Source organism: Enterobacter sp. PP-008-ECC_S150 (assembly GCF_045257065.1).
In the GTDB taxonomy this organism is placed as follows: domain Bacteria; phylum Pseudomonadota; class Gammaproteobacteria; order Enterobacterales; family Enterobacteriaceae; genus Enterobacter; species Enterobacter chengduensis.
Genome location: NZ_JBJHHG010000014.1, coordinates 57672 through 115342, shown reverse-complemented (window position 1 = coordinate 115342; position 57671 = coordinate 57672). Strand labels below are relative to the sequence as shown.

General features: G+C 56.5%; 52 protein-coding genes (2 of these 52 cut by a window edge). 26 read left to right on the top strand and 26 right to left on the bottom strand.

What is annotated here, in order from left to right; translation table 11 throughout:
* From ftsA to mutT, 6 genes are all read left to right on the top strand, one after another.
* Window positions 1-28, top strand: the 3' portion of a protein-coding gene (gene ftsA, locus ACJBF3_RS16170; protein ID WP_023334508.1) for a cell division protein FtsA. 1229 nt of this gene lie to the left of the window's left edge; 28 of the gene's 1257 nt are visible here — the last part of the coding sequence; its start codon lies beyond the left edge, outside the window; it ends in the stop codon at window positions 26-28.
* Window positions 29-91: 63 nt separating this feature from the next.
* Window positions 92-1243 carry a cell division protein FtsZ gene (gene ftsZ, locus ACJBF3_RS16165; RefSeq protein WP_008501978.1) on the top strand — a complete coding sequence of 384 codons (1152 nt, stop codon included), beginning with the start codon at window positions 92-94 and terminating at the stop codon, window positions 1241-1243.
* Between the two features lie 101 nt (window positions 1244-1344).
* Window positions 1345-2262: a UDP-3-O-acyl-N-acetylglucosamine deacetylase gene (lpxC, locus tag ACJBF3_RS16160; protein WP_008501977.1), complete on the top strand. Its 918-nt coding sequence runs from the start codon at window positions 1345-1347 to the stop codon at window positions 2260-2262.
* A gap of 279 nt (window positions 2263-2541) precedes the next feature.
* The gene (gene secM, locus ACJBF3_RS16155) at window positions 2542-3045 is read left to right on the top strand and encodes a secA translation cis-regulator SecM (protein WP_045327859.1); all 504 of its coding nucleotides are present in this window, start codon (window positions 2542-2544) and stop codon (window positions 3043-3045) included.
* Window positions 3046-3103: 58 nt separating this feature from the next.
* Window positions 3104-5809 (top strand): preprotein translocase subunit SecA, encoded by a 2706-nt coding sequence (secA, locus tag ACJBF3_RS16150; RefSeq protein ID WP_045327728.1) that lies wholly within the window; start codon window positions 3104-3106, stop codon window positions 5807-5809.
* A 57-nt stretch (window positions 5810-5866) separates the two neighbouring features.
* The gene (gene mutT, locus ACJBF3_RS16145; protein WP_045327729.1) at window positions 5867-6259 is read left to right on the top strand and encodes an 8-oxo-dGTP diphosphatase MutT; all 393 of its coding nucleotides are present in this window, start codon (window positions 5867-5869) and stop codon (window positions 6257-6259) included.
* Between the two features lie 33 nt (window positions 6260-6292).
* Here mutT and yacG read toward each other — a convergent pair whose 3' ends face one another.
* From yacG to coaE, 3 genes are read right to left on the bottom strand one after another with little or no spacing between them, the layout of a single operon-like run.
* Window positions 6293-6487 carry a DNA gyrase inhibitor YacG gene (yacG, locus tag ACJBF3_RS16140; protein WP_032644071.1) on the bottom strand — a complete coding sequence of 65 codons (195 nt, stop codon included), beginning with the start codon at window positions 6485-6487 and terminating at the stop codon, window positions 6293-6295.
* Window positions 6488-6496: 9 nt separating this feature from the next.
* Complete coding sequence (gene zapD, locus ACJBF3_RS16135) at window positions 6497-7240, bottom strand: cell division protein ZapD (RefSeq protein ID WP_023310405.1); 744 nt, start codon at window positions 7238-7240, stop codon at window positions 6497-6499.
* Complete coding sequence (coaE, locus tag ACJBF3_RS16130; RefSeq protein ID WP_045327732.1) at window positions 7240-7860, bottom strand: dephospho-CoA kinase; 621 nt, start codon at window positions 7858-7860, stop codon at window positions 7240-7242. Before coaE ends, zapD begins: the two co-directional genes overlap by 1 nt.
* Before the next feature lie 228 nt (window positions 7861-8088).
* Between coaE and ACJBF3_RS16125 the strand changes: the two genes are divergently transcribed.
* Entirely contained in the window at window positions 8089-9132 is a 1044-nt protein-coding gene (locus tag ACJBF3_RS16125) for a GMP reductase (protein ID WP_406545227.1), read from the top strand.
* A 43-nt stretch (window positions 9133-9175) separates the two neighbouring features.
* On the opposite strand, the gene hofC is transcribed toward ACJBF3_RS16125, so the two are convergent.
* From hofC to nadC, 4 genes are all read right to left on the bottom strand, one after another.
* Complete coding sequence (gene hofC, locus ACJBF3_RS16120; RefSeq protein WP_045327734.1) at window positions 9176-10360, bottom strand: protein transport protein HofC; 1185 nt, start codon at window positions 10358-10360, stop codon at window positions 9176-9178.
* Window positions 10350-11732: a type II secretion system protein GspE gene (gene gspE, locus ACJBF3_RS16115; RefSeq protein ID WP_045327735.1), complete on the bottom strand. Its 1383-nt coding sequence runs from the start codon at window positions 11730-11732 to the stop codon at window positions 10350-10352. Before gspE ends, hofC begins: the two co-directional genes overlap by 11 nt.
* Window positions 11733-11742: 10 nt before the next feature.
* A complete protein-coding gene (gene ppdD, locus ACJBF3_RS16110) occupies window positions 11743-12180 on the bottom strand; it encodes a prepilin peptidase-dependent pilin (protein WP_045327737.1) in 438 nt (145 codons plus the stop codon).
* A 174-nt stretch (window positions 12181-12354) separates the two neighbouring features.
* Window positions 12355-13248 (bottom strand): carboxylating nicotinate-nucleotide diphosphorylase, encoded by an 894-nt coding sequence (nadC, locus tag ACJBF3_RS16105; RefSeq protein ID WP_045327739.1) that lies wholly within the window; start codon window positions 13246-13248, stop codon window positions 12355-12357.
* Between the two features lie 87 nt (window positions 13249-13335).
* Between nadC and ampD the strand changes: the two genes are divergently transcribed.
* Both ampD and ampE read left to right on the top strand, forming a co-directional pair.
* Window positions 13336-13887: a 1,6-anhydro-N-acetylmuramyl-L-alanine amidase AmpD gene (gene ampD / locus ACJBF3_RS16100; protein ID WP_045327740.1), complete on the top strand. Its 552-nt coding sequence runs from the start codon at window positions 13336-13338 to the stop codon at window positions 13885-13887.
* Between the two features lie 9 nt (window positions 13888-13896).
* Window positions 13897-14751: a beta-lactamase regulator AmpE gene (gene ampE / locus ACJBF3_RS16095; RefSeq protein WP_045327741.1), complete on the top strand. Its 855-nt coding sequence runs from the start codon at window positions 13897-13899 to the stop codon at window positions 14749-14751.
* Between the two features lie 18 nt (window positions 14752-14769).
* On the opposite strand, the gene ACJBF3_RS16090 is transcribed toward ampE, so the two are convergent.
* The 3 genes from ACJBF3_RS16090 to aroP all read right to left on the bottom strand — a co-directional run bounded on the left by ACJBF3_RS16090 (window position 14770) and on the right by aroP (window position 18663).
* Window positions 14770-15720: a family 43 glycosylhydrolase gene (locus ACJBF3_RS16090; protein ID WP_045327742.1), complete on the bottom strand. Its 951-nt coding sequence runs from the start codon at window positions 15718-15720 to the stop codon at window positions 14770-14772.
* Window positions 15721-15730: 10 nt separating this feature from the next.
* A complete protein-coding gene (locus ACJBF3_RS16085) occupies window positions 15731-17128 on the bottom strand; it encodes a glycoside-pentoside-hexuronide (GPH):cation symporter (RefSeq protein ID WP_045327743.1) in 1398 nt (465 codons plus the stop codon).
* Window positions 17129-17292: 164 nt separating this feature from the next.
* Window positions 17293-18663, bottom strand: a complete 1371-nt coding sequence (gene aroP / locus ACJBF3_RS16080; RefSeq protein WP_032644082.1) for an aromatic amino acid transporter AroP — start codon at window positions 18661-18663, stop codon at window positions 17293-17295.
* A gap of 537 nt (window positions 18664-19200) precedes the next feature.
* Between aroP and pdhR the strand changes: the two genes are divergently transcribed.
* From pdhR to lpdA, 4 genes are all read left to right on the top strand, one after another.
* Window positions 19201-19965 carry a pyruvate dehydrogenase complex transcriptional repressor PdhR gene (gene pdhR, locus ACJBF3_RS16075; RefSeq protein WP_014882565.1) on the top strand — a complete coding sequence of 255 codons (765 nt, stop codon included), beginning with the start codon at window positions 19201-19203 and terminating at the stop codon, window positions 19963-19965.
* 123 nt (window positions 19966-20088) lie between these two features.
* Window positions 20089-22752 (top strand): pyruvate dehydrogenase (acetyl-transferring), homodimeric type, encoded by a 2664-nt coding sequence (gene aceE, locus ACJBF3_RS16070; RefSeq protein WP_045327745.1) that lies wholly within the window; start codon window positions 20089-20091, stop codon window positions 22750-22752.
* A gap of 14 nt (window positions 22753-22766) precedes the next feature.
* Complete coding sequence (aceF, locus tag ACJBF3_RS16065; protein ID WP_045327746.1) at window positions 22767-24668, top strand: pyruvate dehydrogenase complex dihydrolipoyllysine-residue acetyltransferase; 1902 nt, start codon at window positions 22767-22769, stop codon at window positions 24666-24668.
* A gap of 175 nt (window positions 24669-24843) precedes the next feature.
* On the top strand, window positions 24844-26268 hold the full coding sequence (gene lpdA / locus ACJBF3_RS16060) for a dihydrolipoyl dehydrogenase (protein ID WP_003856313.1): 1425 nt from the start codon (window positions 24844-24846) through the stop codon (window positions 26266-26268).
* A 53-nt stretch (window positions 26269-26321) separates the two neighbouring features.
* On the opposite strand, the gene ACJBF3_RS16055 is transcribed toward lpdA, so the two are convergent.
* Together ACJBF3_RS16055 and ACJBF3_RS16050 are read right to left on the bottom strand one after the other, a co-directional pair.
* A complete protein-coding gene (locus ACJBF3_RS16055; protein ID WP_406545226.1) occupies window positions 26322-27113 on the bottom strand; it encodes a DUF2950 family protein in 792 nt (263 codons plus the stop codon).
* A gap of 10 nt (window positions 27114-27123) precedes the next feature.
* Window positions 27124-28584 (bottom strand): DUF3300 domain-containing protein, encoded by a 1461-nt coding sequence (locus ACJBF3_RS16050; RefSeq protein ID WP_045327748.1) that lies wholly within the window; start codon window positions 28582-28584, stop codon window positions 27124-27126.
* A 399-nt stretch (window positions 28585-28983) separates the two neighbouring features.
* Here ACJBF3_RS16050 and acnB point away from each other — a divergent pair, with 399 nt between their 5' ends.
* Both acnB and yacL read left to right on the top strand, forming a co-directional pair.
* Window positions 28984-31581, top strand: coding sequence for a bifunctional aconitate hydratase 2/2-methylisocitrate dehydratase (acnB, locus tag ACJBF3_RS16045; RefSeq protein ID WP_045327749.1), 2598 nt, complete (start codon window positions 28984-28986; stop codon window positions 31579-31581).
* A 187-nt stretch (window positions 31582-31768) separates the two neighbouring features.
* On the top strand, window positions 31769-32131 hold the full coding sequence (gene yacL, locus ACJBF3_RS16040; RefSeq protein ID WP_045327753.1) for a protein YacL: 363 nt from the start codon (window positions 31769-31771) through the stop codon (window positions 32129-32131).
* 31 nt (window positions 32132-32162) lie between these two features.
* Here the strand turns inward: yacL and speD are convergent, their stop codons facing one another.
* The 3 genes from speD to ACJBF3_RS16025 all read right to left on the bottom strand — a co-directional run bounded on the left by speD (window position 32163) and on the right by ACJBF3_RS16025 (window position 34290).
* Window positions 32163-32957, bottom strand: a complete 795-nt coding sequence (gene speD, locus ACJBF3_RS16035; RefSeq protein WP_045327756.1) for an adenosylmethionine decarboxylase — start codon at window positions 32955-32957, stop codon at window positions 32163-32165.
* On the bottom strand, window positions 32958-33827 hold the full coding sequence (speE, locus tag ACJBF3_RS16030) for a polyamine aminopropyltransferase (protein ID WP_045327758.1): 870 nt from the start codon (window positions 33825-33827) through the stop codon (window positions 32958-32960).
* Between the two features lie 115 nt (window positions 33828-33942).
* Window positions 33943-34290 (bottom strand): YacC family pilotin-like protein, encoded by a 348-nt coding sequence (locus ACJBF3_RS16025; RefSeq protein WP_045327862.1) that lies wholly within the window; start codon window positions 34288-34290, stop codon window positions 33943-33945.
* A 145-nt stretch (window positions 34291-34435) separates the two neighbouring features.
* Between ACJBF3_RS16025 and cueO the strand changes: the two genes are divergently transcribed.
* Window positions 34436-36004, top strand: coding sequence for a multicopper oxidase CueO (gene cueO / locus ACJBF3_RS16020; RefSeq protein ID WP_045327760.1), 1569 nt, complete (start codon window positions 34436-34438; stop codon window positions 36002-36004).
* Between the two features lie 136 nt (window positions 36005-36140).
* Here the strand turns inward: cueO and ACJBF3_RS16015 are convergent, their stop codons facing one another.
* On the bottom strand, window positions 36141-38531 hold the full coding sequence (locus tag ACJBF3_RS16015) for a glucose/quinate/shikimate family membrane-bound PQQ-dependent dehydrogenase (RefSeq protein ID WP_045327762.1): 2391 nt from the start codon (window positions 38529-38531) through the stop codon (window positions 36141-36143).
* Window positions 38532-38739: 208 nt separating this feature from the next.
* Here ACJBF3_RS16015 and hpt point away from each other — a divergent pair, with 208 nt between their 5' ends.
* Window positions 38740-39276, top strand: coding sequence for a hypoxanthine phosphoribosyltransferase (hpt, locus tag ACJBF3_RS16010; protein ID WP_045327764.1), 537 nt, complete (start codon window positions 38740-38742; stop codon window positions 39274-39276).
* Window positions 39277-39362: 86 nt separating this feature from the next.
* Here the strand turns inward: hpt and can are convergent, their stop codons facing one another.
* The gene (gene can, locus ACJBF3_RS16005; RefSeq protein ID WP_014882586.1) at window positions 39363-40025 is read right to left on the bottom strand and encodes a carbonate dehydratase; all 663 of its coding nucleotides are present in this window, start codon (window positions 40023-40025) and stop codon (window positions 39363-39365) included.
* Between the two features lie 107 nt (window positions 40026-40132).
* Here can and ACJBF3_RS16000 point away from each other — a divergent pair, with 107 nt between their 5' ends.
* The 4 genes from ACJBF3_RS16000 (at window position 40133) to ACJBF3_RS15985 (ending at window position 43683) form a co-directional block, all read left to right on the top strand.
* The gene (locus ACJBF3_RS16000) at window positions 40133-41059 is read left to right on the top strand and encodes an ABC transporter ATP-binding protein (protein WP_023332105.1); all 927 of its coding nucleotides are present in this window, start codon (window positions 40133-40135) and stop codon (window positions 41057-41059) included.
* Window positions 41056-41826 (top strand): ABC transporter permease, encoded by a 771-nt coding sequence (locus ACJBF3_RS15995; RefSeq protein WP_023334536.1) that lies wholly within the window; start codon window positions 41056-41058, stop codon window positions 41824-41826. The genes ACJBF3_RS16000 and ACJBF3_RS15995 overlap by 4 nt, the downstream gene beginning before the upstream one ends.
* Window positions 41827-41930: 104 nt before the next feature.
* A complete protein-coding gene (locus ACJBF3_RS15990) occupies window positions 41931-42371 on the top strand; it encodes a PTS sugar transporter subunit IIA (RefSeq protein WP_045327768.1) in 441 nt (146 codons plus the stop codon).
* 64 nt (window positions 42372-42435) lie between these two features.
* Window positions 42436-43683, top strand: a complete 1248-nt coding sequence (locus ACJBF3_RS15985) for a polysaccharide deacetylase family protein (RefSeq protein WP_045327770.1) — start codon at window positions 42436-42438, stop codon at window positions 43681-43683.
* A 3-nt stretch (window positions 43684-43686) separates the two neighbouring features.
* On the opposite strand, the gene panD is transcribed toward ACJBF3_RS15985, so the two are convergent.
* The 9 genes from panD to thpR all read right to left on the bottom strand — a co-directional run bounded on the left by panD (window position 43687) and on the right by thpR (window position 50624).
* Entirely contained in the window at window positions 43687-44067 is a 381-nt protein-coding gene (gene panD, locus ACJBF3_RS15980; protein WP_003856284.1) for an aspartate 1-decarboxylase, read from the bottom strand.
* Between the two features lie 33 nt (window positions 44068-44100).
* On the bottom strand, window positions 44101-44952 hold the full coding sequence (gene panC / locus ACJBF3_RS15975; protein WP_045327771.1) for a pantoate--beta-alanine ligase: 852 nt from the start codon (window positions 44950-44952) through the stop codon (window positions 44101-44103).
* A gap of 11 nt (window positions 44953-44963) precedes the next feature.
* The gene (gene panB, locus ACJBF3_RS15970) at window positions 44964-45755 is read right to left on the bottom strand and encodes a 3-methyl-2-oxobutanoate hydroxymethyltransferase (protein WP_045327772.1); all 792 of its coding nucleotides are present in this window, start codon (window positions 45753-45755) and stop codon (window positions 44964-44966) included.
* Window positions 45756-45857: 102 nt separating this feature from the next.
* Window positions 45858-46358, bottom strand: coding sequence for a 2-amino-4-hydroxy-6-hydroxymethyldihydropteridine diphosphokinase (folK, locus tag ACJBF3_RS15965; RefSeq protein ID WP_045327777.1), 501 nt, complete (start codon window positions 46356-46358; stop codon window positions 45858-45860).
* A complete protein-coding gene (gene pcnB / locus ACJBF3_RS15960) occupies window positions 46355-47752 on the bottom strand; it encodes a polynucleotide adenylyltransferase PcnB (RefSeq protein ID WP_072254544.1) in 1398 nt (465 codons plus the stop codon). The genes folK and pcnB overlap by 4 nt, the downstream gene beginning before the upstream one ends.
* Window positions 47753-47794: 42 nt before the next feature.
* Window positions 47795-48685 (bottom strand): tRNA glutamyl-Q(34) synthetase GluQRS, encoded by an 891-nt coding sequence (gene gluQRS / locus ACJBF3_RS15955; protein WP_045327780.1) that lies wholly within the window; start codon window positions 48683-48685, stop codon window positions 47795-47797.
* 58 nt (window positions 48686-48743) lie between these two features.
* On the bottom strand, window positions 48744-49199 hold the full coding sequence (gene dksA / locus ACJBF3_RS15950; RefSeq protein WP_001155232.1) for an RNA polymerase-binding protein DksA: 456 nt from the start codon (window positions 49197-49199) through the stop codon (window positions 48744-48746).
* Between the two features lie 176 nt (window positions 49200-49375).
* Window positions 49376-50080 (bottom strand): DNA/RNA nuclease SfsA, encoded by a 705-nt coding sequence (sfsA, locus tag ACJBF3_RS15945; protein ID WP_045327782.1) that lies wholly within the window; start codon window positions 50078-50080, stop codon window positions 49376-49378.
* Entirely contained in the window at window positions 50070-50624 is a 555-nt protein-coding gene (thpR, locus tag ACJBF3_RS15940) for an RNA 2',3'-cyclic phosphodiesterase (protein ID WP_045327784.1), read from the bottom strand. Before thpR ends, sfsA begins: the two co-directional genes overlap by 11 nt.
* Window positions 50625-50697: 73 nt before the next feature.
* On the opposite strand from thpR, the gene hrpB reads away from it, so the two are divergent.
* The 5 genes from hrpB to ACJBF3_RS15915 form a co-directional block, all read left to right on the top strand.
* Entirely contained in the window at window positions 50698-53127 is a 2430-nt protein-coding gene (hrpB, locus tag ACJBF3_RS15935; protein ID WP_045327785.1) for an ATP-dependent helicase HrpB, read from the top strand.
* A 190-nt stretch (window positions 53128-53317) separates the two neighbouring features.
* Window positions 53318-55837: a bifunctional glycosyl transferase/transpeptidase gene (gene mrcB, locus ACJBF3_RS15930; RefSeq protein WP_045327787.1), complete on the top strand. Its 2520-nt coding sequence runs from the start codon at window positions 53318-53320 to the stop codon at window positions 55835-55837.
* 308 nt (window positions 55838-56145) lie between these two features.
* Window positions 56146-56754 (top strand): fimbrial protein, encoded by a 609-nt coding sequence (locus ACJBF3_RS15925; protein WP_048994501.1) that lies wholly within the window; start codon window positions 56146-56148, stop codon window positions 56752-56754.
* A 42-nt stretch (window positions 56755-56796) separates the two neighbouring features.
* The gene (locus ACJBF3_RS15920) at window positions 56797-57510 is read left to right on the top strand and encodes a molecular chaperone (protein WP_072049975.1); all 714 of its coding nucleotides are present in this window, start codon (window positions 56797-56799) and stop codon (window positions 57508-57510) included.
* 20 nt (window positions 57511-57530) lie between these two features.
* Window positions 57531-57671, top strand: partial view of a fimbria/pilus outer membrane usher protein gene (locus ACJBF3_RS15915; protein ID WP_052951230.1) — the start only. 2337 nt of this gene lie beyond the right edge of the window; the window shows 141 of its 2478 coding nt (coding positions 1-141); its start codon is at window positions 57531-57533; its stop codon lies off the right edge, out of view.

Here is a 57671-nt window from a genome sequence, read left to right as displayed (position 1 = left end):
GAACAACTGGTTGCGAAAAGAGTTTTAATTTTTTTAAGAGACCGGAGAGAATTAGCGGTCTCGGGCGACAGGCACAACGGAGAGAGAAATTATGTTTGAACCTATGGAACTGACCAACGACGCGGTGATTAAAGTCATCGGCGTCGGTGGCGGCGGCGGTAACGCCGTAGAGCATATGGTGCGTGAGCGCATTGAAGGTGTTGAATTCTTTGCAGTTAACACCGATGCACAGGCACTGCGTAAGACGGCTGTAGGCCAGACTATCCAGATCGGCGGTGGTATCACCAAAGGGCTGGGAGCAGGGGCTAACCCGGAAGTCGGTCGCAATGCGGCTGAAGAAGATCGTGAAGCCCTGCGCGCTGCACTGGAAGGTGCGGACATGGTCTTCATCGCAGCAGGTATGGGTGGCGGTACCGGTACCGGCGCAGCACCTGTTGTGGCGGAAGTCGCTAAAGATTTAGGTATCCTGACCGTTGCTGTCGTGACCAAGCCTTTCAACTTTGAAGGCAAGAAGCGTATGGCCTTCGCGGAGCAGGGTATTACCGAGCTGTCCAAGCATGTGGACTCGCTGATCACCATCCCGAACGATAAGCTGTTGAAAGTGCTCGGTCGCGGTATCTCCCTGCTGGACGCCTTCGGTGCAGCAAACGACGTGCTGAAAGGCGCGGTTCAGGGTATCGCTGAGCTGATTACACGTCCTGGCCTGATGAACGTTGACTTTGCAGACGTTCGCACCGTGATGTCCGAAATGGGCTACGCGATGATGGGCTCCGGGGTGGCGAGCGGTGAAGACCGTGCAGAAGAAGCGGCTGAAATGGCGATCTCTTCTCCACTGCTGGAAGATATCGATCTGTCTGGTGCGCGCGGCGTGCTGGTCAACATTACCGCTGGCTTTGACCTGCGTCTGGATGAGTTCGAAACCGTGGGTAACACTATCCGTGCGTTCGCCTCTGACAACGCGACCGTGGTAATCGGTACTTCCCTTGACCCTGAAATGAACGACGAGCTGCGTGTGACCGTTGTTGCGACCGGTATCGGTATGGACAAACGTCCTGAGATCACCTTAGTGACCAACAAGCAGACTCAGCAACCGGTAATGGATCGTTACCAGCAGCACGGTATGTCTCCTCTGACTCAGGAGCAGAAACCGGCCGCGAAAGTGGTGAACGACCCAACGCCGCAAACGGCGAAAGAGCCAGATTATCTGGATATCCCGGCGTTCCTGCGTAAGCAAGCTGATTAAGAATTGGCTGGAATTAGGGGATTTGCGCTCTTTGTGCTAAACTGGCCCACCGTTAGTGATATACACTCTCGGTTGGATAGTTAATTTGGCGAGATTATACGATGATCAAACAAAGGACACTTAAACGTATCGTTCAGGCGACGGGTGTCGGTTTACATACCGGCAAGAAAGTCACGCTGACGTTACGCCCTGCGCCGGCCAATACCGGGGTCATCTATCGTCGCACCGACTTGAATCCACCGGTAGATTTTCCGGCCGATGCCAAATCTGTGCGTGATACTATGCTCTGTACTTGTCTGGTGAACGAGCATGACGTGCGGATTTCTACCGTAGAGCACCTGAACGCCGCCCTGGCGGGTCTGGGTATCGACAACATTATTGTTGAAGTCGATGCGCCAGAAATCCCGATTATGGATGGCAGTGCTGCTCCGTTCGTTTATCTGTTGCTGGATGCCGGCATCGAAGAACTGAACTGCGCGAAGAAATTTGTTCGCATCAAAGAGACCGTTCGCGTCGAAGATGGCGACAAGTGGGCTGAATTCAAACCGTACAATGGTTTCTCGTTGGACTTTACCATCGACTTTAACCATCCGGCGATTGACTCCAGCACCCAACGCTATGCGATGAACTTCTCTGCTGATGCGTTTATGCGTCAGATCAGCCGAGCCCGTACATTTGGCTTCATGCGTGATATCGAATATCTGCAGTCCCGCGGTCTGTGCCTGGGCGGCAGCTTCGATTGTGCCATCGTTGTTGACGATTATCGCGTACTGAACGAAGACGGCCTGCGTTTCGAAGATGAATTCGTTCGTCACAAAATGCTGGATGCGATCGGCGACCTGTTCATGTGTGGTCACAACATCATTGGTGCATTTACCGCGTTCAAATCCGGTCATGCGCTGAACAACAAACTGTTGCAGGCCGTCCTGGCAAAACAGGAAGCCTGGGAATATGTGACCTTCGAAGACGAAGCTGAACTGCCGCTGGCTTTCAAAGCACCAAGCATGGTTCTGGCGTAACGGTTCACGCCGTTTCGTAAAAAAATCGACTGGTTAACCTGGTACTCTCTCCGACCAGGAAGACCAGTCGTTTTTATTTTTACCCTTCTTCGTTTATCCCGGCGTTATCTCTTGTTAGTCATGCGCAGAAAATGTGTGCGTTAGCTGCATTCTTGACCGTTTTTCCCCGCGGCGGCACCTCATTCCTGCTGATGTATAGTGGCTTTAGTGGTACTATCTGGGCGCGAAAAAGAATAACTGAACTCAGCCTCTTCAGGGCTGGCTTATTGGGTGGAGCAGGTGAGCGGAATACTGACGCGCTGGCGACAATTTGGCAGACGTTACTTCTGGCCGCATCTCTTATTAGGGATGGTCGCGGCGAGTTTCGGCTTGCCTGCGCTCTGCAACAGTGCCGAGGCGGCGACGCCCGCAAAAACCTCTACCACCAAACACGATCTCAACACGCGGGTTAATTTTACAAACCTTGCGTGGCTTGAAGCCAGCCGCCGTCCGAACTTCTCCGTCGATTACTGGCACCAGCACGCTATCCGCACGGTTATTCGCCATCTCTCCTTCGCGATGGCGCCGCAGGCTATGCCTGTTGCGGAAGAGGCGCTGCCGGTGCAGGCTCAGCATCTTGCCCTGCTGGACACGCTCAACGCGCTCCTCACCCAGGACAGCCAGCCGCCGGTTGAGGTTCGCCAGACGACGCGGCGCGGGTTTGTTTCACCTGTTTCTTTCTCTGTTTCAACCTGGATTAGCCAGGCTCACGGCATTCGCGCCGGGCCGCAACGTCTCAGCTAAATTAACTTTTTCAATACCTTAATTTATCTGCCCACGCTGGGGCGTTTGAGAATTTATTATGCTAATCAAATTATTAACTAAAGTTTTTGGTAGTCGTAACGACCGTACCCTGCGCCGTATGCGCAAAGCTGTTGCCGTCATCAACGGTATGGAACCGGCAATGGAGAAGCTCTCTGATGACGAGCTGAAGGCAAAAACGGCGGAATTCCGTGCCCGTCTGGAAAAAGGCGAAACCTTAGAAAGCCTGATCCCAGAAGCGTTTGCCGTGGTGCGTGAAGCAAGTAAGCGTGTATTCGGCATGCGTCACTTCGACGTTCAGCTGCTGGGTGGTATGGTGCTTAACGAGCGCTGCATCGCGGAAATGCGTACCGGTGAAGGTAAAACCCTGACCGCAACGCTGCCGGCCTACCTGAACGCGCTGACCGGTAAAGGCGTTCACGTTGTGACCGTCAACGACTATCTGGCGCAGCGTGACGCCGAAAATAACCGTCCACTGTTCGAATTCCTCGGTATGACCGTGGGTATCAACATGTCCGGCCTGCCTGCGCCAGCCAAGCGCGACGCGTATAACGCCGATATCACCTACGGTACCAACAACGAATACGGCTTTGACTACCTGCGCGACAACATGGCGTTTAGCCCGGAAGAGCGCGTACAGCGTAAACTGCATTATGCGCTGGTGGATGAGGTGGACTCCATCCTGATCGATGAAGCGCGTACCCCGCTGATCATCTCCGGCCCGGCTGAAGACAGCTCCGAGATGTACCGTAAGGTCGACAAAATCATTCCACACCTGCTGCGTCAGGAGAAAGAAGACTCCGACACCTTCCAGGGTGAAGGTCACTTCTCCGTTGATGAAAAAGCCCGTCAGGTGAACCTGACCGAACGCGGTCTGGTGAAAATTGAAGAGCTGCTGGTCGCTGAAGGCATTATGGAAGAGGGCGAGTCTCTCTACTCCCCGAGCAACATCATGCTGATGCACCACGTGACCGCCGCGCTGCGCGCCCACGCGCTGTTTACCCGCGACGTCGACTACATCGTTAAAGACGGCGAAGTGATCATCGTCGATGAACACACCGGCCGTACCATGCAGGGACGTCGCTGGTCTGACGGTCTGCACCAGGCTGTAGAAGCCAAAGAGGGTGTGGATATTCAGAATGAAAACCAGACGCTGGCGTCTATCACCTTCCAAAACTACTTCCGTCTGTACGAGAAGCTGGCGGGTATGACCGGTACTGCTGATACCGAAGCGTTTGAATTCAGCTCTATCTATAAGCTCGATACCGTGGTCGTTCCAACCAACCGTCCGATGATCCGTAAGGATATGCCGGACCTGGTCTACATGACCGAAGCGGAAAAAATTCAGGCCATTATTGAAGATATTCGCGACCGTACGGCGAAAGGCCAGCCGGTTCTGGTGGGGACCATCTCCATCGAGAAATCCGAAGTGGTTTCCAACGAGCTGACGAAAGCGGGTATCAAACACAACGTTCTGAACGCCAAATTCCACGCCAAAGAAGCGGACATTGTTGCGCAGGCGGGCTATCCGGCTGCCGTGACCATCGCCACCAACATGGCGGGTCGTGGTACCGATATTATGCTGGGCGGTAGCTGGCAGGCTGAAGTGGCGGAGCTGGAAAACCCAACGCCAGAACAGATTGCCCAGATCAAAGCCGACTGGCAGGTGCGTCACGACGCGGTTCTGGCTTCCGGCGGTCTGCACATTATCGGTACCGAGCGTCACGAATCCCGTCGTATCGACAACCAGCTGCGCGGCCGTGCGGGTCGTCAGGGGGATGCCGGTTCATCCCGCTTCTACCTGTCTATGGAAGATGCGCTGATGCGTATTTTCGCCTCCGACCGCGTGTCCGGCATGATGCGTAAGCTGGGGATGAAGCCTGGCGAAGCGATTGAGCACCCGTGGGTGACAAAAGCGATCGCTAACGCACAGCGCAAAGTGGAAAGCCGCAACTTCGATATTCGTAAGCAGCTGCTGGAATATGACGACGTGGCTAACGATCAGCGTCGTGCAATCTACACCCAGCGTAACGAACTGCTGGACGTGACCGACGTGAGCGAAACCATCAACAGCATCCGCGAAGATGTGTTTAAAGCGACGATTGATGCGCATATTCCACCGCAGTCTCTGGAAGAAATGTGGGATATCGAAGGCCTGCAGGAACGCCTGAAAAACGACTTTGACCTCGATCTGCCTATCAAAGAGTGGCTGGATAAAGAGCCTGAACTGCACGAAGAGACCCTGCGCGAGCGTATCTATGAAACCGCGCTGGACGTTTACAAGCGTAAGGAAGAGGTTGTTGGCGCAGAGATGATGCGTCACTTCGAAAAAGGCGTGATGCTGCAGACGCTGGACTCCCTGTGGAAAGAGCACCTGGCGGCGATGGACTACCTGCGTCAGGGTATCCACCTGCGTGGCTATGCGCAGAAGGATCCGAAGCAGGAGTACAAGCGTGAATCCTTCTCCATGTTTGCCTCTATGCTGGAGTCACTGAAATATGAAGTGATCAGCACCCTGAGCAAGGTTCAGGTGCGCATGCCGGAAGAAGTGGAGGCGATGGAGCAGCAGCGTCGTGAAGAAGCTGAACGTCTGGCACAAATGCAGCAGCTGAGCCATCAGACCGACGACAGCGAAGCCGCAGCGGCGATCGCCGCGCAGACCGGCGATCGTAAAGTGGGGCGTAACGATCCGTGCCCGTGCGGTTCCGGTAAAAAATATAAGGCGTGCCACGGCCGTCTGAGCTAGGTTTATAAAAAAACAAAAAGGCGCAGAAATCTGCGCCTTTTTTATGGAAGTGACACTATGAAAATACTGCAAATTGCCGTCGGGATTATTCGCAACCCGCAAAATCAAATCTTCATCACCCAGCGCGCCGCCGACGCCCACATGGCAAATAAGTGGGAGTTTCCTGGCGGGAAAATCGAATCAGGTGAAACGCCGGAAGAGGCGCTGGTTCGTGAGCTTCAGGAAGAGGTGGGGATCACGCCGCTTGGCGCAACGCTGTTTGACAAACTTGAGTACCAGTTTCCGGACAGGCACATCACGCTGTGGTTCTGGCTGGTGGAAAGCTGGGAAGGTGAACCCTGGGGTAAAGAAGGGCAACCTGGGGGCTGGGTTTCGCTTCATGCAAGTGATGCCGAAAAATTTCCTCCGGCAAATGCACCCGTTATATCCCGACTGACGGACAACCTGTAGGCCTGCTAAGCGAAGCGCCAGCAGGCTTTCAAGCTATCGTTGCTCTTCGCTCCAGTCGTCGCTGTCCGAGAGATCGCCTTTACTTGGAATGCGCTTCTCTTCCGCCGCCCATTCACCGAGGTCGATTAGCTGGCAGCGCTTGCAGCAAAACGGGCGGAACGGACTCACTTCGCCCCAAACAACGGTTTTGCCGCATGTTGGGCAGCTTACGGTGGTGACATCAGACATCGGCACTCCTTAACAACAGGCCAGTTCAAAATCGAGACGTTCCGGCACGGTGCCATTTTCACTGTCGAGCGGCATAAAGCGAATAGCAAAGCGGCTCTTGTGCCCGGAAATCTGTGGGTAAAGCTGTTCGCCAAGAGACAGGTTGAGACGCAGAAGATCGGCATCATCACCGTTATCCTGGAAGAAACCATTCAGGCTGGTTTGCTTGCGGAACGGCGCAGAGTTACGGATCAGATCGAGGATCAGCGATAGCGTCTGGTGCATGGGCTCCAGGCTTGCCAGCCAGCTGTTAACCTGCGCGTCACGCTGCGCCTGTGGCATATGTAGCCACATGTGCAGGGTCGGCAGGTCAAAACTGCAGCAGCCACCGGGGATGCTAAGACGCTGCCGCACCAGGCCAATCAGGCGGTCTTCACGCAAAAACTGCCCAACGCGCGGCGCGGCCATCAGGACAGCGCTACTGCTTTTTAACTGCTGGCGAAGCGCGTCGATACGGCTCTGATCTACCCCGGGAACTTCTGTCCATGCCTGCAATTTACGCTGCTGGCGCTCCAGCTCTTTAAGCAATTCCGTGCGGACATCGCCGCGTTCAATCACATCCAGCAGATCGCCTACGTTGCGGAAGAAGTGCAGCGCCGTAGCGTGATCGTTAACAGGCAGATGTTGTGAAAGCTGTTGGATTAGGAATTCGATGCGCAGCCAGGTGCGCATTTTTTCGTTGAGCGGATGCTCAAAAAGGATGTGTGTCGACATTATGGTTTTTCCTGTGCAACGGCCTGCGCGGCAAACGTCAGATACTGCGCGTGCAGACGGGCAACATCCGATGCAATGGCATCTGGTGCGCCGTTATTATCAATAACATCATCCGCTACGGCAAGGCGCTGAGCGCGCGTGGCCTGAGCGGCAAGAATTTGTTCAGCCTGTTCGCGCGAGACACCGTCGCGCGCCACGGTGCGCTGGATTTGCGTTTCAGGCGAGACATCAATGACCAGCACCCGATCGGCTTTATTCTGCAGCTGGTTCTCCACCAGCAATGGGACAACCCACATAATATACGGCGAGCGGGCTGCGGCAATCTGACGCTGAGTTTCCTGGTGGATAATGGGGTGGAGCAGGGCATTAAGCCAGGCTTTTTCCGCAGAATCGGAAAAAATGCGTTCGCGAAGCTGGCGGCGATTTAGCGTGCCGTCGGCGTTGATGATTGCCGAACCAAAATGGTCTTCGATGGCTTTTAGCGCGGGTGTATTCGGCTCTACCACCTGACGGGCAATAATATCGGCATCAATAATCGTGATGCCCAGACGAGAAAATGCGTCCGCAACGGTACTTTTGCCGCTACCGATGCCGCCGGTTAATGCGACGATATACCCCATTAAATCAAATCCTGGGAATTATTCATTTTTAAAATCAGTTGGTTGAATTTCAAACGTGCGTCAGCCATCGTTTATCCCTGATTACCGGCTTTTTACCAGGTAAATTTATAGGATTGTAGCGTAAAAAAAGAGAATTTCGCAGTCTTGCGGAGCAGGTATTAGTGCGTATGATAGCGTCACTGGAGTTGTGCTTTTAACATATTTGCCTCTAACCCCAGGAATCCGCACATGCGTATCGAAGAAGATCTGAAGTTAGGTTTCAAAGACGTTCTTATCCGCCCTAAACGCTCTACACTGAAAAGTCGCTCAGACGTTGAACTCGAACGTCAATTCACCTTTAAGCATTCCGGTCAGACCTGGTCTGGCGTGCCGATCATCGCTGCCAACATGGATACTGTGGGAACCTTTGAGATGGCAACCGCCCTGGCGCAGTTCGATATTCTCACCGCCGTGCACAAGCATTACAGCCCGGAAGAGTGGAATGCGTTTGTTGCATCCGCCTCTGCGGATGTGGTGAAGCATGTCATGGTCTCCACCGGCACCTCTGATGCCGATTTCGAGAAAACCAAACAGATCCTGAATGCGAACCCGGCTCTCAACTTCGTTTGTATCGACGTGGCTAACGGCTATTCCGAGCACTTCGTACAGTTCGTCAGCAAGGCGCGCGAGGCCTGGCCGACGAAAACCATCATCGCGGGCAACGTGGTGACCGGTGAAATGTGTGAAGAGCTGATCCTTTCCGGTGCAGATATCGTGAAAGTGGGCATTGGCCCGGGCTCCGTATGCACCACGCGCGTCAAAACCGGTGTGGGTTATCCGCAGCTCTCCGCCGTCATTGAATGTGCCGATGCGGCGCACGGCCTGGGCGGCCAGATCATCAGCGACGGCGGTTGCACCATGCCGGGTGATGTTGCAAAGGCCTTCGGCGGCGGCACGGACTTCGTGATGCTCGGCGGCATGCTGGCAGGCCACGAAGAGAGCGGTGGTACCGTGGTTGAAGAGAACGGCGAGAAATTTATGCTGTTCTACGGCATGAGCTCTGAATCCGCAATGACCCGTCACGTCGGTGGTGTGGCCAAATACCGTGCGGCAGAGGGCAAAACCGTGAAGCTGCCGCTGCGCGGTCCGGTTGAAAACACCGCGCGCGATATCCTCGGCGGCCTGCGCTCCGCCTGCACCTACGTGGGGGCCTCCCGCCTGAAGGAACTGACGAAGCGTACGACGTTCATTCGCGTTCAGGAACAGGAAAACCGCGTATTTAATAGCCTGTAAAGGCTTTCGCTGGCGCATGTCCGTGCGCCAGCACTGTTGGGCGTTAACCCGCGCTCATCGCATCCCCCAGGTGGAATATTGGCAGGTACATTGCCACCACCAGCGTGCCGATGATGACCCCCGTCACAATCAGAAGCACGGGTTCCAGAAGTGCCGCCAGGCTATCTGCTCGCTGAAAGGTCTGCTCCGTGTGATGCCGGGCGAGGTTTGCCAGCATCATGTCCAGCGTACCTGACATTTCTCCGGTTCGTAAAAGCTGAATACAGAGCGGGGTAAAGATGGCCGCCTTCTGAAAGGATGACCAGACCGGGTGGCCTTTCTCAATGTCCTCACGAACGCCTGCGAGTATTCCCTGCCAGTAACGACTTTCCACGGTCTCTTCCGCGCTCTCCAGGCCCTGTAAAAAGGGGATGCCGGCCTGCTGGGTGAGTGACAGCACGGTAAAGATGTGCCCCAGCTTCTGACCTCTCGCCAGTTCGCCCATCACCGGCGTATGCATCAGCATGCGCTGCCAGCGCGGGTTCTGCCGTAACGACCAGGCCGCGACTAAGGGGACGCATAACGCGGCGAGCAATGCAGGGGCATATGACTGCATAAAGGCGGCCATTCCCATGACCATCTGCGTCAGCAAGGGCAGCGGCGTGTTAAACGTTTTGTAGATCGCAGCAAACTCGGGCAAGACCAGGGTGACCATCGCCAGCACCACGACCACGGCCAGCGTCAGGACGATCGCCGGGTAGCGCAGCGCCTTTTTCACTTTCGCCCTGAGCTGCTGCTGCGCTTTTTGCTGCTCAGCGAGCTGGCTACAGCACGCCTCCAGTTTGCCTGTGAGCTCACCGGTTTTCACCATCGAGACATGCAGCGGGCTAAACACCGCAGGCCACTTTTTTAGCGATTCAGAAAATGGGGCTCCCTCGCTGAGCTCATCGGCAATGCTTTGCAGCAGCGCCTGCCACGGCTTTAACGGGTGTTGCTCTGCCAGCATCTGCAGGCTGTGGGACAATGTCAGCCCGGCCTGCAGAAGGGTTGCGAGCTGGCGAAACATCTCGTAGCAGTGATGTGGCTGCCAGCGGTGTCGCTGAGCGCATCGGGTCAGCGTCAGAGGATGAAGGTCGCTACGCATCAGCCAGATGAAGGCCGCATTGCGGTCCGGGGCCCAGAGCGTCCCGCTGCGGGGTTCTCCCTCTTGGGTGAGCGCTCGCCAGCGCCAGAGCTGATTAGCCGCCATTTGGCATTCCCAGGACGCGCACCAGCTCTTCGATCGTGGTCAGCCCTTGTTCGACGGCCATGCAGCCGTGTTCAAAAAGAGAAAGCATTCCCGCCTGCCGCGCGCTGGCCTCTATCACCTCTGTTCCCGCCCCGCTGGCAATCGCCTGCCGCAGGGCGCTGTCGATTGTGAGCACTTCAAAAATGGCCACGCGGCCATAAAAACCGTGATAGCAACGATCGCAGCCGGTGGGCTGCCAGCGCGGAAGCGGTCTGGACCATACGGCGCGCGGTAATTGAGCCTGCTCGCTGGCTTCCCGGCGACAGTGTGGGCACAGACGGCGGACCAGGCGCTGGGCAATGACCATCGATAGCGCGGAAGATATCATCCAGCGCGCGACGCCCATCTGCTCCAGGCGAATCAGGGTTTCCGTCGTCGAGTTGGTATGCAGGGTCGACAGCACCAGATGCCCGGTCTGGGCGGCATTGATGGCAATGTCTGCCGTTTCTCCGTCACGGATTTCGCCGACCATAATGATGTCTGGATCCTGACGCAGCAGCGCCCGCAGAACGCTCTGGAAGGTTAGGCCCGCCCGAGGGTTAATCTGCGTCTGGTTTAATCCGGCAAGGGGGATCTCAATAGGATCCTCCACGCTGCAGATGTTGACGTCTGGGGTGTTACGCGCCTGCAGCGCGCTGTACAGCGTCACGGTTTTGCCGCTGCCGGTAGGGCCTGTGACCAAAATTAGCCCCTGCGGCTGGTGAAGCACCTCATTAAAACTGGCTAACTGCTCAGCACTCATGCCAAGCGCCTTTGGCTCAAGGGCCTGCTGAACCTGATGCAGAAGACGCAACACGATTTTCTCGCCGCCGCTGCAGGGAAGCGTCGCGATTCGAAACGAGACCGGCGCGTCTGCCAGCTCAATCGTAAACTGGCCGTCCTGAGGCAAACGACGTTCTGCGATATCCAGGTTGCCCAGCACCTTTAAGCGTGCGCTGAACAGGCTGGCCAGCGAGGCGGATAGCGGAGGCTGGGGGCAAAGTACGCCGTCGATGCGTAAACGGATCTGGCATGCGTGCTCCATCGGTTCGATGTGAATGTCGGAGGCGCGTTGGTTGATCGCCTGCTGCAGCGTGTGGTTGAGGATGTCCACCGCGGAGCGTGCTTGTGAAGCGACGGGCAGATGCACTTGTGACGTTAACTGCCGGTGTTTTTCCATGCGTTCGGCGCTCCAGCACTCAATATCGATCCGTTTCTGGGTCGCGAAGCGAAGCGCCTCCATGAGTTCAGTCGCGGGGGTGCCCACCACGGCAATGCTCACTTTGTCACCGTCGCTGGTAAGCAGCAGAGCATGATGGCGCTGGCAAAGCGCGACGAGCTGGTCGGTATTCATTGTCCGCACCTCAGTTAGTGTCGAAGCGGAAAACGTCTTCGCAGGCCTGCTTCAGTGCGCTGTCAGCACTGGCATTGCAGACGCGCGTCCAGCCCGTCATCCCGTTGCCGTCGTTCCACTGTGGCGACATGACCACCTCAAGCCCGTTAAGGCTCTCCTGCCCCGTTAAGGTCACGATCCCTTTCGCCACGCTCATTCCTGAAACGTAGCGTGTGGTCGTGGGGGACGGAATGCCGTTGCTGCCCGCATCGCAGCTCGCCACGCCACCGTGGTCCAGCGCGCAAAGCTCGATGGCCGTGCGGTAGGGAACGAAGGTTTGCAGCATATCGGTCAGGGCTGCCTTGCGCAGGTAGTTCTGATAGGCGGGAACGCCGATGGCGCTCAAAATCGCAATAATGCCGATGACCACCATCAGCTCAATGAGTGTGAATCCTTGTTGTCTGTCCATATCCGCTCCTTTTGCAAAGTGGCGCTACTTTGTCAGCGGAAAAGAGCAGAAACGAGGGGCAAAAAAGGGAACGGGAAGGGCGCTTCAGAGAATTTTTTGAGGGTTACAGCGAAGAACAGCGGATCTGCGAGCGGGGCTGAAATTCCCCTCTCCGGGTGGAGAGGGGAGAAGGTGCTATTTGAAGCGCATTGAGAGGTCGAGGGCGCGAACGTGCTTGGTCAGCGCGCCGACGGAGATGTAATCCACGCCGGTTTCGGCGAATTCACGGATCGTGTCGAACGTGACGTTCCCGGACACTTCAAGCTGGGCCCGGCCGTTTGTCAGTTTTACCGCCTCGCGCATCTGCTCGGTTTCGAAGTTATCGAGCATGATGATATCGGCCCCGGCCTTAATCGCCTGCTCCAGCTCGTCCAGGTTTTCCACTTCCACTTCAACCGGCACGTCAGGGTGCAGCCAGAAGGCCTTCTCCACCGCCTGACGCACGGAGCCCGAGGCAATAATGTGGTTCTCTTTAATCAGGAAGGCGTCGGACAGGCCCAGACGATGGTTTGCGCCGCCGCCGCAGAGCACCGCATATTTAAGCGCGGTGCGCAGGCCCGGCAGCGTTTTGCGGGTATCCAGCAGCTGGGTGCGGGTGCCGGCCAGCAGGTCAGCGTAGCGACGCACTTCGCTGGCCACGCCAGAGAGCGTTTGTACAAAGTTGAGCGCGGTACGTTCGCCGGTCAGCAGGATGCGGGAGGGGCCGTCCAGCTCGAACAGCGGCTGGTTTGGCGTGACGGCATCGCCGTCCTCCACGTGCCATGTTACCTGCACATCATCGCCCGCCAGCTGCGTGAACACCTCTTCAACCCAGCGCTTGCCGCAAAAAACGCCCTCTTCGCGGGTGATAATGACCGCGTGCGAGCGCGTCTCTTTCGGCAATAATTGTGCGGTAATATCATTGTCGGCATTGACGTCACCGCCCAGATCTTCTTTCAGGGCATGGGCAACGCTTGCCGGAATATCCATATTAATACGTTCCAGAAGCGCTTCACGTCGGTGGTCGGGGTTGTAGCGGCGAGGCGGCATGATAAAACTCCAAATTGGTAACGAATCATAATATTGAAACATGCTACTCTGAACCGAGTAACAGCACCATACATAAGGAGTTCCAGCATGTTGTTAGAAAACGGATGGCTGGTGGACGCGCGGCATGTGCCTTCGCCGCACCACGATTGCCGCCCGGAGGATGAAAAGCCCACACTGCTGGTGGTGCATAATATTAGTCTCCCGCCGGGGGAGTTTGGCGGCCCGTGGATCGATGCGTTATTCACGGGAACGATAGATCCCGATGCCCATCCTTTCTTTGCTGAGATTGCCCATCTGCGCGTGTCGGCTCACTGTCTGATTCGTCGTGATGGTGAAGTGGTTCAGTATGTTCCCTTTGATAAACGCGCCTGGCATGCTGGGGTGTCGATGTATCACGGGCGCGAACGGTGCAACGATTTTTCTATTGGGATCGAGCTGGAAGGCACGGATACCACGCCCTACACCGATGCGCAGTATCAGCAGTTAGCGGCCGTGACCCGCACGCTTATCGGACGCTACCCGGCCATCGCCGACAATATTACGGGACACAGTGATATTGCCCCGACGAGAAAAACCGATCCCGGCCCGGCCTTTGACTGGCCCCGGTTTCGCGCCATGCTCACCGCGTCGTCAGACTAAGGAGATACCATGACGTTGTTTACCATGCTGCTGGTTATCATCGCCGAACGCCTGTTCAAGCTCGGCGAGCACTGGCATCTGGATCACCGGCTGGAAGTGTTATTCCGCCGGATTAAGCACTTTTCAATGCTGCGTACGCTGCTGATGATGGCAGGGGTGATGGTCATTACCTTCCTGCTGCTGCGCTCGCTGTACGGACTCTTTTTCAACGTGCCGCTGCTGGTGGTGTGGATCCTGCTTGGCGTGCTGTGCATTGGTGCGGGCAAGGTGCGTTTGCACTATCACGCCTACCTGAAAGCCGCCTCTCGTGACGATGCCCACGCGCGCGGCGCCATGGCGAGCGAGCTGACGATGATCCACGGCGTGCCGCCGGACTGCGACGAGCGCGAGTTCCTGCGCGAGCTGCAAAATGCGCTGCTGTGGATTAACTTCCGTTACTACCTCGCGCCGCTGTTCTGGTTCGTGGTGGGCGGCCCGTGGGGGCCGGTGTTGCTGATGGGGTATGCGTTCCTGCGCGCCTGGCAGACCTGGCTTGCCCGCTATCTGACGCCGCATGAGCGTTTGCTCTCCGGCATCGATGCCATCCTGCACGTGCTCGACTGGCTCCCGGTGCGTCTGGTGGGCGTGGTGTACGCGCTCATTGGGCACGGTGAAAAAGCGCTTCCCGCATGGTTCGCTTCGCTCGGCGATCGCCATACGTCGCAGTACCAGGTACTCACGCGCCTGGCGCAGTTCTCGCTGGCGCGCGAGCCGCATACCGACAAGATTGAAACGCCAAAAGCGGCGGTTTCAATGGCAAAGAAAACCTCGTTTGTGGTGGTGGTTGTTGTGGCGCTGCTGACCATTTACGGCACGCTGGTGTAGGCCAGCGCGCCGTAAAGATTAAAGCGAATCCGCAGGCGGGATGCCAAAATCAGGCATCCCGTTTTCGTCCCAGCGGACCCGTTTCAGGCGGGTATGACGGTTCGGATCGTACAGCGGATCGCCCTCAATTTCGGTGTAGTTCCGGGCGTGATACACCAGCACATCCTCCCCTTCCGGCGTTTGCGTGAAGCTGTTGTGGCCCGGCCCATACTGACGGTTTTCATAACTGGTGGCGAATACCGGACGCGGAGATTTGTGCCAGTTTGCTGGGTTTTGCGGATCGGCAGTCAGGTCTATACACAGTAGCCCCATGCAGTAGTTCTCATCGGTGGCGCTCGCGGAATAGCTGATAAACAGCTTATCGCCGTGAAACAGCACCGCCGGGCCTTCGTTGACCCAAAACCCGCGACACTCCCAGTCATACTCCGGCTTGCTGAGCATCACCGGCTCGCCTTTTAGCGTCCACGGGTTCGCCATTTCGCACAGGTAAAGGTTGGAGTTACCTGAGATATCCGGCGCTTTTTGCGCCCACAGGTACCAGCGCTTCCCCTGATGCACAAAGGTGGTGGCGTCCAGGGCGAAGGTATCAAAAGGCGTTTTGATCTGGCCTTTTTCCACCCACGTGCCGGTGAGCGGATCGCTTTCGGCACATTCAATGGCAAACATGCGGTGCTGGAACATCCCGAGCGCGTCGAGCGCCTGGGTGTGCGTCGCGGCAAAATAGATGTACCACTTCCCGTCGATGTGGTGCAGTTCCGGGGCCCAGATAAGCTGGCTCATTGGGCCGGCGTCCGGTTTACGCCAGACCACCACCTCTTCGGCATGACGTAAGCCCTCCAGCGAGTCAGCCCGGCGGATAGCCAGCCTGTCATACTCCGGCACGGAGGCGATAAAATAGTACTGCCCCTCATGGCGTAAAATGTACGGGTCGGCGCGTTGTTCAATAAACGGGTTTGGCCAGGTTTGCATGCAACTTTCCTTATTTTGTCTCTGCGGCTTTGAGTTCCTGATAAGCGTTCAGCTCGCGGTAGTTGGCGCGGCGTTTTTCCAGATCGGACTGGATCATCTTCATGGTTTCGCGGTCCACCTTCAGCAAACGCACCACGCCAGCGGTAACTAAGTATCCAACGCCGGGAATGACGGTGAAGAGCAGCACGATCCCGTTAATGGCCTCCGCGCTTTGCGCTTTTGCGCCCGCGTCGTAGCCGTACCAGGAGAGCAGGAAGCCGACCATCGCCCCGGCAATCGCCAGCCCCAGCTTGAGGAAGAAGATGTTGCCGGAGAAGCTGATCCCGGTGATGCGTTTCCCGGTTTTCCACTCACCGTAGTCGTCCACGTCGGCCATCAGCGACCAGTGCAGCGGAGACGGGATCTGGTGCAGGATGTTCAGCAGGACGTAGAGCACCACGATGGTGACGGTGGCTTTCGGGTCAAAGAAATAGAAGGCGGTTGAGAAAATCGCCAGCACGATATTGGTCCAGAAGAAGACCTTCAGCTTACACCAGCGGTCGGTCAGCACCTTTGCCAGCACGCTGCCAAACATCATGCCGATGACCCCCAGGCTGATAAACAGGGTGGCGAAGTGGGTGCTCTGGCCCATTACCCAGGTGACGTAATACATGGTGGCCGCCATGCGGATAAAGCCCGGACAGACGTTGCACAGGGTCAGCAGCAGAATGCGCACCCACTGATCGTTTTTCCACACGTCTTTCAGATCGTTTTTCAGCTCGTCGTGGGTCTGCACCGCCGGGCGCACGCGCTCGCGCACGGTGGCGAAGCAGAACAGGAACATACAGGTCCCAATCAGCGCCAGGACGGTCATCGCCATCTGGTAGCCTCTGGCTTTGTTCTCCCCGCCAAACCAGTCCGCCATCGGCAGCAGCGTTAATGAGAGCAGCAGCGTGGCGATGCCGACCAGCACGAAGCGATACGACTGGCAGGCGACGCGCTCTTTCGGGTCGTTGGTGATCACCCCGCCCAGCGAGCAGTAGGGAATGTTGATGGCGGTGTAGGTTAAAGAGAGCAGGAAATAGGTAACAAACGCATAGATAACTTTGCTGTTATAGCTCCATTCCGGCGTGGTAAACATCAGGATGCTGAACAGCGCGTAGGGGAAGGCGATCCACAGCAGCCATGGACGAAACCGGCCATATTTGCTGCGGGTGCGGTCGGCAATCGCGCCCATGATCGGGTCCGTTACGGCATCAATCACGCGGACAGAGAGCAGCAGCACGCCGACCAGCGCAGGGGCCAGGCCAAAAATATCCGTATAAAAATAGTTAACAAACAGCATGATGGCGCCAAAGATGATATTGCAACCTGCATCGCCCATCCCATAGCCGATCTTTTCTTTTACTGACAGTTTAGCGTTATCCATAGCCTGCTCTCCGGGTTTCGGTATGGAGAGAATTATTTGCTGGCAAAGGGATATATGCGTTGCAGTATTGGGGCGGTGATATGGATAAAAACGCTGTAGGAATGAAAGTGTGAGGGAGGTAACAACGCGCGGCACCCGCGAAAGCAGGCGCCGCGCAGAGAGGCTTAGTGGGCCTTCATGGCCTTACGGCTTTTTTGACTGAAGAGATAGCCCACGCCCAGGATCGCAATCCAGACCGGGATCAGGTAGACGGAAATCGCCATACCCGGCGTGATCAGCATGATCACCAGCACCGCCGCCATGAACAGCAGGCAGATCCAGTTGCCCAGCGGATAGAGCAGGGCAGGGAAGCGCGTGGTGACGCCCTGCTGCTGTTTCGCGCGGCGGAACTTGATGTGTGCCAGGCTGATCATCGCCCAGTTGATGACCAGGGCAGAGACCACCAGCGCCATCAGCAGGCCAAACGCCGACTCGGGAGCCATGTAGTTAATCAGCACGCAAAGGGCAGTCACGACCGCCGAAACGAGAATAGTGTTGACCGGCACGCCGCGCTTATCGACGTTGAGCAGCGCTTTTGGCGCGTTGCCCTGCTGGGCCAGGCCGAACAGCATGCGGCTGTTGCAGTATACGCAGCTGTTATAAACCGAAAGCGCCGCGGTCAGCACCACGATGTTCAGGGCGTTTGCCACAAAAGTGTCGCCTAGCTCGTGGAAGATCAGCACAAACGGGCTGGTGTCGGCGGTGACGCGCGTCCACGGCAGCAGGGAGAGCAGCACGGCCAGCGAGCCCACATAGAAGATCAGGATGCGGTAGATAACCTGGTTCGTGGCCTTTGGAATGCTCTGCTCCGGGTTGTCGGCTTCTGCGGCGGTGATACCCACCAGCTCCAGACCGCCGAAGGAGAACATGATAATGGCCATCATCATCACCAGGCCGGTCATGCCGTGAGGCAGGAAGCCGCCCTGTTCCCAGAGGTTGCGCACGGTGGCCTGCGGGCCGCCGTTGCCGCTGAACAGCAGCCAGCCGCCGAAGATAATCATCGCCACCACGGCAATCACCTTGATGATGGCAAACCAGAACTCCATCTCGCCGAACACTTTTACGTTGGTCAGGTTAATGGCGTTGATAATCACGAAGAAAGCCGCAGCAGAAGCCCAGGTAGGGATCTCGGGATACCAGAACTGAATGTATTTTCCGACGGCGGTCAGTTCGGCCATGGCAACCAGAACGTACAGCACCCAGTAGTTCCAGCCCGAGGCGAAGCCGGCAAAGCTGCCCCAGTACTTATAGGCAAAGTGGCTGAAAGAGCCTGCGACCGGCTCTTCAACGACCATCTCACCCAGCTGACGCATGATCAGAAAAGCAATGAAACCGGCAATCGCGTAACCCAAAATAATCCCCGGACCGGCAGACTGGATAACGGATGCGCTGCCCAGAAACAGGCCGGTACCAATCGCACCGCCCAGTGCGATGAGCTGAATATGGCGGTTTTTAAGCCCGCGCTTTAGCTGATCGCCGTGCTGTTGAGCTTCCATTTGAAACCTCGTGTGTGGTTGTTATGTTCACGCTGTGCGTGTGTAATTATGAAAATCCATATTCTGTATTTATTTCTTTACGGTTAACGAGACCGAAAAAAGCGGAGATGACTTCCGTAAGCGCCAGAATAGTGGTAAGCGCCTGCGAATGCACCTGCTTTATGAAGGGATGATGACGACTTGAATAAAAAGAAAGCATTTGTAAATCGGCCCGCTTATTCTTCCTAACCCAACCTATAGAATAGAAATGCGCTGTAAGCGGGCGAATTTTCAGTATTTGCCCTGTTGAATCGCTTCAGATTGCAAAAACCCTCGTTTCATTATGGTTAAAACTCCCTCTTTGTGAGTAATCAACTCATTTGTGCAAAGTTACATTTCTGAAACGTTATTTCTGTAAGGTTGTTAAAATGTGCAGGGTTTACTGATTTCAATCAAAACCAATATGGACAGAAGGTGAATACTTTGTTACTTTAGCGATACGAAATAGAAATTGGTAAGACCAATTGACTCCGGGCAAAAAGGCGTAAGACAGGGAATATGGCCTACAGCAAAATTCGCCAACCAAAACTATCTGATGTGATTGAGCAGCAGCTGGAGTTTTTAATCCTCGAAGGGACTCTGCGCCCGGGTGAGAAACTTCCGCCAGAACGCGAGCTGGCAAAACAGTTCGACGTTTCACGTCCCTCTCTGCGTGAGGCGATTCAACGTCTCGAAGCAAAGGGCTTGCTGCTTCGTCGCCAGGGCGGCGGAACCTTTGTGCAAAACAGCCTGTGGCAGAGCTTCAGCGATCCGCTGGTAGAACTTCTCTCTGACCACCCAGAATCCCAGTTTGACCTGCTTGAGACCCGTCACGCGCTTGAAGGTATTGCGGCCTATTACGCCGCCCTTCGCAGCACTGATGAAGATCGCGTGCGCATACGCGAACTGCATCAGGCCATTGAACGGGCACAGCAGTCCGGCGATTTAGACGCCGAGTCCAGCGCCGTCGTCCAGTATCAGATCGCCGTCACCGAAGCGGCCCACAACGTGGTGCTCCTCCATCTGCTACGCTGCATGGAGCCGATGCTGGCCCAGAACGTTCGTCAGAATTTTGAATTGTTGTATGCCCGTCGGGAGATGCTCCCACTGGTAAGCAACCATCGCACCCGAATATTCGAGGCGATAATGGCCGGGGAACCGGAGCAGGCGCGCGAAGCGTCGCACCGCCATCTGGCTTTCATTGAGGAAATCTTGCTGGACCGCAGCCGTGAACAATCGCGTCGCGAACGTTCATTACGCCGCATACAGCAACGAAAGGATTAAGCGCCAGGTACTTTTAGAGCGCGGCAACTAAACGCAGAACCTGTCTTATTGTGTTTTCTGACGAAAATACAATGGGACAGGTTCCAGACAAATCAACGTATTAGATAGATAAGGAATACCCCCATGTCAGAACGTCTCCAAAATGACGTGGATCCGATCGAAACTCGCGACTGGCTACAGGCGATCGAATCGGTCATCCGTGAAGAAGGTGTTGAGCGCGCTCAGTATCTGATTGATCAGCTGCTTTCTGAAGCCCGCAAAGGCGGCGTGAAGGTTGCTTCAGGTGCAGGGGCTAGCAACTACGTAAACACGATTGCCGTCGAAGACGAACCGGAATACCCGGGCAATCTGGATCTGGAACGTCGTATCCGTTCTGCAATCCGCTGGAACGCCATCATGACCGTTCTGCGCGCGTCCAAGAAAGACCTGGAACTGGGTGGCCACATGGCGTCCTTCCAGTCTTCTGCGACCGTTTACGAAGTGTGCTTCAACCACTTCTTCCGTGCAGCGAACGAGAAAGACGGCGGCGATCTGGTGTACTTCCAGGGCCACATCTCTCCGGGCATCTATGCACGTGCATTCCTGGAAGGTCGTCTGACTGAAGAGCAGATGAACAATTTCCGTCAGGAAGTTCACGGTAAAGGTCTGTCTTCTTACCCGCACCCTAAACTGATGCCTGAATTCTGGCAGTTCCCGACTGTATCTATGGGTCTGGGTCCAATCGGTGCGATCTACCAGGCTAAATTCCTGAAATACCTGGAACACCGTGGTCTGAAAGACACCTCCGAGCAGACCGTTTACGCCTTCCTGGGCGACGGCGAAATGGATGAGCCAGAATCTAAAGGTGCGATCACCATCGCGACCCGTGAGAAGCTGGACAACCTGTGCTTCATCATCAACTGTAACCTGCAGCGTCTGGATGGTCCGGTAACCGGTAACGGCAAGATCATCAACGAACTGGAAGGCATCTTCGCCGGTGCTGGCTGGAACGTGATCAAAGTCATGTGGGGCGGTCGTTGGGATGAGCTGCTGCGTAAAGACACCAGCGGTAAGCTGATCCAGCTGATGAACGAAACCGTTGACGGCGACTACCAGACCTTCAAATCCAAAGACGGTGCCTACGTGCGTGAGCACTTCTTCGGCAAATATCCTGAAACCGCAGCACTGGTTGCAGACTGGACTGATGAGCAGATCTGGGCGCTGAACCGCGGTGGTCACGATCCGAAGAAAGTCTACGCTGCACTGAAAAAAGCGCGTGAAACCAAAGGTAAAGCGACTGTAATCCTGGCCCATACCATCAAAGGTTACGGCATGGGTGATACCGCAGAAGGTAAAAACATCGCTCACCAGGTTAAGAAAATGAACATGGACGGCGTGCGTTATATCCGCGACCGTTTCAACGTTCCAGTCACCGATGAGCAGGTAGAAAACCTGTCTTACATCACCTTCCCGGAAGGTTCTGAAGAGCACAAGTACCTGCACGAACGTCGTCAGGCGCTGAAAGGTTACCTGCCAGCTCGTCAGCCTAACTTCACCGAGAAGCTGGAACTGCCAGCGCTGGAAGACTTCTCTCAGCTGCTGGAAGAGCAGAACAAAGAGATCTCCACCACTATCGCTTTCGTGCGTGCCCTGAACGTGATGCTGAAGAACAAGTCGATCAAAGATCGCCTGGTGCCTATCATCGCCGACGAAGCGCGTACTTTCGGTATGGAAGGTCTGTTCCGTCAGATCGGTATCTACAGCCCGAACGGCCAGCAGTACACCCCGCAGGACCGTGAGCAGGTTGCCTACTACAAAGAAGACGAGAAAGGTCAGATCCTGCAGGAAGGTATCAACGAGCTGGGCGCAGGCGCATCCTGGCTGGCTGCTGCGACCTCTTACAGCACCAACAACCTGCCGATGATCCCGTTCTACATCTACTACTCCATGTTCGGGTTCCAGCGTATCGGTGACCTGTGCTGGCAGGCAGGCGACCAGCAGGCTCGCGGCTTCCTGATCGGTGGTACTTCAGGTCGTACGACCCTGAACGGTGAAGGTCTGCAGCACGAAGATGGTCACAGCCACATTCAGTCTCTGACTATCCCTAACTGTATCTCTTACGACCCGTCTTACGCGTACGAAGTGGCAGTCATCATGCATGACGGTCTGCAGCGCATGTACGGTGAAGCGCAAGAGAACATTTACTACTACATCACCACCCTGAACGAAAACTACCACATGCCGGCCATGCCAGCAGGTGCCGAGGAAGGTATCCGTAAAGGTATCTATAAACTCGAAACCCTCGAAGGTAGCAAAGGTAAAGTTCAGCTGCTGGGCTCCGGCTCTATCCTGCGTCACGTTCGTGAAGCAGCGCAGATCCTGGCGAAAGACTACGGCGTGGGTTCCGACGTGTACTCTGTGACTTCCTTCACCGAGCTGGCGCGTGACGGTCAGGATTGTGAGCGCTGGAACATGCTGCACCCGCTGGAAACTCCACGCGTTCCGTACATCGCTCAGGTGATGAACGACGCGCCAGCGGTGGCGTCTACTGACTATATGAAACTGTTCGCAGAGCAGGTTCGTACTTACGTTCCAGCTGATGATTATCGCGTACTGGGTACTGACGGCTTCGGTCGTTCTGACAGCCGCGAAAACCTGCGTCACCACTTCGAAGTTGATGCTTCTTACGTGGTTGTAGCAGCACTGGGCGAACTGGCTAAACGTGGCGAAATCGATAAGAAAGTGGTTGCGGACGCAATCACCAAATTCAACATCGATGCAGAAAAAGTTAACCCGCGTCTGGCGTAAGAGGTAAAAGAATAATGGCTATCGAAATCAATGTACCGGACATCGGGGCTGATGAAGTTGAAATCACCGAGATCCTGGTCAAAGTAGGCGACAAAGTTGAAGCTGAACAGTCGCTGATCACCGTAGAGGGCGATAAAGCCTCTATGGAAGTTCCGTCTCCTCAGGCTGGCATCGTTAAAGAGATCAAAGTCTCCGTTGGCGATAAAACCGAGACCGGCAAACTGATCATGATTTTCGATTCCGCCGACGGTGCAGCAGCTGCTGCACCTGCGCAGGAAGAGAAGAAAGACGCCGCTCCGGCCGCCGCTGCTCCAGCAGCTGCCGCAGCAGCAAAAGAAGTGAACGTGCCTGACATCGGCGGTGACGAAGTTGAAGTCACTGAAATCCTGGTGAAAGTGGGCGACACCGTTGCGGCCGAGCAGTCACTGATCACCGTAGAAGGCGACAAAGCGTCTATGGAAGTGCCGGCTCCGTTCGCGGGTACCGTTAAAGAGATCAAGATCAACACCGGCGACAAAGTGTCTACCGGCTCCCCGATCATGGTCTTCGAAGTGGCGGGTGCTGCACCTGCTGCTGCCCCGGCTCAGGCGGCTGCTCCGGCACCTGCCGCTGCTCCAGCTGCGGCTGGCGGTGCGAAGGACGTTAACGTACCGGACATCGGCGGTGACGAAGTTGAAGTGACCGAAGTGATGGTAAAAGTGGGCGACAAAGTTGCCGCTGAGCAGTCACTGATCACCGTTGAAGGCGACAAGGCTTCTATGGAAGTCCCTGCGCCGTTCGCGGGTACCGTTAAAGAGATCAAAATCAGCACCGGCGACAAAGTGTCTACCGGCTCTCTGATCATGGTCTTCGAAGTGGAAGGCGCTGCGCCTGCCGCGGCTCCAGCTGCCGCGGCTGCTCCGGCACCGGCTGCTGCAACGGCTCAGGCTGCTAAACCAGCTGCTGCCCCTGCTGCGAAAGCGGAAGGCAAATCTGAGTTCGCTGAAAACGACGCTTACGTTCATGCGACCCCGCTGATTCGCCGCCTGGCGCGCGAGTTCGGTGTGAACCTGGCGAAAGTGAAAGGTACCGGCCGTAAGGGTCGTATCCTGCGCGAAGACGTTCAGACCTACGTGAAAGACGCGGTGAAACGCGCCGAAGCTGCACCAGCTGCAGCCACCGGTGGCGGTATCCCGGGCATGCTGCCATGGCCGAAAGTGGACTTCAGCAAGTTCGGCGAAATCGAAGAAGTGGAGCTGGGACGCATCCAGAAAATTTCTGGTGCTAACCTGAGCCGTAACTGGGTGATGATCCCGCACGTTACGCACTTCGACAAAACCGATATCACCGATCTGGAAGCGTTCCGTAAGCAGCAGAACGCCGAAGCCGAGAAGCGCAAGCTGGACGTGAAATTCACCCCAGTGGTCTTCATCATGAAAGCCGTTGCCGCTGCGCTTGAGCAGATGCCTCGCTTCAACAGCTCCCTGTCCGAAGACGGCCAGAAGCTGACGCTGAAGAAGTACATCAACATCGGTGTTGCGGTTGATACGCCAAATGGTCTGGTTGTTCCGGTCTTCAAAGACGTGAACAAGAAGAGCATCACCGAGCTGTCCCGCGAACTGACCGTGATCTCCAAGAAAGCGCGTGATGGTAAGCTGACTGCCGGCGAAATGCAGGGCGGCTGCTTCACGATCTCCAGCATCGGCGGCCTGGGTACGACCCACTTCGCGCCGATTGTTAACGCGCCGGAAGTGGCGATCCTTGGCGTGTCCAAGTCCGCAATGGAGCCGGTGTGGAATGGCAAAGAGTTCGTGCCGCGTCTGATGATGCCAATCTCTCTGTCCTTCGACCACCGCGTGATCGACGGTGCTGATGGTGCGCGTTTCATCACCATCATCAACAACATGCTGAGCGACATTCGCCGCCTGGTGATGTAATCGAAAAGCCGGCCAGTCGGCCGGCTTTTTTCTGGTAACCTCATGGTGTTATTGACGTTACTGGCGTAAGCAAAAATTCATGAGCCGTTTGTTGTTTCAAAATTGTTAACAATTTTGTAAAATGCGGGCGGATAGAACGACCCGGTGGACGACGGGTACAAATTAAGAGGTCATGATGAGCACAGAAATCAAAACTCAGGTCGTAGTACTTGGGGCAGGCCCGGCAGGTTATTCCGCAGCGTTCCGCGCCGCGGATTTAGGTCTGGAAACCGTCATCGTAGAACGTTACAGCACCCTCGGCGGTGTTTGTCTGAACGTCGGCTGTATCCCTTCTAAAGCGCTGCTGCACGTCGCGAAAGTGATCGAAGAAGCCAAAGCGCTGGCAGAACACGGTATTGTCTTCGGCGAGCCGAAAACCGATATCGACAAAATTCGTACCTGGAAAGAGAAAGTTATCACTCAGCTGACCGGCGGTCTGGCGGGTATGGCCAAAGGCCGTAAGGTGAAAGTGGTAAACGGTCTGGGTAAATTCACCGGTGCGAACACCCTGGAAGTGGAAGGCGAAAACGGCAAAACCGTGATCAACTTCGACAACGCGATCATCGCGGCAGGCTCTCGCCCAATCGAACTGCCGTTCATTCCACATGAAGATCCGCGCGTGTGGGATTCCACCGATGCGCTGGAGCTGAAAACCGTTCCTAAGCGCCTGCTGGTCATGGGCGGCGGGATCATCGGTCTGGAAATGGGTACCGTGTACCATGCGCTGGGTTCAGAGATCGACGTGGTTGAAATGTTCGACCAGGTTATCCCGGCTGCCGATAAAGACATCGTTAAGGTCTTCACCAAGCGCATCAGCAAGAAATTCAACCTGATGCTGGAAACCAAAGTGACTGCCGTTGAAGCGAAAGAAGACGGTATTTACGTTTCCATGGAAGGCAAAAAAGCCCCATCCGAACCACAGCGTTACGACGCCGTGCTGGTGGCTATCGGCCGCGTGCCGAACGGTAAGAACCTCGACGCGGGCAAAGCCGGCGTGGAAGTGGACGACCGTGGCTTCATCCGCGTTGACAAACAGCTGCGCACCAACGTGCCGCACATCTTTGCTATCGGCGATATCGTCGGTCAGCCAATGCTGGCGCACAAAGGCGTTCATGAAGGTCACGTTGCCGCTGAAGTTATCGCCGGCATGAAGCACTACTTCGACCCGAAAGTGATCCCATCTATCGCGTACACCGAGCCAGAAGTGGCATGGGTGGGTCTGACCGAGAAAGAAGCGAAAGAGAAAGGCATCAGCTACGAAACCGCCACCTTCCCGTGGGCTGCTTCTGGCCGTGCTATCGCTTCCGACTGCGCAGACGGTATGACCAAACTGATCTTCGACAAAGAGACTCACCGCGTGATCGGTGGTGCGATTGTCGGTACCAACGGCGGCGAGCTGCTGGGTGAAATCGGTCTGGCGATCGAAATGGGCTGTGACGCTGAAGACATCGCGCTGACCATCCATGCGCACCCGACTCTGCACGAGTCCGTGGGCCTGGCGGCAGAAGTGTTTGAAGGCAGCATCACCGACCTGCCAAACGCGAAAGCGAAGAAGAAATAAGTTTCTTCAGATTGAAAAAAGCGGCCTGAGGCCGCTTTTTTTATGCGCTGCGTTTAGGGGACCACAGGCTGCCAGCTTTTATCAGGGTGATATGCGGCAATCGCCCGGGCTTTCTGCTCAGAGTCGCTGCCGAGATCGGACTGGTAAACCTTGTCCTCCTGGTTTATCACAAAGCTCATGACGCCCGTCTGGCCGTAGCTAACCGGCCAGGCCACCATCGCGAAGCCGTTATTATCCGGCAGGATCCGAAAGCGATAGCCGTGATAGCCGGTACCCGGCACGTTCGGGCTAAATGCCGGTCCGAGCGGACTGGGCGCTTCGCCGGGTGAGGCGGGCCAGTACAAACCGTCTTTTTTCCCCTGTGCGCTGACAATCTTCTGCGCGTATTTCTGGTTCATCGCAAAGTAGCTTTGCTGTGCATCAACATACGCATGCAAGGCTTCAATGGCGGCGAGCTCGTTACGCCCGATTTCGCGGGTCAGGATCTCTTCCGCCCCTTCTTTAATATCAAACGCCCAGCCGGCAGCGGTTTTGACCACCGGAATAGGAAGCTGCCAGCCGCTGTCTCCGACCACAAGATGCGCCGTATCCCCTTCGATCACCGTGTGGTGACGCACTTTCCAGTCGCGCAGGAAGCGATCGACGGCATCCGGATCAACGCCTTCAGGAGGCAGAAAATCGCGCCAGTTCTCGCCAAGCAGGTTGCTCATTGCGCTCTCATTTTGCTCACCCATGGCCTTAGCCAGCGCATCGGTGGCCCGATCGGGCGTGCTGAAGGACTGCTGCGCCATCACCGAGGCCGAAAGCATGATTAACACCATTCCACTGAGTAGTTTACTTTTCATGTCGGTTCCCTTAGCGATGTCGAATTTCACGGTGCTCAGCCCGCATCGGACGTAGCTGCTGCTGGCGAGCGGCGAACTGTCTGCTTTGCGCACCGCGCTGCTGCTGCGCCTGCCAGTTCGCAGAGCGGCTGTCGTTGCCGCTCAGCGCATTGGCCCGGGGCTGAGCGTTTCGCTGCTGAAGAGGGCGTGGCTGCGTGGTGTTCCGCTTTATCGTCTGCGGTTTTGTGTCGTAGCCCCGGTAGTTATTGCGCTGCGAAATCTGCCTCAGCTGTTCACTTGAGGCCTGTCGCTGCACATCTTTCGCGGCGGGACGCGCCGCTTGAGGGAAGGTTTTGCCCGTGGATTTCTCCATCTGGCTCAGCGCGGCCTGACGCTGGCTGTCGCGGTTAACCGGCTTTTGCTGCGTCGAGCTGAGGCCGGTCGCCGTGTTCGTGGAGTGGAAGCGCGTGTTGAGCTGATTAGTGGGGTACGGCACGCCTTCCCGATAGGCCGGGTTATGTTGCCAGCTGCGGTTGGCGTCCGTCAGGCGCTGTCCGCTGATTTTATTGAAGTTCTGAACGTTGATATTGATATTGTTATCACCGTTGCGGTTATAGTCGCCGTGGTGATGATCCCAGTCATCGTCATCATGCCAGTCGATGTTGCTGAAGATGGCATAGGTGGTGGCGACGCCCAGGCTGAAGCCTAAACCGTTGACAAAGCTGTTGCTAAACTGCTCTCCGGGCGTCGGCGGGAGATAGGTGGGCGGATAGGCGGTGTTTGGCCAGGCCCCGTAAACCGTATTGGGGTTGTAGGTGGGGACGTAAATAACCTGCGGATCGGCAGATTCAATTTTGATCACCGTTGGGGCGGGCGCGGACGTCGTCGTTGCCTCGCTGGGGCTGGTTTTTGCCGGTGCAGGTTTAGTCACGGTGGTGACCTTCTGCTGAGGCGTGGATTGCAGCGCGCCGGTCTTCTGTGCCAGCGCGCGCAGGCGTTGCACGGAATCCATCACGTCTTTCGGCTGCGCGAGAAACGCATCACCCAGGTTTTGTACCCACGGCGGGTTTTCCCCCATCAGCGACATCAGCTGAGGAAAGGCGACCAGCGATTTTACGCTCGGATCCCACGGCTGGCTGGCAACGGCCTGGATCGCGGCGTCCCCTTCCATTTTAGGGTTGTCTTTGGACCACTGCGCCGCCTGGATCACATTGGCCGGGTAAGTCGAGGCCATCAGAATTTGTGACAGCAGGGCGTCAGGGTAGAGCGCAATGGGAGCAACCCACTGATCGATTTGCGCGGCCGTGTAGGTTGGCGCGGTCACCGGGGCGGGCTGGGCTGCGGCAGGTGCCGGTGCAGCGGGCTGTTGGGCGACGGGGGCTGGTGCCGCTGGCTCCGTCGCACGGCTTTTGACAAACATGACGCCCGAGGCGGCAAACAGCCCGGCACTGCACAGAAGGACGAGCAGATGTGGCTTAAAGGGCAACTTCATAAGATGACTCCAACGAGACAAGCGCTGTGCCGTGAGGCGTTACGGTTGGCGTGAGTATTATTCACCCGTCTTCGGCTGTTTTGACTTTTATTGGGAAGCGTCCGGGGCGTCCGGATAAAGAGTGTGAGTATTTATTACGCAATTATATCTGATGACGAAAAAACTGAAGCGTCACGGTAAAGAAGATATCGCAAAATGATGCCCTAAATCCCCGCTACACCATGCTTAACGATTCAGCAAATTTTTTAATGTTGCTTTTTTGTAAACGGATTAACACTGTGCAGAAATCCTGCTATGCTGCCCGACGCGGTATCGGGCATTTACCCTACAAACTGCTGTCTCACAGGAGCGTGAAGAGAACGCCCGCCGCATATGACAATGAGAGCGAGGAGAACCGTCGTGCTAGAAGAATACCGTAAGCACGTAGCAGAACGTGCCGCCGAGGGAATTGTACCCAAACCTTTAGATGCAACCCAAATGGCCGCGCTCGTCGAGCTGCTGAAGAACCCGCCTAAGGGCGAAGAAGAATTCCTGTTAGATCTGTTGATCAACCGCGTACCGCCTGGCGTAGATGAAGCTGCCTACGTAAAAGCCGGATTCCTTGCCGCTATCGCCAAAGGCGAAGCCACCTCCCCACTGGTTACTCCTGAAAAAGCCATTGAACTGCTCGGCACCATGCAGGGTGGTTACAACATTCATCCGCTGATTGACGCGCTGGATAACGACAAGCTGGCACCGATTGCCGCTAAAGCGCTCTCGTCTACGCTGCTGATGTTCGATAACTTCTACGATGTGGAAGAAAAAGCCAAAGCAGGCAACGTCTATGCGAAGCAGGTGATGCAGTCCTGGGCCGATGCCGAATGGTTCCTGAACCGTCCTGAGCTCGCTGAGAAAATCACCGTTACCGTCTTTAAAGTCACCGGCGAAACCAACACCGATGACCTCTCTCCGGCGCCGGACGCGTGGTCTCGCCCGGATATTCCTCTGCACGCCCTGGCGATGCTGAAAAACGCCCGCGAAGGCATTGAGCCGGATCAGCCTGGCAGCGTTGGCCCGATCAAACAGATCGAAGCCCTGCAGAAAAAAGGGTTCCCGCTGGCCTACGTGGGCGACGTTGTGGGTACCGGTTCTTCCCGTAAGTCCGCGACCAACTCCGTGCTGTGGTTCATGGGTGACGACATCCCTTATGTGCCGAACAAGCGCGGCGGCGGCCTGTGCCTCGGCGGCAAAATTGCGCCTATCTTCTTCAACACCATGGAAGATGCGGGCGCGCTGCCCATCGAAGTGGATGTGTCAAACCTGAACATGGGCGACGTGATTGACGTTTACCCGTTCAAAGGTGAAGTACGTAACCACGACACCAACGAGCTGCTGGCAAGCTTTGAGCTGAAAACCGACGTGCTGGTCGACGAAGTGCGCGCCGGTGGCCGTATTCCGCTGATCATCGGTCGTGGCCTGACCACCAAGGCGCGTGAAGCGCTGGGTCTGCCGCACAGTGACGTATTCCGTCAGGCGAAAGACGTCGCGGAAAGCAGCCGCGGCTACTCTCTGGCGCAGAAAATGGTCGGTCGCGCCTGTGGCGTCGCGGGCGTTCGTCCTGGCGCATACTGCGAGCCGAAGATGACCTCCGTCGGCTCTCAGGACACCACGGGCCCAATGACCCGTGACGAACTGAAAGACCTGGCGTGCCTGGGCTTCTCTTCCGACCTGGTAATGCAGTCCTTCTGCCACACTGCGGCGTATCCGAAGCCGGTTGACGTGACCACGCACCACACGCTGCCAGACTTCATCATGAACCGCGGCGGCGTTTCCCTGCGTCCGGGCGACGGCGTCATCCACTCGTGGCTGAACCGCATGCTGCTGCCGGATACCGTAGGTACCGGCGGTGACTCCCATACCCGTTTCCCAATCGGGATCTCCTTCCCGGCGGGCTCCGGTCTGGTGGCGTTTGCTGCGGCGACCGGCGTGATGCCGCTGGATATGCCGGAATCGGTGCTGGTGCGCTTCAAAGGTAAAATGCAGCCGGGGATCACCCTGCGCGACCTGGTTCACGCTATCCCGCTGTATGCGATTAAACAGGGCCTGCTGACCGTTGAGAAGAAAGGGAAGAAAAACATCTTCTCTGGCCGCATTCTGGAAATTGAAGGGCTGCCGGATCTGAAAGTGGAGCAGGCGTTCGAGCTGACCGACGCCTCCGCCGAGCGTTCCGCCGCGGGCTGCACCATCAAGCTGAACAAAGAGCCGATTATTGAGTATCTGAACTCTAACATCGTGCTGCTGAAGTGGATGATTGCAGAAGGCTACGGCGACCGTCGCACGCTGGAGCGCCGTATCCAGGGGATGGAAAAATGGCTGGCCGATCCGCAGCTGCTGGAAGCCGACGCTGACGCAGAGTACGCGGCAGTGATCGACATCGATCTGGCGGATATTAAAGAGCCAATTCTGTGTGCGCCGAACGATCCGGACGACGCGCGTCCGCTGTCCGAGGTTCAGGGCGAGAAGATCGACGAAGTGTTCATCGGATCGTGCATGACCAACATCGGCCACTTCCGCGCGGCCGGCAAGCTGCTGGATACCCACAAAGGCCAGCTGCCAACCCGCCTGTGGGTGGCGCCGCCAACCCGTATGGACGCGGCGCAACTGACCGAAGAGGGCTACTACAGCGTGTTTGGCAAGAGCGGTGCGCGTATCGAAATCCCTGGCTGCTCCCTGTGCATGGGTAACCAGGCACGCGTGGCCGACGGCGCGACGGTGGTCTCAACCTCGACCCGTAACTTCCCGAACCGTTTAGGTACCGGTGCGAACGTCTTCCTGGCTTCTGCGGAGCTGGCGGCGGTTGCCGCGCTGATTGGCAAACTGCCAACGCCGGAAGAGTATCAGACCTTTGTGGCTCAGGTAGATAAGACGGCGGTGGATACCTATCGCTATCTGAACTTCGACCAGCTTTCTCAGTACACCGAGAAGGCCGACGGGGTGATTTTCCAGACGGCAGTATAAAAACAACCCCTCACCCCCGGCCCCTCTCCCCAAAGGGGCGAGGGGATATTAGTTCCCTCTCCCCTTTGGGGAGAGGGTTAGGGTTAGGGTGAGGGGCTTTTTTATTTTCATTCCTCCCACCCCACACGCTTTTTTTCTTCCTCTCTGCTGCGATAATTACCCTAATGGCTTTGCAGAGGAAAACACTATGGATTACGAATTTCTGCGCGACATCACCGGAGTGGTGAAAGTGCGTATGTCGATGGGCCACGAAGCCGTTGGACACTGGTTTAACGAAGAGGTGAAAGAAAATCTCGCCCTTCTTGATGAGGTTGAACAGGCGGCAAAAACGGTGAAAGGCAGTGAGCGATCCTGGCAGCGCGCCGGGCACGAATACACGCTGTGGCTGGACGGTGAAGAGGTGATGGTGCGTGCCAACCAGCTCGAGTTTTCAGGCGACGAGATGGAAGAGGGGATGAGCTACTATGACGAAGAGAGCCTGTCGATGTGCGGCGTAGAAGACTTCCTTCAGGTGGTGAACGCATACCGCGACTTTATGAAACAGAAATAACAGGCCGGAGCATCCCTGCTCCGGTTTACTTTTACACGGCCGGAATATTACGGCCGTAGTAGATCTCGCGCATCTCTTTCCAGAGCAGGTCAGTAATCGCCTTACGCTCTTCTTCGCTTAAATCTTCCGGCTTCGTGTGGAACATATAGTGCTTAAGGTCGAATTCCTTAAGTAACATCTTGGTATGGAAGATGTTTTCCTGGTACACGTTAACGTCCATCATGTCATACAGCGATTTCATGTCCTCGGACATAAAGTTCTGGATGGAGTTGATCTCGTGGTCGATGAAGTGCTTCATGCCGTTGACATCACGGGTAAAGCCGCGCACGCGGTAATCAATGGTGACGATGTCCGATTCCAGCTGGTGGATGAGATAGTTCAGCGCGTTCAGTGGGGAAATCACGCCGCAGGTCGACACTTCAATGTCCGCGCGGAAGGTACACAGCCCGCCTTCCGGGTGGCTCTCCGGGTAGGTATGGACGCAGATATGGCTTTTATCGAGGTGGGCAACCACCACTTCCGGCAGCGGGCCCGGATGTTCCGTTTTGTCGATAAGCTGCGGGTCGACCGGCTCTTCGCTGACCAGTATGGTCACGCTCGCGCCCTGGGGTTCATAATCCTGTCGGGCGATATTCAGGATATTTGCGCCGATAATGGAACAGGTTTCTGACAGGATCTCGGTCAGACGGTTGGCGTTGTAGAGTTCGTCGATATAGGCGATGTAGCCATCGCGCTCTTCCGCTGTTTTGGCATAGCAGATATCGTAAATACAAAAACTCAGGCTTTTGGTCAGGTTGTTAAAGCCATGCAGTTTAAGCTTTTTCAATTAGCTCACCCCCTTAGTGGATAATGCGTCTTGCAGGTACTGCGGCAGCGCAAACGCTGCGGTATGAATGGCCGGATTGTAGTAGCGGCACGTGAGCCCAGCATGATGGAAGCGGGCCTGAATAATTTCGGTGGAGAGATGGCGTAATACGTCGTTATCCGTCGCCCAGGCAAAGGTCATGATCCCGCCGTAGTACGTTGGAATAGCGGCCTGGTAGAAGCTGACGTCATCAAAATAGGTGCTGAGCTTGCGGTGGCTATCCAGCGCCTCATCCTGCTGCAGGAAGCAGACGCCGTTTTGTGCGACGAAAATCCCGCCCGGGTTCAGGCAGCGCTTGCAGCCTTCGTAGAAGGAAGAGGTAAACAGCGACGCGCCGGGACCGATAGGGTCGGTGCAGTCGGAGATGATCACGTCAAAGGTCTGGGAAGTCTGGTTAACAAAGTTAACGCCGTCGTCAATCACCAGGCTAAAGCGCGGATCGTCATAGCTGCCGGCATTATGGTTGGGCAGGTACTGGCGGCAGAAAGAGACCACGCCCGCATCGATCTCCACCATGGTGATGGATTCAATGGCACGATGGCGGGACACTTCACGCAGCATAGCGCCGTCGCCACCGCCGATAATCAGAACATGCTTCGCGTGGCCGTGCGCCAGCAGCGGAACGTGGGTCATCATCTCATGATAGATAAACTCATCCCGCTCGGTGGTTTGCACCACGCCGTCCAGCGCCATGACGCGGCCAAAGGCGGCATTCTCGAAGATAATCAGATCCTGGTGATCGGTTTTCTCATGATAGAGCACGTTATCAACGGCAAAGTACTGCCCAAACTGGTCATGCAGCGTTTCATGCCACAACGTGTTGTCGGCCATACGCGGACTCCTCCTTTGTTAACATCCGTAACACTCATTAAAAATGAGCGAAACATGATAGCTAACTCTAACCGTGGTTGCACGGTCAGAGGTTCAACAGGAGGCGTCGGGAAGGTTATTTGACGTAGGCGAGCAGGCTGAGTGAATCGCGAGCCAGCGCTTTGCATTTTTTGGAGGTGGGAATACCAATGCCGCTCAAGTCACGGTAGCTGTCTTCGCCGAGCGCCTTCATGTCGAAGCTGTCGTAGTTGCTGAGATCCCACTGGTTCTGCTGGGCAAAAAAGACCAGCGCGCGGCGAATTTGCCCGTTGGGTAAATTCTGGTAGCCGCAATCATTTTTCAGGAATACAAAAACCGCCGTTAAGTCGGCCATATCTTCCGCTTCATTTTCACTCAGCGCATAGCTGTTCGCACACATTGCCATCAGGCTACCGAACAAAATTGTCCTGAAAAACGTCTTCATTGCTTCTACCACTTCTTCACGGAAAATTAACGTTAGCATACTTGATGCCAGTGCGACGATCTTTATTATTGCCGCTTAGCTTGACCTTCCGGTAAGGGGAGGGTTTATGCTCAAAAGATCGCCTGCTGGAAATAAGGAAATGAACATGCAACGTCGTGATTTTTTAAAATATTCCGCTGTGCTGGGTGCGGCCAGCGCATTACCTCTCTGGAGCCGCGCGGTTTTCGCCGCTGACAGGCCTGCCTTATCCATTCCTGACTTACTCACCGCGGACGCCCAAAGCCGAATCCAGCTTGTGGTTCAGGCCGGTAAAACGACGTTTGGCGCACACAGCGCCACGACGTGGGGCTATAACGGCAACCTGCTCGGCCCGGCGCTGCAGCTGCACAAGGGGAAGGCGGTGACGGTGGATATCCACAACACGCTCGCCGAAGAGACGACGGTGCACTGGCACGGTCTGGAAGTGCCGGGCGAGGTGGACGGCGGGCCGCAGGGCATTATAAAAGCGGGCGGCGCGCGCAGCGTCACCTTTACGCCAGACCAGCGCGCCGCGACCTGCTGGTTCCATCCGCATCAGCATGGCAAAACGGGCCATCAGGTGGCGATGGGGCTGGCGGGGCTGGTGCTGATTGAAGACGACGAAAGCCGCCTGCTGCGCCTGCCGAAGCAGTGGGGCATCGACGACGTGCCGGTGATTGTGCAGGACAAGAAATTTACCGCTGACGGGCAAATTGACTACCAGCTGGACGTCATGAGCGCGGCGGTAGGCTGGTTTGGCGACACGCTGCTGACCAACGGCGCCATCTATCCTCAGCACGCCGCGCCGAAAGGCTGGCTGCGCCTGCGCCTGCTCAACGGCTGTAACGCGCGCTCGCTCAACTTCGCCACCAGCGATAAGCGCCCGCTGTACGTGGTCGCCAGCGACGGCGGGCTGCTGCCGGAGCCGGTAAAAGTGAGCGAGCTGCCGATGCTGATGGGCGAACGCTTTGAGGTGCTGGTGGACATCAGCGACGGCAAGCCGTTTGACCTCGTGACACTGCCGGTGAGCCAGATGGGGATGGCGGTTGCGCCCTTCGACAAGCCGCATCCGGTGCTGCGTATTCAGCCGCTGCTGGTGGCTGCTTCCGGTTCGCTGCCTGATACGCTGACGACGCTGCCAGCCCTCCCGTCGCTCGATGGGCTTACGCAGCGCAAGCTGCAGCTCTCCATGAACCCGATGCTCGACATGATGGGGATGCAGGCGCTGATGGCGAAATATGGCGATAAGGCGATGGCGGGGATGCACCACGGGCAGATGATGGGCCACATGAATATGGACCACGGCAGCATGGGCGGCGTGGGGAACATGCATCACGGCGACCATGGCTTTGATTTTCACAACGCCAATATGATCAACGGCAAAGCCTTTGACATGAACACGCCGATGTTTGCTGCGGCAAAGGGCCAGTTTGAGCGCTGGGTGATTTCAGGCGAAGGGGACATGATGCTGCACCCGTTCCATATCCACGGCACCCAGTTCCGCATTCTTTCTGAGAACGGCAAAGCGCCCGAGACGCATCGCGCGGGCTGGAAGGATACGGTGAGAGTGGAGGGCGGCGTCAGCGAGGTGCTGGTGAAGTTCGACCACGAGGCGCCGAAAGAATTTGCCTATATGGCGCACTGCCACCTGCTGGAGCATGAGGATACGGGGATGATGCTGGGGTTCACTGTTTAAAACAGTGCGGCCTGATGCCCTCACCCAGGCCCTCTCCCACGGGGAGAGGGAACAAACATAAAAACGGCAACCGAGGTTGCCGTTTTGCATCTTTCCGTAGGCCGGGTAAGGCGTAGCCGCCACCCGGCTTTTTCAGTTACTTGTTTTCGTCAGGCAGCGCATACGCGACGATATAGTCGCCCATCTTCGTGCCAAACGAACCGTGACCGCCCGCAGAGATGACAACGTACTGCTTGCCATTCACTTCATAGGTCATCGGGGTAGCCTGTCCACCCGCTGGCAGACGGCCTTGCCACAGTTTTTCACCGTTGGTCATGTTGTACGCGCGCAGGTAGTTATCTGCGGTTGCCGCGATGAACAGCACGTTACCGGCGGTGGAGATTGGGCCACCCAGCATTGGCATACCCATATTGAACGGCACCGGAACCGGCATCGGGAACGGCATGCTGTCCTGTGGCGTACCAATACGTTTTTTCCACACGATCTGGTTAGTTTTCAGATCCAGGCCGGAGATATAACCCCAGGCAGGCTGTTTACACGGCAGGCCAAACGGCGACAGGAACGGGTTCAGCGTAACGCCAAACGGTACGCCGTACTGCGGCTGGATGCCGGCTTCGGTGCCGGTTCCTTTCGCGTCTTTCGGCGGCTCCATCGGGTTGCCCGGACCGCGTGGGATCAGGCGGGAAACGAACGGCAGCGCCATTGGGTTGGCGATTGCCACCTGACGGTTAGGATCAACGGAGATCCCGCCCCATTCGAACATCCCCAGGTTACCCGGGAAGACCAGCGTGCCCTGCTCGGAAGGCGGCGTGAAGATGCCCTCATAGCGCAGCTGATGGAACATCACGCGGCACACCAGCTGGTCAAACATGGTGGCACCCCACATGTCTGCCCCGCTGAGGTCTTTCTTCGGACGGAAGCTCAGGTCAGAGAACGGCTGCGTTTTAGAGACGTAGTCGCCTTTCGCCGCGCCCTGCGGGACCGGTTTTTCCGGTGCAGGCACAACCAGCTTGCCGTTGCTGCGATCCAGCACGAAGATGTTGCCCGTCTTGGCCGGTGCGTAAATCACCGGAACGGTTTTGCCGTCAACGGTAATGTCCGCCAGCGTTGGCTGGGACGGCATATCCATATCCCACAGATCGTGGTGTACGGTCTGGTAGCTCCACGCCAGCTTGCCGGTGGTCGCGTTCAGCGCCACGATGGCGCTCGCATAGCGTTCCTGCTCCGGCGTTCGGTTACCGCCCCAGATATCCGGCGTGGTGACGCCCATCGGCAGGTAGACCAGGTCCAGCTTCGCGTCATACGCCGCAGGAGCCCAGGAGTTTGGCGAGTTGAAGGTAAAGGTGTGCTCGTCTGACGGGATCGCGTTCGGATCTTTCGCGCCCGGGTCGAAGGCCCACAGCAGCTTACCGGTGTTCACGTCGAAGCCGCGGATGACGCCAGAGGTTTCGCGCGTGGAGAAGTTATCCGTTACCGAACCGGCAATCACGATGGTTTTATCGGTGATGATTGGCGGTGAGGTTGGCTCATACAGACCCGGCGTGGTGTCCGGCATGTTGGTCTGCAGGTTCAGGATACCTTTGTTGGCAAAGGTTTCGCACAGCTTGCCCGTTTCGGCATTGATGGCGAACAGACGACCATCGTTGACCGGCAGCATGATGCGGCGCGGACAGTCGGCAACCACTTCCGGGCTCGCATTATCGGCGCGCGCTTCGTGGTAAGAGACGCCACGGCAGGTCACGTGCTGGAACGACGGGTTGGAATTCAGCTGCGGATCGAAGTGCCATTTCTCTTTACCGGTGGCCGCGTCGAGCGCGAACAGACGCTGGTGCGCCGTACACAGATAAAGCATATTGCCGACCTTAATCGGGGTCACTTCGTTGGTCAGTTCACCCGGATCGTTCGGCATCTTCAGGTCGCCGGTACGGAATACCCAGGCTTCCTTCAGGTTCTTAACGTTGTCCGCGTTAATCTGCTTCAGCGGGGAATAGCGTTGACCTTCCTGGTTACGACCATAGGCCGGCCAGTCGCCGTCAGCAACCTGCGAGATAGCCGCAGCTGGCGTCGATTCGGTGTTCAGCGTGCCGTGAATTTCCTGCGGGTCGTTAAAGCCTGCCCAGGTGAGAATGCCGCCGCTGATCAGCAGGGCCACCACCAGCGCCGCAACGGCACCGCTGGACGGCACGATCAGGCGACGCCAGACGAACGGCAGGATCAGCCAGATACCGAAGAAGACCAGGATATCGCTGCGCGGCGTCAGTGCCCAGAAGTCAAAGCCGACTTCCCAGACGCCCCAGATCATGGTGGCAAGGAGGAGTGCGGCATACAGCCACAGTGCAGATTGTTTTCTACGCCAGAGCAGGACGGTTACGCCAAGCATAACCAGGCCCGCAATCGGGTAGTACCAGGAGCCGCCGATCGCGACAAGCCAGACGCCACCGATTAACAGGTACAGGCCGCAGAAGGCGGCGAATAACGCTGTTAGTGTCACCAGTAGACGCGGCTGTTTAGAGTGTGTTTCAGCCATAGAAAGTGTACTCGTCAGTTTTTGTTAATAATTTGCTAGCAACTAATTATAGGTATTAACAAGTGTGATCGGAATCACAATATTTGCTTTTTATAACTCATACGCCAGGGTTATCCATTTGCTGATATAATAGCTGGCTTGCGTATCAGTGCTGGATATTAACTCATCCGTATTGAGAGATTTTCATTAAAATCATTTGGTTAGTAATATGAAACATACTGTTGAAGTGATGATCCCGGAAGCCGAGATCAAAGTGCGTATCGCCGAACTGGGTCGTCAAATCACCGAACATTACAAGGACAGCGGCAGCGAAATGGTGCTGGTTGGTCTGCTGCGCGGCTCTTTCATGTTCATGGCCGACCTGTGCCGTGAAGTGCATGTGCCCCATGAGGTCGATTTTATGACCGCCTCCAGCTACGGCAGCGGCATGTCCACCACCCGTGATGTGAAAATCCTGAAAGATCTGGATGAAGATATTCGTGGCAAAGATGTGTTGATCGTTGAGGACATTATCGACTCCGGCAACACGCTCTCTAAAGTGCGCGAGATCCTGAGCCTGCGCGAGCCGAAATCGCTGGCGATTTGTACGCTGCTGGATAAACCTGAGCGCCGTGAAGTACAGGTGCCGGTTGAGTTCGTCGGCTTCTCGATTCCGGACGAATTCGTGGTGGGTTACGGTATCGACTACGCGCAGCGTTATCGCCATTTGCCGTATGTGGGCAAGGTTGTGATTCTCGACGAGTAGCGCTTTTGCCCGGTGGCGCTGCGCTTACCGGGCCTACGAATGGGCTCATGCAGGCCGGGTAAGGCTCAGCCGCCACCCGGCTTTGTTTATTTGTGGTTCACATGCTTAAGCTTGAGGTTGGCAATCCCTGAACGGTAACGCTGCTCCAGCGTCTCGCGGTTGGTGGCGGTGACTTCCAGATTGCGCAGCAGACCGTCGTGAATGCCGTACGCCCAGCCGTGGATCGAAACCTTCTGCCCGCGTTTCCACGCTGACTGCATGATGGTCGAATGCCCAAGGTTATACACCTGTTCCATCACGTTAAGCTCGCACAGGGTGTCCATGCGGCGCTCCTGCGGCATTTCGCCCAGCAGTGAGCTATGTTTGAACCAGATATCGCGGATGTGCAGCAGCCAGTTATCAATCAACCCAAGCTCCGGGTTTTCTACCGCCGCCTGCACGCCGCCGCAGCCGTAGTGGCCACAAATGATGATGTGCTCGACTTCCAGAACGTCAACGGCATACTGAACCACAGAAAGACAGTTGAGATCGGTGTGAATCACCAGGTTGGCGACATTACGGTGAACAAACAGCTCGCCAGGCTCAAGACCGGTCAGACGTTCGGCGGGCACGCGGCTGTCGGAACAGCCAATCCAGAGAAAGCGCGGGTTCTGTGCCTGCGCCAGTTTTCCAAAAAATCCGGGGTCTTCCTCCACCAGCATTTTTGACCATAGTGCATTGTTGCTAATGAGTGTATCTATGTCGTTCATGGAGGTTAGCGACCTGTAACCAAGTAATTGCGTTGCGCTACTATAGGGTAACCCGACTTTTAATGAAACCACACAACGTGTGTCAGAACTGAAGGTAAGTTAAATTCATGGCAATTGCACTGGAGCTTGAGCAGCTTAAAAAAACCTATTCGGGTGGCGTTCAGGCGCTGCGCGGAATAGATCTGAAAGTAGAAGCCGGGGATTTTTACGCGCTTCTGGGGCCGAACGGGGCGGGAAAATCCACCACCATCGGGATCATCAGCTCGCTGGTGAACAAAACCTCCGGCCGCGTCAGCGTGTTCGGCTACGATCTGCAAAAAGATGTGGTTAACGCCAAGCGCCAGCTGGGGCTGGTACCGCAGGAGTTCAACTTCAACCCGTTCGAGACGGTGCAGCAAATCGTCGTTAACCAGGCGGGCTATTACGGCGTTGAGCGCAAAGAGGCGCTGGAGCGCAGCGAAAAATACCTGAAGCAGCTCGATCTGTGGGAAAAGCGTAACGAACGCGCGCGGATGTTGTCCGGCGGGATGAAGCGCCGCCTGATGATTGCCCGCGCGCTGATGCACGAGCCAAAGCTGCTGATTCTCGATGAGCCGACGGCGGGCGTAGACATTGAGCTGCGCCGCTCCATGTGGGGCTTCCTGAAAGATCTCAACGACAAAGGCACCACCATTATTCTGACCACCCACTATCTGGAAGAGGCCGAAATGCTGTGCCGCAACATCGGCATCATTCAGCACGGCGAGCTGGTGGAAAACACCTCGATGAAGAACCTGCTCTCCAAGCTGAAATCCGAAACGTTTATTCTCGATCTGGCGGCAAAAAGCCCGCTACCGAAGCTCGAAGGGTATCAGTACCGTCTCGTCGACACCTCAACGCTGGAAGTGGAAGTGCTGCGCGAGCAGGGGATTAACAGCGTGTTCTCGCAGCTGAGCGCGCAGGGGATTCAGGTCTTGAGTATGCGTAACAAAGCGAACCGACTGGAAGAGCTGTTTGTCTCTCTGGTGCAGGATAAACAAGGAGACAAGGCATGACGCATCTTTACTGGGTCGCGCTGAAAAGTATCTGGGCGAAAGAGATTAACCGCTTTATGCGTATCTGGGTGCAAACCCTGGTGCCGCCGGTGATCACCATGACGCTCTATTTCATCATCTTCGGTAACCTGATTGGCTCCCGGATTGGTGAGATGCACGGCTTTACCTATATGCAGTTTATCGTCCCGGGGCTGATCATGATGGCGGTGATCACCAACGCCTATGCGAACGTGGCGTCGTCGTTCTTTAGCGCCAAGTTCCAGCGCAATATCGAAGAGCTGCTGGTCGCGCCCGTGCCGACGCACGTCATTATCGCGGGCTACGTCGGTGGCGGCGTGGCGCGCGGGCTGTGCGTGGGGATCCTGGTCACGGCGATTTCGCTGTTCTTCGTGCCGTTCCAGGTCCACTCGTGGCTGTTTGTCGCGCTGACGCTGCTCCTGACGGCAATTCTGTTCTCGCTGGCCGGTCTGCTGAACGCCGTGTTCGCCAAAACGTTTGACGACATTAGCCTGATCCCGACCTTCGTCCTGACGCCGCTGACCTATCTCGGTGGAGTGTTCTACTCCCTGACGCTGCTGCCGCCTTTCTGGCAGGCGCTGTCGCACCTGAACCCGATTGTTTATATGATCAGCGGCTTCCGCTTTGGCTTCCTTGGGATCACCGACGTGCCGCTGTTTACCACGGTGGCGGTGCTGGTGGTGTTCATCATTGCCTTCTACCTGCTGTGCTGGTATCTGATCCAGCGCGGGCGCGGTCTGCGCAGCTAATCTGTTGCCCGGCAACGTGCTGTTTGCCGGGCGCTTTCTTTGACAGCTATCACCGAAAGCTAACCTTCACTCCGCTAAACTACTTGCCTGCTAAGGAGAGAGTTATGCTGGGATGGGTTATCACCTGCCACGATGAACGGGCGCAGGGCATGTTGCTGAAGCTGGAAGCCAGGTTTGGTCCGCTGCCACAGTGTCGTGCCGTCAACTACTGGCGCGGCTTAAGCACCAACATGCTGGGCCGGATGATGTGCGATGCCCTGCACGAAACCGACTCCGGAGAGGGCGTCATTTTTCTTACCGATAAATCCGGCGCGGCGCCTTACCGTGCTGCGGCCCTGCTGAGCCACAAGCACGACTGCTGCGAGGTGATCTCCGGTATTAGCTTTCCATTACTTGAAATGATGTATCCCCAGCGCGAAATATTAACCAGCGCGGCGTTCCGTAACGCTATCGTCGGGCAGGGTGCTCCGGACGTCAGCAGCTTATGGCATCAGCAGCAAAAAAATCCGCCCTTCGTCCTGCTCCATGACCTGTATAAGAATTAAACGTTGGTATTGATGTCGCTTTTGCTACAATGACATAAGTATTTCCGCTTCGAATAAGAACCTCATGTTCACGCGTATTGTTTTCCTGTTTTTGATGTTCGTGTCCGGCACGTCTTTTGCCAGTTTATTAAGTCAGCAAAGATTGCCTGCTCAATATATGCAAACCACCGAAGATGCGGCGATTTGGGCCCAGGTCGGCAATAGCGTTATTAACGTCGGCAACGTGCGGGCAGGGCAGATCCTCGCCGTGGTGCCTGCGGCGGCGGACTATTATGAATTTCGCTTCGGCTTCGGCACGGGCTTTATCGACAAAGGCCACCTGGAGCCGGTGCAGGGCAAACAGCGCGTTGAGGATGGCCTGGGGGATTTGAATAAACCGCTGAGCAATCAAAACCTGATAACGTGGAAAGACACGCCCGTTTATAACGCCCCGAACAACGGCAGTGCCCCCTTTGGTACCCTAAGCGCCAATCTTCGCTATCCGATCCTGAACAAACTCAAAGACCGTTTGAATCAGACCTGGTTCCAGATCCGCATCGGCAACCGCCTGGCCTGGATCAGCAGCCTGGACGCGCAGGAAGACAACGGCATTCCGGTGATTACCTATCACCATATCCTGCGTGACGAAGAGAACACCCGTTTTCGCCATACCTCCACGACGACCAGCGTGCGTGCGTTCAGCAACCAGATGACCTGGCTGCGCGACCAGGGCTACACCACACTGACGATGTACCAGCTGGAAGGGTACGTACGCAACAAGATGAACCTGCCGGCGAAATCGGTGGTGATTACCTTCGACGATGGCCTGAAGTCCGTTAACCGCTACGCTTATCCGATCCTCAAAGCGTATGGCTTTAAGGCCACGGCGTTTATTATCTCGTCGCGCATCAAGCGCCACCCGCAAAAGTGGGCGCCAAAATTCCTGCAGTTTATGAGCGTGTCGGAGCTGGAGCAGATGCATGACGTGTTCGACTATCAGTCCCACACGCACTTCCTGCATCGCGTTGACGACAACCATCAGCCCATTTTACTGAGCCGCAGCTATCACAATATTCTGTTTGATTTTAAGCGCTCACGACGGGATCTGGCGCAGTTTAACCCGCACGTGCTTTACCTCTCTTATCCGTTCGGCGGTTACGACGATAAGGCGATCAAAGCCGCGAATGACGCCGGGTTCCATCTGGCGGTGACGACGGTACGAGGGAAGGTTAAGCCGGGGGATAATCCGTTCTTATTGAAGCGTCTGTATATTCTTAGAACGGATTCGCTGGAGACGATGTCGCGGCTGATCAGCAATCAGCCGCAGGGGTAGCGCTTAGGCGACCTGAACCGGAATCGCCTTCGCGGTGCGCTTCATCTCATTGTCGCCTTCAAAGTAGGCGACCTTCGGCTGCCAGCGACGCGCCTCTTCGTCAGACATCATCACGAAGCTGGCGATGATCACGATATCGCCCACGTCCGCGCAGTGCGCTGCCGCGCCGTTGACGGAGATGATTTTGGACCCGCGCTCGGCGGCAATGGCATAGGTGGAGAAACGTTTGCCGTTGTTGACGTTCCAGATATCAATGGCTTCGTTTTCAAGAATACCCGCCGCGTCGAGGAAATCCTGGTCGATGGCGCAGGAGCCTTCATAGTGCAGGTCGGCCTGGGTGACTTTCACACGGTGAAGCTTACCTTGCAGCATTTTGCGAATCATTACGTTTACCTTTTATCTTCCGGCCAGGAGAACCTACGCCAGTTCAACCACTTTATTGTCGATTAGGCGGGCCTGACCAAGCCATGCCGCCACCAGAATGACCGCACGTTTGCTGGTCTGCGTAAGCTCCAGAAGCGTGTCGGCGTCGCGAATTTGAATATCATCAGCGCGGAAGCCTTTATCATTCAGCGCCTGTTCAGCGAGGGCGATAATCTCTTCTGCCGCCAGCTCTTTTGCCAGAAGCTGCTCCGCCATGGTGTTCATGACCTTGCTTAAGCCCGGGGCGATTTTACGCTGGTCGGCGGTCAGGTAGCCATTTCGCGAGCTGAGCGCCAGACCGTCTTTGGCGCGCACAATCGGTACGCCCACAATCTCGATATCGTAACCCATATCCGCAACCATTTTGCGGATCAGCGCCAGCTGCTGGAAATCTTTCTCACCAAAACAGGCCACGTCCGGCTGTACCAGGTTGAACAGCTTGCTGACGATGGTCGACACGCCGCGAAAATGGCCCGGACGGCTGGCGCCTTCGAGCATGGTGGAAATGCCCGGTACGTCAACGTAAGTGGCCTCATCGGTACCCTGAGGGTACACGTCCGACGGCGCCGGAGAGAAGACAATATCCGCATGGCGTTTTTTGAGCTTCTCGCAGTCTTCCTGCAGGGTGCGCGGGTAGCGTGCCAGATCGTCGGCGCGGTCAAACTGCATGGGGTTAACGAAGATACTGACCACCACGATATCTGCACGGGCTCTGGCTTCGTCGACCAGCTTCATGTGGCCGTCATGCAGGTTGCCCATAGTCGGGACCAGTGCGATACGTTTACCTTCCTGACGCGCGCGGCGGATGTGCTGGCGAAGCAGCGGCAGGGTTTCAATGATTAGCACAACGAGACTCCTTAATGGAAACTGTGTTCTTCACCCGGGTAAACACCGGATTCAACGTCGGCAATATACTGCCTGACCGCGGCGCGCATGTCGCCCGCTTCGCTGAGGAAATTTTTGGCAAACTTCGGAATATGCCCGCCGGTGATGCCAAAGGCGTCGTGCATCACCAGAATCTGACCGTCGGTCACGTTGCCCGCGCCAATACCAATCACCGGAATGGACAGCGCGTCGGTGATACGCTTCGCCAGCTCAACCGGCACGCACTCCAGCACCAGCAGCTGGGCACCCGCGGCTTCCAGCGCCAGGGCATCATCAAACAGCGTCTGAGCGGCGTCACCGCGGCCCTGCACTTTATATCCGCCAAAGATGTTGACGGACTGCGGCGTCAGGCCCAAATGGCCACACACCGGCACGGCGCGTTCGGTGAGCATTTTCACCGTCTCCACCAGCCAGGCGCCACCTTCAATTTTGACCATATTGGCACCGGCACGCATCACCGTCGCCGCGTTTTCGAACGCCTGCTCCGGCGTGGCGTAGGCCATAAACGGCAGATCGGAGAGCAGCAGGCAGGCCGGGGCACCCCGACGCACGGCGCGGGTATGGTAAGCGATATCCTCAACCGTGACCGGCAGGGTGGAATCATGTCCTTGTACCGTCATCCCTAACGAATCTCCCACCAGCATGACGTTGATACCCTCTTCGGCAAACAGTTTGGCGAAGCTGTAGTCATACGCGGTGATGGTGGCGAAGCGTTTTTTTTCCTGTTTGCATTTCTGCAGTAAGGAGATGGTGGTTGGTTTCATACTGTTTCCTGAGAGCCCAAAAGCGAATCTTTGCGCATTCTAACAGTAACATTCGAGGGAACAATGATTTTAGGTAATCGATTAGCCACAATTATTCTGAGGCTAATCGGCAGGGGAGCCCGATCGCCAGCGGGCGGGTCTTTCCGCATTGAGGCTGTCCAGAATGGACCGAAGCGGGACGCCATCCGGGAAGGTCAGGTCGGGGGCGACTTCAAAGAGCGGCCAGAGCATAAACCCGCGATTTTTCATGTCGTAATGCGGAACGGTAAGACGCTCAGTGTTGATGGTCTCGTGACCAAACAGCATGATGTCGAGGTCCAGCGTGCGCGGTCCCCAGCGCTCGGCTTTGCGCACGCGGCCCTGCTGCAGTTCGATGCGCTGGGTGTGGTCCAGCAGCGTTTCGGCACCGAGGGCCGTTTCCAGCACCACGGCGGCATTGAGATAATCGGGCTGATCCTGCGGGCCCAGCGGCGGCGTGCGATAGAACGAGGAGACTGCCACGATCTGGCTCTGTGGGATCTCGCCCAGCGCCTGTACGGCAGCATTAACCTGCTCCAGCGGGGAGGCTAAATTACTGCCGATGGCGATATACGCGAGGGTCATGCTGTCCCTTCACGACGCGGCGCGCGTTTGCGCGGACGACGATGGCGGCGACGCGGTTCCGGCTCTTCATCCAGCCCGGTAAGCATATCTTTTTGCTCCGGCGGGGCGGAGACCTGGAATTCGGCCCACCACTGCGCCAGGCGCTGCAGCTCCTGATTGCGTTCGATTTCAGCACGCAGCGAGAGCAGATCGAACGCGGCGCGGAACTTAGGATGCTCCATCAGCTTCCAGGCGCGTTTACCCTGACGACGGGACATGCGCAGCTGAAGCTGCCAGATATCGCGCACCAGGGTGGTAATACGTTTCGGAATAGCGAGCGTGCGGCACCCTTCGTCCAGCACGTCGTTGGCGGCCAGGGCGAAGGCATCGTAATAGGCGAGCCCGCTCTCCTGGGTAATGCGCTGTGCCGTTTCCAGCAGCGGATACCAGAACATCGCCGCAAACAGGAACGCCGGGTTCACGCGCATGTCGTTGCGAATGCGGGTGTCGGTGTTTTTCAGCACCTGCGCAATCATCCGCTCCATTGGGCTGTCACCGTTTTCGGTGAAGTAGCGGGTAATGGTCGGGAACAGCGGCTGGAACAGGTTGTATTCGCGCAGCAGGTTATAGGTTTCAAAGCCGTGACCGGCCTGCAGCAGCTTCAGCGCCTCTTCAAACAGGCGGGCAGGCGGCACGTCGTTGATCAGCGTCGCCAGACGCGGAATAGGCTCTGCCGTTTCCGGGCTGATGCGCATATTGAGCTTGGCGGCGAAACGCACGGCGCGCAGCATGCGCACGGGATCTTCACGGTAGCGCGTTTCCGGCGTGCCGATCAGGCGAATCAGACCCTCTTTCAGGTCCTGCATGCCGCCAACGTAGTCGCGCACGGTGAAATCCGCCACGCTGTAATACAGGCTGTTGATGGTGAAGTCGCGACGCTGGGCATCTTCTTCAATAGAGCCGAAGATATTGTCGCGCAGCAGCATACCGTTCTGGCCGCGCTGCGACGTGGTGCGATCGGACGCGCCCGCTTCGTGGTGGCCGCGGAAGGTCGCCACTTCGATAATTTCCGGCCCAAACATGACGTGAGCCAGACGGAAGCGACGGCCAACGAGACGGCAGTTGCGGAATAATTTGCGCACCTGCTCAGGCGTGGCGCTGGTCGTCACGTCGAAATCTTTGGGTTTTTTGCCCAGCAGTAAATCACGCACTCCACCGCCCACGAGATAGGCCTCGTAGCCCGCTTTATTCAGACGATAGAGCACCTTGAGGGCATTTTCACTGATATCTTTGCGGGAAATAGTGTGCTGCTCACGCGGAATAACCGACATGTGTGGCTGTGCAATAGCATCGTTCGCCATGCTCTCTTCGCGGCTTAGCACTTTACGGCAAAAATTAGCGACTCGGGTAAAAATGGTACACCTCGTAGTGTGTTTTGTTATGAAAAAAGCGGCTAATCATAGCTCAGCGCAACGCATTTGAGAATGCTGGATTTTTGGCACCGCCGCGAGCGTCCAGTTGGCAACGGCCATTTTCAGCAGTTCGTCAATACGCAGATCCTGCCATTCGTTGATTACATTCTGGTTGAGAAATCGCAGCGCGTCGATCAAAACAGGACGCGGATCGCCGTCCGGCAGGGCCGGGGCGTGATTCTGCTTTGACAATTTCAGGCCCTGCGCGTTGACCGCCAGCGGCAGATGAATGTAGTCCGGCGCCGTCCAGCCAAACTGGTGATACAGCGAGATTTGCCGCACGGTCGGCTCGACCAGATCCGCCCCGCGCACGATTTCCGTCACGCCCTGAAAATGATCGTCCACCACCACGGCCAGGTTATAGGCGAACAGGCCATCGCGACGGTGGATGATAAAATCCTCCCGCGCGAGACGTTCATCGGCATGAATCTCGCCGGAGAGTAAATCGTTAAAGCGCGTCACCGGAGAGCGCTGCTTAATGCGCACGGCGGCATTTTCCGAAGGGTGATTAAGCGTGCGGCAGTGGCCGTCATAGACGCCCCCCACGCTCTGGATACGCGCGCGGGTGCAGGTGCAGTTATAGGAAAGCCCCCGATCGCGAAGCCAGGCCAGACGTTCCCGATAGGCCTCGTGACGTTTTGACTGCCACAGAACCTCGTCATCCCAGTGAAGACCGTAATGTTCCAGCTGACGCAGAATCGTCTCTGCTGCACCGGGAACTTCACGCGGTGGGTCAATATCTTCAATGCGGACGAGCCATTTTCCCCGACGGGCGTGAGCCTGCAGGTAGCTGCCGAGCGCGGCAATTAATGAGCCGAAGTGTAATTCACCGGAAGGAGATGGCGCGAAGCGCCCAATATAGTGTGATTCAGACATATCAACAGTAACAAGGCGGGAGAGACTCCCGCCTTTGAGTGGGTAAACAGCGCTGGTATTAACCGGCCATCTGTTTTTCGCGGATTTCGGCCAGCGTTTTACAGTCGATGCACAGATCGGCGGTTGGACGCGCTTCCAGGCGACGAATGCCAATTTCAACACCGCAGGATTCGCAGTAGCCAAAATCTTCGTCTTCGACTTTTTTCAGCGTTTTCTCGATCTTTTTGATCAGTTTGCGCTCGCGGTCACGGTTACGCAGTTCGAGGCTGAACTCTTCTTCCTGAGCGGCACGGTCTACCGGATCCGGGAAGTTAGCAGCTTCATCCTGCATATGAGTAACGGTGCGATCGACTTCATCCCTGAGTTGATTACGCCATGCTTCAAGAATACGCTTGAAGTGCGACAGCTGGGCTTCGTTCATATACTCTTCGCCCGGCTTCTCTTGATACGGCTCCACCCCAGCGATGGCGAGAATACTCAGGGACGATGTTTTACGGTTTTGCCCTTCTTGCATGTTGCTTCTCCTTAACACGCACTATCGATCCCCGTGTTGGGGGAAAAATCAGGTCGCTATAAATAGCAGATGCTTTTCCGGATGGCAATTATCTAAACGTAACACTTGACAAGCCTGTGAGGAAAAGCGTATTTGCGCACGCGGCCAGAACACTTAATCGTCAATCGTCTAATCCCTTATAAGACAATGGGAAGAGAGGATCTCAGAGTCATATTATCGGCAGAAAGTTCCGCTTTATAAGCGAAAAGCTCTACCCCCTGCTTTTGTGCCTCATTCAACAATTGCGCGTATTTAGGATCAATATGGCGGGCAGGGGAGAAACGTTCAATGGCTGAATGCAATACCGCAAACAGCAATACGGCGCGTTTGCCCGCCGCCGCAACACTCATTAGCTCTCGCAGGTGCTTCTGACCACGTAGCGTCACCGCATCCGGGAAGTAGCCGTTTTCCTGTTCTGCTAACGTCACTGATTTCACTTCAATATAGCACTCCGGCCTGTCTTCCGCCTGTAACATGAAGTCAATTCTGCTGCCTTCATCGCCATATTTCACTTCACTTTTATGCGTGCCATATCCCACCAGTTCAGGAATTGTGCCATGGGTCAGCGCTTCCTTAACCAGCTGATTTGCGCGCAGGGTGTTAACGCAAATAAATGCCCCGTTTTGGGTTTCAGTCATTTCCCAGGTATGGGCATATTTGCGTTTAGTATTTTCTGATGTGGAATACCAGACCGTGTCACCCGGGGTGGCGCAACCGGTCATGGCTCCGGTATTGGGGCAGTGCAGAGTGAGCGTCTCCCCTTCGGGTGTCACCACGTCGGCGAGGAAGCGTTTGTAGCGTTGGACCAGCGTAGCGTGCTGCAGGGGAGGACTAAACTTCATCAGAATTCCTTTCGGTGTCGCCCAGCGTCCAGCGCTGTAGCGGCGTGTAGCGTGTGCGTCCTTGAGTAAAGACGGATTCGTAAAGCGCGAATTCATTGACCGGGAAGGCCCAGTGAAAGCCCGGGGCCGGGAGGGCAACGGCCTGACCGGCATCGCGCAGCAGCGTGATATGCGGATGAAACGGCTGCGGGGTCTGATAGCAGCCGCTGCGCGCCGCCTGCGCTCGCAGCATATTTGCCAGCTGTAACAAACCGCGCGGCGGCTGGCGCGTGCCCAGCCAGACCACGCGCGAACGCAGCCACTGGCCCGCGTCGTCGAGGCGTAGCGTAAACGGCGGCTGAGAAATCCGCCCGGCCATGGCGGCTAGCGCCCGCTGTTTTTCGGCGCTGACGTCGCCCAAAAAGGCCAGCGTCAGGTGCAGGTTGGCCGCCGCTACGGGGCGGCCTGCCTCCGGTGGGAAGCGATCGGCGCGCCAGCGAACAATCTGACGCTGTATCGTGGTGGGCAATTCAATGGCAAAAAACAGCCGTTTCGACTCGGGCATACGGAGGACTCGGTAATGATATGCGCCGATGCTACAATGTACGCCGACTAATGTTAACCCTCTGGAGCTGTTAGTGTCCTCATTGCCGGTCGCCGTTATTCTTCCCGAGCTTCTCGCTGCCTTACGCCATGCCCCGCAGGTTCTGCTGAATGCCCCGACGGGCGCGGGTAAGTCCACCTGGCTGCCGCTGCAGATCCTGAAAGACGGAAACATCAGCGGGAAAATTATCCTGCTGGAGCCGCGCCGGCTGGCCGCGCGCAACGTGGCGCAGCGTCTGGCGGAGCTGCTGAACGAAAAGCCGGGCGAAACGGTAGGTTACAGGATGCGTGCCGAGACCTGCGTGGGGCCGAGCACGCGCCTCGAAGTGGTCACCGAAGGCATTCTTACCCGCATGCTGCAAAACGATCCGGAGCTGACCGGCGTCGGGCTGGTGATCCTGGATGAGTTCCACGAGCGCAGCCTGCAGGCGGATCTGGCCCTCGCGCTGCTGCTGGACGTTCAGCAGGGGCTGCGCGACGATCTCCGGCTGCTTATTATGTCGGCCACGCTGGACAACGCGCGGCTACGGCAGGCGCTACCCGATGCGCCGGTCATCAGTTCTGAAGGGCGGGCCTTTCCGGTTGAGCGCCGCTATCAACCGCTTCCCTCCCACCAGCGCTTTGACGAAGCGGTCGCCATTGCCGCCGCCGAGCTGCTGCGTCAGGAAGCCGGTTCCCTGCTGCTGTTTTTGCCGGGCGTCGGCGAAATCCAGCGCGTGCAGGAGCAGCTTTCTACCCGCGTTGGCGGCGATGTGCTGCTTTGCCCGCTCTACGGCGCACTGTCGCTTCAGGAGCAGCGTAAAGCCATTCTTCCTCCCCCGGCGGGGCAGCGTAAGGTGGTGCTGGCAACCAATATTGCTGAAACCAGCCTGACCATTGAAGGTATTCGCCTGGTGGTGGATAGCGCGCAGGAGCGTGTTGCAAGCTTTGACCCGCGCACCGGGCTGACAAAACTCCTGACGCAGCGCATCAGCCAGGCGTCGATGGTGCAGCGCGCGGGCCGCGCGGGGCGTCTAGAGCCGGGTATCTGCCTGCATTTGACCAGCGCGGAACAGGCGGAGCGCGCTGCGCAGCAAAGCACGCCGGAAATTCTACAAAGCGATTTGTCTGGCCTGGTGATGGATCTGCTGCAGTGGGGCTGCCCGAACCCTGAGCAGCTCACCTGGCTTGATGCTCCGCCTGTTGTGAACCTTGCTGCCGCGCGCACCCTGCTGACCGCGCTTGGCGCGCTGGAAGGCGAGCGTCTGACGGCGCGGGGCCAGAAAATGGCGGCGCTGGGCAACGATCCGCGTCTGGCCGCGATGCTGGTGGCCGCGCAGGGGGATGATGAAATTGCCACGGCGGCCAAACTGGCGGCTATCCTTGAGGAGCCGCCGCGCGGTGGCAGCAGCGATCTGGGGCAGGCGTTTTCACGCAGCCAGGGAAACTGGCAGCAGCGGGCGCAGCAGCTGTGTAAACGCCTCAATAGCCGGGGAGGGTCGCCCGACAGCGAAAAGATCGCCTTTCTGCTGGCCCAGGCCTTCCCGGACAGGATTGCCCGTCGGCGCGGGCTGGACGGTCGCTACCAGCTGGCAAACGGCATGGGGGCGATGCTGGACAGCGATGATGCGCTGACGCGTCACGAATGGCTGATTGCGCCGCTCTTGCTCCAGGGGAGTCACTCCCCGGATGCGCGTATCCTGCAGGCGGTTGCGGTAGAGATAGACGCCCTAGCGCGAGCCTGTCCGCAGCTGCTACAGCAATCGGACATCGTCGAGTGGGACGACGCCCAGGGCACGCTGAAGGCGTTTCGCCGTAGCCAGATTGGTAAGTTGACGCTCGGGACGACGCCGCTGGCGAAGCCGTCGGAAGACGAGCTGCATCAGGCGATGCTCAACGGCATCCGGGAAAAAGGGCTGAGCGTCCTGAACTGGACGCCGGAAGCGGAGCAGTACCGCATTCGTCTGCGCTGCGCCGCGAAGTGGCTACCGGAAAACGATTGGCCCGCGGTGGATGATGAAACGCTGCTGGCTACGCTTGAGCGCTGGCTACTGCCGCAAATGAGCGGCGTGCACTCGCTGCGCGCCCTTAAGGCGCTTGATGTTAAGACTGCGTTACAGAATTTACTGGACTGGTCATTACGTCAACGTCTGGATAGTGAACTGCCAGGGCATTACACTGTGCCGACCGGAAGCCGGATTGCCATCCGTTATCATGAGGATAATCCACCGGCGCTGGCCGTTCGGATGCAGGAGATGTTTGGTGAGGCCACCACGCCGTCGATTGCTGACGGGCGCGTGCCGTTAGTGCTTGAGCTGCTGTCGCCTGCGCATCGCCCGCTGCAGATCACGCGAGATTTGGGGGCGTTCTGGGCGGGAAGCTACCGTGACGTGCAGAAAGAGATGAAGGGGCGATACCCCAAACATGTCTGGCCGGACGATCCGGCGAACACGGCGCCGACGCGGCGAACGAAGAAATATTCGTAAGTTAGGTGAAAAAAGGGGAGTGCGGCCTGTTGCCCTCACCCCGGCCCTCTCCCACGGGGAGAGGGAGAAAACACTAAAGACTTTCCTGTCAGGAAAGTCTTGCTGTTTATTTTGAGAGATTTCTTCTTTCACAGGCCTGTGAAAGAAAAGAGAATCTGGCCTTTGCGCCTGAAAGTTGCGGAGAAAAAGCATGGCGGGGAATGACCGCGAGCCAATTGGACGTAAGGGAAAACCCTCGCGTCCGGCAAAAGAAAAAGTAAGCCGTCGCCGCCTCAGAGATGAGGACTATGACGATGACTATGAAGACGATGAGGATGAAGAACCGATGCCGCGGAAAGGAAAGGGCAAAGGGCGCAAGCCTCGGGGCAAGCGCGGCTGGTTCTGGCTGCTGCTAAAGCTGTTTATTGTTTTTGTTGTGCTGATGGCGATTTACGGCGTGTATCTGGATCAGAAGATCCGCAGCCGTATCGACGGTAAAGTCTGGCAGCTACCTGCGGCCGTGTATGGCCGTATGGTGAACCTTGAGCCAGATATGTCCATCACCAAAAACGAGATGGTGAAACTGCTGGAGGCCACCCAGTATCGTCAGGTGTCAAAAATGACGCGCCCTGGCGAATTTACCGTTCAGGCCAAAAGCATCGAGATGATCCGCCGTCCGTTTGATTTCCCGGACAGCAAAGAAGGCCAGGTGCGCGCGCGTCTGACCTTTGACGGCGATCGTCTGGACACCATCGAGAACATGGATAACAACCGTCAGTTCGGTTTCTTCCGTCTCGATCCGCGTCTGATCACCATGCTCTCGTCAGCAAACGGCGAGCAGCGTCTGTTCGTGGCGCGTAACGGCTTCCCGGATCTGCTGGTGGATACCCTGCTGGCAACCGAGGACCGTCACTTCTACGAGCACGACGGCATCAGCCTTTACTCTATCGGCCGTGCGGTACTGGCGAACCTGACGGCGGGTCGCACCGTGCAGGGGGCAAGTACGCTGACCCAGCAGCTGGTGAAGAACCTGTTCCTCTCCAGCGAACGCTCTTACTGGCGTAAAGCGAACGAAGCCTATATGGCCGTGCTGATGGATGCGCGCTACAGCAAGGATCGTATTCTGGAGCTGTACATGAACGAGGTGTATCTCGGTCAGAGCGGCGATAACGAGATCCGCGGCTTCCCGCTGGCGAGCCTGTACTACTTTGGTCGTCCGGTAGAAGAGCTGAGCCTGGACCAGCAGGCGCTGCTGGTGGGCATGGTGAAAGGGGCGTCCATCTATAACCCGTGGCGTAATCCGAAGCTGGCGCTGGAGCGTCGTAACCTGGTGCTGCGTCTGCTGCAACAACAGCAGGTGATTGACCAGGAGCTGTACGACATGCTGAGCGCGCGTCCGCTTGGCGTTCAGCCGCGCGGTGGCGTTATTTCTCCTCAGCCTGCGTTTATGCAGCTGGTACGTCAGGAGCTGCAAACCAAGCTGGGTGATAAGGTCAAAGATCTCTCCGGCGTGAAGATCTTCACGACCTTTGATTCGGTAGCCCAGGACGCGGCTGAAAAAGCGGCGGTGGAAGGCATTCCGGCGCTGAAGAAGCAGCGCAAGCTCTCCGATCTGGAAACCGCGATGGTGGTGGTTGACCGTAACACCGGTGAAGTGCGCGCGATGGTGGGCGGCGCCGAGCCGCAGTTTGCAGGCTACAACCGCGCCATGCAGGCCCGTCGTTCGATTGGTTCTCTGGCAAAACCGGCGACCTACCTGACGGCCCTGAGTCAGCCAAACCAGTATCGTCTGAATACCTGGATCGCGGATGCGCCGATCTCCCTGCGTCAGCCTAACGGCCAGGTCTGGTCCCCGCAGAACGATGATAAACAGTTCAGCGGCCAGGTCATGCTGGTGGATGCGTTGACCCGCTCCATGAACGTGCCAACGGTGAACCTGGGCATGTCGCTGGGCCTGCCTGCGATTGTCGACACCTGGCAAAAACTGGGCGTGTCGAAAGATCAGCTCCACCCGGTGCCGGCGATGATTCTCGGGGCGCTTAACCTGACGCCAATTGAAGTCGCCCAGGCATTCCAGACCATTGCCAGCGGCGGTAACCGTGCGCCGCTGTCGGCCCTGCGTTCGGTGATTGCCGAAGATGGCTCCGTGCTGTATCAGAGCTTCCCGCAGGCGGAACGTGCCGTTCCGGCTCAGGCCGCTTATATGACGCTGTGGACAATGCAGCAGGTTGTGCAGCGCGGTACCGGGCGTCAGCTGGGGGCGAAGTATCCCGGTCTGCACCTGGCGGGGAAAACCGGGACCACCAACAACAACGTTGATACCTGGTTTGCCGGTATCGATGGCCGCGAAGTGGTGATCACCTGGGTAGGCCGCGATAACAACCAGCCGACCAAGCTTTACGGTGCGAGCGGGGCGATGTCGATTTACCAGCGCTATCTGGCCAATCAGTCCCCGGTGCCGCTGAACCTGGTTGCGCCGGAAGATATCGTCGATATGGGCGTGGACAGTTCCGGTAACTTCGTGTGCGGCGGTGGGATGCGTACCCTGCCGGTCTGGACGGCCAATCCGGACTCGCTGTGTCAGCAAAGCCAGCCTGAACAGCCCACGGGCAACCCGTTCGATCAATCTTCTCAGCCTCAGCAGCCGCAGCAACAGCAGCCGCAGCAGAATGAGAAGAAAGACAGCGATGGCGTCGCCGGCTGGATTAAGGATATGTTTGGCGGAAACTAATTAGTTCGCTGAATAAAAGGCCGCTTTATTATAAAGCGGCCTTTTTTTATTATTCACAGTTTGTAATTTTTTAATAAAAATAAATCCACAATTAAGAATTACTAAGGTCCATTATTTTTTATTTAAAACATACTCTTGTACACGAACGCGTGGCGTTGATTTTTATACGGTCTGGACAGCTGCGAGAATTATCTGATGTAATGTTCTTAAGGAACTCCTGTTTTTCCTCAAACGTTGCTGGCTCAATTGCCCAGCGTGAGTGATATAAAAGATTAAATAACATTCTGACGCACTGCACAGGCGCGGGAATGGATGACTGCATCGGTATATATAAGGATATCATTATGAATAAGTCTGTTATTTCTTCATTTCTGGCTGGAAGCATTATGGCTGCGCTCTCTTTGCCTGCATTTGCCGCGGGTGACTCCGGCACGGTGAATTTTGCCGGAAGAGTGGTGGCGAACACCTGTGAAATTGATGTCGACGGCTCGGGTACGACATCGTCAACCGTGACGTTCGCCGATACGTATCCTTCGGACTTTGGCTCTGACGGCGCGGTAGGCACCACCAAAGCGTTTAAGATCGAAGTGAAAAAATGCGACCCGCTGGTTTCCAAGATAAACCTCAAGTTCAGCGGTACAACGACGGATGCCGCGAAAAAACGGCTCAAGAACGATCTCAGCGGCGCAGGCAATGCCAGCAACGTTGGCATCATCGTCAGCAATGAAAACGGCTCGAAAGGCGATGTGGTGTTTGACGGCTCCGAACCCGCTGCGGGCACCGATGTAGCAAACGATGCGACAGGAGCCTCCGCCTCCGTCTTTAACTATATCGCGAAGGTGATTCAGATTGGCAATACGGCACCAACCGCCGGCCGTTACTCCTCTTCGGCAACTTTCGAGGTTATGTATCGCTAAATAATGACTGGCAGCCTTAACGGCTGCCTTTTGGAACGGTGTATGAAGACGTTATTTAAATTATTATGTGGTTGTTTAGTTATTTCTTGCCTGTCAGCCCAAGCCAGCGTAGTGCTGGGTGGGACGCGTATTATTTATCCTTCAAATAAATCTGAAGTACAAATAGCCCTTAAAAATAAAGATCCGCATACCCGTTATCTGGTGCAAAGCTGGGTCAGCTACGTTAATAATGCAAAAGCGCCCTTTGTCATTACGCCGCCCGTATATAAGCTGCAGGAAAACCGGCAAACGCTGTTACACATTATTTTTACCGGCGATAAAAAAAGCCTGCCGTCAGACCGCGAATCGCTGTTCCTGGCGAACGTGAAATCGGTCTCCGCGCTCTCCCCTGAGCTGAAAGAGAAAAATACCCTGCAGTTCGCGATGAAAACGCGGCTTAAGCTTTTCTGGCGTCCGTCTCAGCTAAACGAGTCCGATGCGCTGGTGGCGGATGAAAAATTAACGTTCCGTCGTCAGGGCGACACGCTTATCGCCAAAAACCCGACGCCGTTTTACATCTCCTTTGGCGAGCTGGCCGTGGGCGGGAAAAGCGTACCGGTGGAAGAGACGGAAGCGACGCCGGGGGCCATCTCGATGATGGTCGCGCCGTTTAGCGAGCAGCATTTTGCGTTGCCAAAAGGGGCGGCGGGTGCGGTGACCTGGACGGCCATCAATGATTTCGGGGCGCAAACCCCTCAGCGCAAGCAGGCCCTTTAACGAGATCGTGTTGGAATGCTATGTCATCGTCCTTTCACCATAAGCAGGTATTGTCCGGGATCGTGCTCGCGCTGTTCGCCGCGATCCCGCCTGCGTGGGCCGATGACGAATTCAACCTGCGGATCCTTGAGCTGGATACCCCGCTGGAAAATACCGCAACG

Coding starts and splice junctions, on each gene's coding strand:
- cueO (WP_045327760.1), top strand. CDS start 34,436: ATGCAACGTCGTGATTTTTTAAAATATTCCGCTGTGCTGGGTGCGGCC.
- ACJBF3_RS16085 (WP_045327743.1), bottom strand. CDS start 17,128: ATGGATAACGCTAAACTGTCAGTAAAAGAAAAGATCGGCTATGGGATG.
- zapD (WP_023310405.1), bottom strand. CDS start 7,240: ATGTCGACACACATCCTTTTTGAGCATCCGCTCAACGAAAAAATGCGC.
- gspE (WP_045327735.1), bottom strand. CDS start 11,732: ATGAATACCGACCAGCTCGTCGCGCTTTGCCAGCGCCATCATGCTCTG.
- dksA (WP_001155232.1), bottom strand. CDS start 49,199: ATGCAAGAAGGGCAAAACCGTAAAACATCGTCCCTGAGTATTCTCGCC.
- ACJBF3_RS16050 (WP_045327748.1), bottom strand. CDS start 28,584: ATGAAGTTGCCCTTTAAGCCACATCTGCTCGTCCTTCTGTGCAGTGCC.
- gluQRS (WP_045327780.1), bottom strand. CDS start 48,685: ATGTCTGAATCACACTATATTGGGCGCTTCGCGCCATCTCCTTCCGGT.
- hpt (WP_045327764.1), top strand. CDS start 38,740: ATGAAACATACTGTTGAAGTGATGATCCCGGAAGCCGAGATCAAAGTG.
- coaE (WP_045327732.1), bottom strand. CDS start 7,860: ATGGGGTATATCGTCGCATTAACCGGCGGCATCGGTAGCGGCAAAAGT.
- thpR (WP_045327784.1), bottom strand. CDS start 50,624: ATGCCCGAGTCGAAACGGCTGTTTTTTGCCATTGAATTGCCCACCACG.
- lpdA (WP_003856313.1), top strand. CDS start 24,844: ATGAGCACAGAAATCAAAACTCAGGTCGTAGTACTTGGGGCAGGCCCG.
- aroP (WP_032644082.1), bottom strand. CDS start 18,663: ATGGAAGCTCAACAGCACGGCGATCAGCTAAAGCGCGGGCTTAAAAAC.
- secA (WP_045327728.1), top strand. CDS start 3,104: ATGCTAATCAAATTATTAACTAAAGTTTTTGGTAGTCGTAACGACCGT.
- pdhR (WP_014882565.1), top strand. CDS start 19,201: ATGGCCTACAGCAAAATTCGCCAACCAAAACTATCTGATGTGATTGAG.
- mutT (WP_045327729.1), top strand. CDS start 5,867: ATGAAAATACTGCAAATTGCCGTCGGGATTATTCGCAACCCGCAAAAT.
- ppdD (WP_045327737.1), bottom strand. CDS start 12,180: ATGGACAGACAACAAGGATTCACACTCATTGAGCTGATGGTGGTCATC.
- ACJBF3_RS15990 (WP_045327768.1), top strand. CDS start 41,931: ATGCTGGGATGGGTTATCACCTGCCACGATGAACGGGCGCAGGGCATG.
- speE (WP_045327758.1), bottom strand. CDS start 33,827: ATGGCCGACAACACGTTGTGGCATGAAACGCTGCATGACCAGTTTGGG.
- ACJBF3_RS16000 (WP_023332105.1), top strand. CDS start 40,133: ATGGCAATTGCACTGGAGCTTGAGCAGCTTAAAAAAACCTATTCGGGT.
- yacG (WP_032644071.1), bottom strand. CDS start 6,487: ATGTCTGATGTCACCACCGTAAGCTGCCCAACATGCGGCAAAACCGTT.
- sfsA (WP_045327782.1), bottom strand. CDS start 50,080: ATGAAGTTTAGTCCTCCCCTGCAGCACGCTACGCTGGTCCAACGCTAC.
- lpxC (WP_008501977.1), top strand. CDS start 1,345: ATGATCAAACAAAGGACACTTAAACGTATCGTTCAGGCGACGGGTGTC.
- ftsZ (WP_008501978.1), top strand. CDS start 92: ATGTTTGAACCTATGGAACTGACCAACGACGCGGTGATTAAAGTCATC.
- ACJBF3_RS16125 (WP_406545227.1), top strand. CDS start 8,089: ATGCGTATCGAAGAAGATCTGAAGTTAGGTTTCAAAGACGTTCTTATC.
- can (WP_014882586.1), bottom strand. CDS start 40,025: ATGAACGACATAGATACACTCATTAGCAACAATGCACTATGGTCAAAA.
- ACJBF3_RS15925 (WP_048994501.1), top strand. CDS start 56,146: ATGGATGACTGCATCGGTATATATAAGGATATCATTATGAATAAGTCT.
- nadC (WP_045327739.1), bottom strand. CDS start 13,248: ATGCCGCCTCGCCGCTACAACCCCGACCACCGACGTGAAGCGCTTCTG.
- yacL (WP_045327753.1), top strand. CDS start 31,769: ATGGATTACGAATTTCTGCGCGACATCACCGGAGTGGTGAAAGTGCGT.
- ACJBF3_RS15995 (WP_023334536.1), top strand. CDS start 41,056: ATGACGCATCTTTACTGGGTCGCGCTGAAAAGTATCTGGGCGAAAGAG.
- ACJBF3_RS15985 (WP_045327770.1), top strand. CDS start 42,436: ATGTTCACGCGTATTGTTTTCCTGTTTTTGATGTTCGTGTCCGGCACG.
- ACJBF3_RS16090 (WP_045327742.1), bottom strand. CDS start 15,720: ATGCAAACCTGGCCAAACCCGTTTATTGAACAACGCGCCGACCCGTAC.
- ACJBF3_RS16055 (WP_406545226.1), bottom strand. CDS start 27,113: ATGAAAAGTAAACTACTCAGTGGAATGGTGTTAATCATGCTTTCGGCC.
- panB (WP_045327772.1), bottom strand. CDS start 45,755: ATGAAACCAACCACCATCTCCTTACTGCAGAAATGCAAACAGGAAAAA.
- hofC (WP_045327734.1), bottom strand. CDS start 10,360: ATGGCGGCTAATCAGCTCTGGCGCTGGCGAGCGCTCACCCAAGAGGGA.
- aceE (WP_045327745.1), top strand. CDS start 20,089: ATGTCAGAACGTCTCCAAAATGACGTGGATCCGATCGAAACTCGCGAC.
- ACJBF3_RS16025 (WP_045327862.1), bottom strand. CDS start 34,290: ATGAAGACGTTTTTCAGGACAATTTTGTTCGGTAGCCTGATGGCAATG.
- ampE (WP_045327741.1), top strand. CDS start 13,897: ATGACGTTGTTTACCATGCTGCTGGTTATCATCGCCGAACGCCTGTTC.
- ACJBF3_RS16015 (WP_045327762.1), bottom strand. CDS start 38,531: ATGGCTGAAACACACTCTAAACAGCCGCGTCTACTGGTGACACTAACA.
- ACJBF3_RS15920 (WP_072049975.1), top strand. CDS start 56,797: ATGAAGACGTTATTTAAATTATTATGTGGTTGTTTAGTTATTTCTTGC.
- panD (WP_003856284.1), bottom strand. CDS start 44,067: ATGATTCGCAAAATGCTGCAAGGTAAGCTTCACCGTGTGAAAGTCACC.
- mrcB (WP_045327787.1), top strand. CDS start 53,318: ATGGCGGGGAATGACCGCGAGCCAATTGGACGTAAGGGAAAACCCTCG.
- folK (WP_045327777.1), bottom strand. CDS start 46,358: ATGACCCTCGCGTATATCGCCATCGGCAGTAATTTAGCCTCCCCGCTG.
- ampD (WP_045327740.1), top strand. CDS start 13,336: ATGTTGTTAGAAAACGGATGGCTGGTGGACGCGCGGCATGTGCCTTCG.
- aceF (WP_045327746.1), top strand. CDS start 22,767: ATGGCTATCGAAATCAATGTACCGGACATCGGGGCTGATGAAGTTGAA.